40 protein-coding genes and 1 pseudogene are annotated in these 43,581 nt (G+C 42.4%); 28 read left to right on the top strand and 13 right to left on the bottom strand.

Annotated elements, in window-relative coordinates; genetic code table 11:
* Nucleotides 1-1,655: tetratricopeptide repeat protein (locus V7K31_RS25450; protein WP_335097876.1), on the bottom strand; the 1,655-nt coding region annotated here is incomplete at its 3' end.
* 102 nt (nucleotides 1,656-1,757) lie between these two features.
* Nucleotides 1,758-2,204 carry a hypothetical protein gene (locus tag V7K31_RS25445; RefSeq protein WP_335097874.1) on the bottom strand — a complete coding sequence of 149 codons (447 nt, stop codon included), beginning with the start codon at nucleotides 2,202-2,204 and terminating at the stop codon, nucleotides 1,758-1,760.
* Nucleotides 2,205-2,658: 454 nt separating this feature from the next.
* Here V7K31_RS25445 and sat point away from each other — a divergent pair, with 454 nt between their 5' ends.
* From sat to V7K31_RS25425, 4 genes are all read left to right on the top strand, one after another.
* A complete protein-coding gene (gene sat / locus V7K31_RS25440) occupies nucleotides 2,659-3,837 on the top strand; it encodes a sulfate adenylyltransferase (RefSeq protein WP_335097872.1) in 1,179 nt (392 codons plus the stop codon).
* Nucleotides 3,838-3,854: 17 nt separating this feature from the next.
* Entirely contained in the window at nucleotides 3,855-4,091 is a 237-nt protein-coding gene (locus V7K31_RS25435; protein WP_335097869.1) for a hypothetical protein, read from the top strand.
* Nucleotides 4,092-4,107: 16 nt separating this feature from the next.
* Nucleotides 4,108-6,237, top strand: a complete 2,130-nt coding sequence (locus V7K31_RS25430; protein WP_335097867.1) for a caspase family protein — start codon at nucleotides 4,108-4,110, stop codon at nucleotides 6,235-6,237.
* 249 nt (nucleotides 6,238-6,486) lie between these two features.
* Entirely contained in the window at nucleotides 6,487-7,422 is a 936-nt protein-coding gene (locus V7K31_RS25425) for a DUF2382 domain-containing protein (RefSeq protein ID WP_335097864.1), read from the top strand.
* A gap of 491 nt (nucleotides 7,423-7,913) precedes the next feature.
* Here the strand turns inward: V7K31_RS25425 and V7K31_RS25420 are convergent, their stop codons facing one another.
* Nucleotides 7,914-8,117: a hypothetical protein gene (locus tag V7K31_RS25420; protein WP_335097861.1), complete on the bottom strand. Its 204-nt coding sequence runs from the start codon at nucleotides 8,115-8,117 to the stop codon at nucleotides 7,914-7,916.
* A 12-nt stretch (nucleotides 8,118-8,129) separates the two neighbouring features.
* Between V7K31_RS25420 and V7K31_RS25415 the strand changes: the two genes are divergently transcribed.
* Nucleotides 8,130-9,065 carry a YsnF/AvaK domain-containing protein gene (locus V7K31_RS25415; RefSeq protein WP_335097858.1) on the top strand — a complete coding sequence of 312 codons (936 nt, stop codon included), beginning with the start codon at nucleotides 8,130-8,132 and terminating at the stop codon, nucleotides 9,063-9,065.
* 374 nt (nucleotides 9,066-9,439) lie between these two features.
* Here V7K31_RS25415 and glgA read toward each other — a convergent pair whose 3' ends face one another.
* The 3 genes from glgA to V7K31_RS25400 form a co-directional block, all read right to left on the bottom strand.
* Entirely contained in the window at nucleotides 9,440-10,879 is a 1,440-nt protein-coding gene (gene glgA / locus V7K31_RS25410) for a glycogen synthase GlgA (protein ID WP_335097856.1), read from the bottom strand.
* Nucleotides 10,880-11,018: 139 nt separating this feature from the next.
* A complete protein-coding gene (gene hemC / locus V7K31_RS25405) occupies nucleotides 11,019-11,990 on the bottom strand; it encodes a hydroxymethylbilane synthase (RefSeq protein WP_335097854.1) in 972 nt (323 codons plus the stop codon).
* 660 nt (nucleotides 11,991-12,650) lie between these two features.
* On the bottom strand, nucleotides 12,651-14,117 hold the full coding sequence (locus V7K31_RS25400) for an APC family permease (RefSeq protein WP_335097852.1): 1,467 nt from the start codon (nucleotides 14,115-14,117) through the stop codon (nucleotides 12,651-12,653).
* A gap of 180 nt (nucleotides 14,118-14,297) precedes the next feature.
* On the opposite strand from V7K31_RS25400, the gene V7K31_RS25395 reads away from it, so the two are divergent.
* From V7K31_RS25395 to V7K31_RS25375, 5 genes are all read left to right on the top strand, one after another.
* Nucleotides 14,298-14,876 (top strand): Uma2 family endonuclease, encoded by a 579-nt coding sequence (locus V7K31_RS25395; protein ID WP_335097849.1) that lies wholly within the window; start codon nucleotides 14,298-14,300, stop codon nucleotides 14,874-14,876.
* Between the two features lie 449 nt (nucleotides 14,877-15,325).
* Entirely contained in the window at nucleotides 15,326-16,513 is a 1,188-nt protein-coding gene (locus V7K31_RS25390; RefSeq protein WP_335097846.1) for a glycosyltransferase family 4 protein, read from the top strand.
* 175 nt (nucleotides 16,514-16,688) lie between these two features.
* Nucleotides 16,689-17,126 (top strand): DUF6918 family protein, encoded by a 438-nt coding sequence (locus tag V7K31_RS25385; RefSeq protein WP_335097843.1) that lies wholly within the window; start codon nucleotides 16,689-16,691, stop codon nucleotides 17,124-17,126.
* Nucleotides 17,127-17,593: 467 nt separating this feature from the next.
* Nucleotides 17,594-18,508, top strand: a complete 915-nt coding sequence (locus tag V7K31_RS25380) for a M23 family metallopeptidase (RefSeq protein ID WP_335097841.1) — start codon at nucleotides 17,594-17,596, stop codon at nucleotides 18,506-18,508.
* A 380-nt stretch (nucleotides 18,509-18,888) separates the two neighbouring features.
* On the top strand, nucleotides 18,889-19,521 hold the full coding sequence (locus V7K31_RS25375; RefSeq protein ID WP_335097838.1) for a DUF1003 domain-containing protein: 633 nt from the start codon (nucleotides 18,889-18,891) through the stop codon (nucleotides 19,519-19,521).
* 476 nt (nucleotides 19,522-19,997) lie between these two features.
* On the opposite strand, the gene V7K31_RS25370 is transcribed toward V7K31_RS25375, so the two are convergent.
* The 4 genes from V7K31_RS25370 to V7K31_RS25355 form a co-directional block, all read right to left on the bottom strand.
* The gene (locus V7K31_RS25370) at nucleotides 19,998-20,765 is read right to left on the bottom strand and encodes a circadian clock KaiB family protein (protein WP_335097836.1); all 768 of its coding nucleotides are present in this window, start codon (nucleotides 20,763-20,765) and stop codon (nucleotides 19,998-20,000) included.
* A 945-nt stretch (nucleotides 20,766-21,710) separates the two neighbouring features.
* Nucleotides 21,711-22,247: a bifunctional pyr operon transcriptional regulator/uracil phosphoribosyltransferase PyrR gene (gene pyrR, locus V7K31_RS25365; protein ID WP_335097880.1), complete on the bottom strand. Its 537-nt coding sequence runs from the start codon at nucleotides 22,245-22,247 to the stop codon at nucleotides 21,711-21,713.
* 150 nt (nucleotides 22,248-22,397) lie between these two features.
* Nucleotides 22,398-23,369 carry an adenosylcobinamide-phosphate synthase CbiB gene (cbiB, locus tag V7K31_RS25360; protein ID WP_335097835.1) on the bottom strand — a complete coding sequence of 324 codons (972 nt, stop codon included), beginning with the start codon at nucleotides 23,367-23,369 and terminating at the stop codon, nucleotides 22,398-22,400.
* Nucleotides 23,370-23,524: 155 nt separating this feature from the next.
* The gene (locus V7K31_RS25355; RefSeq protein ID WP_335097833.1) at nucleotides 23,525-23,965 is read right to left on the bottom strand and encodes an Rrf2 family transcriptional regulator; all 441 of its coding nucleotides are present in this window, start codon (nucleotides 23,963-23,965) and stop codon (nucleotides 23,525-23,527) included.
* 395 nt (nucleotides 23,966-24,360) lie between these two features.
* On the opposite strand from V7K31_RS25355, the gene V7K31_RS25350 reads away from it, so the two are divergent.
* Nucleotides 24,361-24,774 (top strand): AbrB family transcriptional regulator, encoded by a 414-nt coding sequence (locus tag V7K31_RS25350; RefSeq protein ID WP_335097830.1) that lies wholly within the window; start codon nucleotides 24,361-24,363, stop codon nucleotides 24,772-24,774.
* Nucleotides 24,775-24,853: 79 nt separating this feature from the next.
* Here the strand turns inward: V7K31_RS25350 and V7K31_RS25345 are convergent, their stop codons facing one another.
* Nucleotides 24,854-26,758 (bottom strand): chloride channel protein, encoded by a 1,905-nt coding sequence (locus V7K31_RS25345; RefSeq protein ID WP_335097827.1) that lies wholly within the window; start codon nucleotides 26,756-26,758, stop codon nucleotides 24,854-24,856.
* Nucleotides 26,759-27,214: 456 nt separating this feature from the next.
* On the opposite strand from V7K31_RS25345, the gene V7K31_RS25340 reads away from it, so the two are divergent.
* From V7K31_RS25340 to V7K31_RS25330, 3 genes are all read left to right on the top strand, one after another.
* On the top strand, nucleotides 27,215-27,601 hold the full coding sequence (locus tag V7K31_RS25340; RefSeq protein WP_335097824.1) for a hypothetical protein: 387 nt from the start codon (nucleotides 27,215-27,217) through the stop codon (nucleotides 27,599-27,601).
* Between the two features lie 247 nt (nucleotides 27,602-27,848).
* On the top strand, nucleotides 27,849-28,109 hold the full coding sequence (locus tag V7K31_RS25335; RefSeq protein WP_335097821.1) for a hypothetical protein: 261 nt from the start codon (nucleotides 27,849-27,851) through the stop codon (nucleotides 28,107-28,109).
* Nucleotides 28,099-28,356, top strand: coding sequence for an HNH endonuclease (locus tag V7K31_RS25330; protein WP_335097819.1), 258 nt, complete (start codon nucleotides 28,099-28,101; stop codon nucleotides 28,354-28,356). Before V7K31_RS25335 ends, V7K31_RS25330 begins: the two co-directional genes overlap by 11 nt.
* A 158-nt stretch (nucleotides 28,357-28,514) precedes the next feature.
* Here the strand turns inward: V7K31_RS25330 and V7K31_RS25325 are convergent, their stop codons facing one another.
* Nucleotides 28,515-28,931 carry a hypothetical protein gene (locus V7K31_RS25325; protein WP_335097817.1) on the bottom strand — a complete coding sequence of 139 codons (417 nt, stop codon included), beginning with the start codon at nucleotides 28,929-28,931 and terminating at the stop codon, nucleotides 28,515-28,517.
* An 833-nt stretch (nucleotides 28,932-29,764) separates the two neighbouring features.
* On the opposite strand from V7K31_RS25325, the gene V7K31_RS25320 reads away from it, so the two are divergent.
* The 4 genes from V7K31_RS25320 (at nucleotide 29,765) to V7K31_RS25305 (ending at nucleotide 33,521) form a co-directional block, all read left to right on the top strand.
* Complete coding sequence (locus V7K31_RS25320) at nucleotides 29,765-30,667, top strand: hypothetical protein (protein ID WP_335097815.1); 903 nt, start codon at nucleotides 29,765-29,767, stop codon at nucleotides 30,665-30,667.
* A 153-nt stretch (nucleotides 30,668-30,820) separates the two neighbouring features.
* Complete coding sequence (locus V7K31_RS25315; RefSeq protein ID WP_335097812.1) at nucleotides 30,821-31,201, top strand: hypothetical protein; 381 nt, start codon at nucleotides 30,821-30,823, stop codon at nucleotides 31,199-31,201.
* A 497-nt stretch (nucleotides 31,202-31,698) separates the two neighbouring features.
* The gene (locus V7K31_RS25310; protein ID WP_335097809.1) at nucleotides 31,699-32,898 is read left to right on the top strand and encodes an AAA family ATPase; all 1,200 of its coding nucleotides are present in this window, start codon (nucleotides 31,699-31,701) and stop codon (nucleotides 32,896-32,898) included.
* The gene (locus tag V7K31_RS25305) at nucleotides 32,892-33,521 is read left to right on the top strand and encodes a DUF4276 family protein (protein WP_335097806.1); all 630 of its coding nucleotides are present in this window, start codon (nucleotides 32,892-32,894) and stop codon (nucleotides 33,519-33,521) included. The genes V7K31_RS25310 and V7K31_RS25305 overlap by 7 nt, the downstream gene beginning before the upstream one ends.
* A 54-nt stretch (nucleotides 33,522-33,575) precedes the next feature.
* On the opposite strand, the gene V7K31_RS25300 is transcribed toward V7K31_RS25305, so the two are convergent.
* Nucleotides 33,576-34,088, bottom strand: a complete 513-nt coding sequence (locus tag V7K31_RS25300) for a hypothetical protein (RefSeq protein ID WP_335097804.1) — start codon at nucleotides 34,086-34,088, stop codon at nucleotides 33,576-33,578.
* 371 nt (nucleotides 34,089-34,459) lie between these two features.
* Between V7K31_RS25300 and mutS the strand changes: the two genes are divergently transcribed.
* The 10 genes and pseudogenes from mutS to V7K31_RS25245 all read left to right on the top strand — a co-directional run bounded on the left by mutS (nucleotide 34,460) and on the right by V7K31_RS25245 (nucleotide 43,539).
* Nucleotides 34,460-37,036 (top strand): DNA mismatch repair protein MutS, encoded by a 2,577-nt coding sequence (mutS, locus tag V7K31_RS25295; protein WP_335097802.1) that lies wholly within the window; start codon nucleotides 34,460-34,462, stop codon nucleotides 37,034-37,036.
* Between the two features lie 302 nt (nucleotides 37,037-37,338).
* Nucleotides 37,339-37,533: a hypothetical protein gene (locus V7K31_RS25290; protein ID WP_335097799.1), complete on the top strand. Its 195-nt coding sequence runs from the start codon at nucleotides 37,339-37,341 to the stop codon at nucleotides 37,531-37,533.
* Nucleotides 37,521-39,005 (top strand): annotated as a pseudogene (locus tag V7K31_RS31965) (N-6 DNA methylase). Before V7K31_RS25290 ends, V7K31_RS31965 begins: the two are co-directional and overlap by 13 nt.
* Nucleotides 39,006-39,022: 17 nt before the next feature.
* Complete coding sequence (locus V7K31_RS25275; RefSeq protein ID WP_335097796.1) at nucleotides 39,023-39,172, top strand: hypothetical protein; 150 nt, start codon at nucleotides 39,023-39,025, stop codon at nucleotides 39,170-39,172.
* 117 nt (nucleotides 39,173-39,289) lie between these two features.
* Entirely contained in the window at nucleotides 39,290-39,514 is a 225-nt protein-coding gene (locus V7K31_RS25270) for a hypothetical protein (RefSeq protein WP_335097794.1), read from the top strand.
* 7 nt (nucleotides 39,515-39,521) lie between these two features.
* Nucleotides 39,522-39,920, top strand: coding sequence for a hypothetical protein (locus V7K31_RS25265; RefSeq protein WP_335097793.1), 399 nt, complete (start codon nucleotides 39,522-39,524; stop codon nucleotides 39,918-39,920).
* 904 nt (nucleotides 39,921-40,824) lie between these two features.
* Nucleotides 40,825-41,082: a DUF2281 domain-containing protein gene (locus V7K31_RS25260; protein WP_335005814.1), complete on the top strand. Its 258-nt coding sequence runs from the start codon at nucleotides 40,825-40,827 to the stop codon at nucleotides 41,080-41,082.
* The gene (locus V7K31_RS25255) at nucleotides 41,079-41,501 is read left to right on the top strand and encodes a type II toxin-antitoxin system VapC family toxin (protein WP_335097791.1); all 423 of its coding nucleotides are present in this window, start codon (nucleotides 41,079-41,081) and stop codon (nucleotides 41,499-41,501) included. The genes V7K31_RS25260 and V7K31_RS25255 overlap by 4 nt, the downstream gene beginning before the upstream one ends.
* 11 nt (nucleotides 41,502-41,512) lie before the next feature.
* On the top strand, nucleotides 41,513-42,787 hold the full coding sequence (locus V7K31_RS25250) for a restriction endonuclease subunit S (protein ID WP_335097788.1): 1,275 nt from the start codon (nucleotides 41,513-41,515) through the stop codon (nucleotides 42,785-42,787).
* Nucleotides 42,784-43,539: a type I restriction endonuclease gene (locus V7K31_RS25245; protein ID WP_335097785.1), complete on the top strand. Its 756-nt coding sequence runs from the start codon at nucleotides 42,784-42,786 to the stop codon at nucleotides 43,537-43,539. Before V7K31_RS25250 ends, V7K31_RS25245 begins: the two co-directional genes overlap by 4 nt.
* Nucleotides 43,540-43,581 lie beyond the last annotated feature (42 nt).

Here is a 43,581-nt window from a genome sequence, read left to right as displayed (position 1 = left end):
AAAGCGGTTTCGTAGCGTTGTAATGCTTCATCACTGCGTTTGAGGAACTGCAAAACATCGCCGATCGCAATTAATGTATTTGCTTCCCCCAAGCGATCGCCGATGTCGCGGTAAAATGACAAAGCGGTTTCGTAGCGTTGTAATGCTTCATCACTGCGTTTGAGGAACTGCAAAACATCGCCGATCGCAATTAATGTATTAGCTTCCCCCAAGTGATCGCCGATGTCGCGGTAAAATGACAAAGCGGTATCGTAGTGTTGTAATGCTTCCTCACGTCGGTCAAGGAACTGCAAAACATCGCCGTACACCTTGAATAAATCACTGTAGGGTTTTAATTCATCTGGATTTTCTGGCTGTTTCCACTCTTGATCTAAACGCTTATATAATGTCAGACGGGCTGGATAGTAGTAATTTTTTCTTAAAAATTCGTCGCAGTCATCATGATTGTTTTCACGATAATAAACGCTAGAAAAAGCCTGAACATATTCCCCAAGTTCACAGTGATGATGAAAAATTTCTAGATATTCCGCCACATCATCGAGTTTATCTGTGGATAACAGTTCTGCTTTCCGGCGTTGTTCGTAATAGGCGATGGCGCATTGATGCGCTTTTGGTGAAGAGGAGTTTTGTAAATGACTTTGAATTAACGGTTGAAAATGAAACTTCCACACCCCTTGCTGTTTCTTCTCTTGTAACAGAGAACGTTTTGCTAGTTGTCGCAGTTCTACTTCTACCTGACTCTTCACCTCATCTGGAAAAGAAGAGGCGACTAACTCCTCGTCCCCCTTTTCTACTAGCGTTGGGGAAGAATTCAAAGCCTCTCTCCTCTTAGGAGAGAGGTTTGGAGAGAGGTTTTCATCCTGTAAACACATCGCCAGTGCTGCTGAAGAGTCAAAGGGTAAGCGATATACACTTAAATCCTGCAACAGAGTTTGTAACCTGGGTTCTAAACGCTGAAGACTCGCATCTAAGATTTTAGCAATACTCGCCTCTGGGTCATCTCGGTGCAAACCTAATATCTTGAAAATATCCTGTTTCAATACATTAATATTCGCCTCTTCTCCCTCTTCAGCTTTCAGCAACCCCGCCACCAGCTTCAATAACAAAGGATGTCCATCAGCACTCTTGACAAATTCTGCTAAATTTGCATCTGAACCTTGAATTTCCAAAGCTTGTAACAACGCCACCCCTGCATCTGTCGAAAGTCCATCCAGTTGTAACCATTTACTTTGGTTTAGGGTATTGCTTGGTAGCGTTGGTTGTTCGCGGCTAGTCACCAAAATCTTACTTTCACTGCTAGAACCGAACCAACGCCCTAAAAATTGAGAATAAGCCTGATCTCGCCATTGTCCATCATTGTGCAGCAAAGTTTCCAGGTTATCCAACACCAGCAAATATCGTTCTGTTTGCAAACAATCACAAACCGCAATTAATAAATCTTCTGGTTTTTCCGGTGCTGGTTTCTTCAACTTATCCAACAGCCAGCGTCCCCACACCGCAAAAGGATACGCATCACTAAAAGTTGCCCAAATCGGTTGGGGAAAACTCGCTGCTACTATTTCAGATAATTTAGCAACTAATGCCGACTTTCCATAACCTCCCGTAGCCGTCACACCAATTAGACGCACATGATCTGAATCTAACCATTGCTGCATTTGCTCAAGTTCATCATTCCGTCCTTGCCAATAGCTAGTTTCTGGACGCAGTGAGTTAATAATGGGACTTGAATTTATCCGTTGCCCTACGGACGACTCCAGTCAAGATTGTGGCGGATTGCCATGATAATGTATTGTATTGCCAAATTGATTAGTGTTGTTATCGCCCGTCTTTGTCTGATAACCAGTGCTATGGTCTTTGTTAATTTGTGTAAGTTGGCTGTTATCTTCCACACGATGAATATTGATTTCATCAGCAATTTTTTGGACATCTGTGGCAAAGTTAGCGTCAGCTTGCATTACATCCAGGAGATAAACTGCTACTCGCTGTAACGCTTCCTGATTACCTTGTTCAACATCAGCTAAAGTATGATTAGCGCCAGGATTACCACTGAGTTTTTTCCGAATCGTCTGATACAATTCGTCAATCTTTTTCAGTCCCGTCTCAGTAAATTTTTCGCCTAACTTACCCACACTCGACTCAAAGAACTTCCTAAAAGCAACATTTGCGATCGCTTGCGCGGCTGCTAAAGTAATAAGACCAACCATATCTAATAACTTCCTCAAGCAATAGCTATATTACGCCGTGTGCAACTTTCTCTCAGACCTAACCCCCAACCCCTTCCCTTGTAGGGAAGGGGAGCAAGAATCAAAGCCTCTCTCCCTGTGGGGGAGAGGTTTGGAAGTGGGGTTTTAAGGATAAGTTGCACATCGCGTTATATTTTATATTTTATTCTACGTTTGATTACGGTCTTACAGCTATTTTCAGGTGAATAGACCACGCGGTAAGGGCACAGCATTGCTGTGCCTCTACGACAGATGTGGTTCAGATACTTGAATTCTGCTGTAAGTATCTAAATTCCACAAATCTTCTAACACAAACGATAAAGACAAGGGGAATAACTACAGACCAATACCTAAACTCTTTTTCTCTACGTACCAGCATTTGATAAGTTAGTACATAATCTGAAACAATAACAGTTAATACAAAGAGGGGATTACCTTGAGTCACAATCCAGATGCCATAGCCCCCCACGGCGGACAGTTGGTTAACCGGATCGCCACACCAGAACAAAGAGCAGAGTTTCTTTCAAAAGCTGACTTTTTGCCGCGAGTGCAACTTGACGATCGCGCCGTTTCTGATCTAGAAATGATTGCGATCGGTGCTTTTAGTCCACTCACGGGTTTTATGAACCAGGAAGACTACGATCGCACTGTTACAGAAATGCGACTAGCTAACGGTCTTGTGTGGTCAATCCCGATTACACTATCGGTCAGCGAAGAAGTAGCTTCCCCGTTGCAAGAAGGCGGCTTAATCCGTCTGGATAACTCCAGAGGTGAATTTATTGGGGTTTTGCAACTTACGCAAAAATATCACTACGACAAAACCCGCGAAGCAATTAATGTCTACCGCACTGATGATGTCAATCATCCCGGCGTACAGGTACTCTATAACCAAGGTACTGTACATCTGGCGGGTGATATTTGGCTGTTGCAGCGCGAACCTCATCCCCAGTTCCCCACTTACCAAATAGATCCAGCCGCCTCACGGCAACTATTTACAGACAAGGGTTGGAAAACTATCGTCGGCTTTCAAACTCGCAACCCCATCCACCGCGCCCATGAATATATTCAAAAGTGCGCTTTAGAAATCGTTGATGGTCTATTTTTGCACCCATTAGTCGGGGCGACAAAAGAAGATGATATTGCCGCCGACGTGCGGATGCGCTGTTATGAAATTTTGCTGGAACACTACTACCCCTTAGATCGGGTAACTTTGGCAATAAATCCCGCCGCAATGCGTTATGCTGGCCCTCGTGAGGCCATATTCCATGCTTTAGTCCGCAAAAACTACGGCTGTACTCACTTTATCGTCGGACGGGATCATGCTGGCGTTGGTGACTATTACGGCACTTATGATGCTCAATACATCTTTGACGAATTTGAGCCAAGTGAATTGGGCATTGTGCCGATGAAATTTGAACACGCTTTTTACTGTACGCGCACTAAGCAGATGGCAACATCTAAAACCAGTCCTAGCAAACCAGAGGAACGCATTCACCTATCGGGGACAAAAGTTAGAGAAATGCTACGGCGCGGTGAATTACCTCCACCAGAATTTACCCGTCCAGAGGTGGCGGCAGAGTTAGCACGGGCAATGAGGATAGAAGTACCTGTTTAGGGCATTGGGCATGGGGCATGGGGCATTGGGCATTGGGCATGGGGCATCGGGCATGGGGCATTGGGCATTTGGCATTAGTTATTCTTTCTGCCTCATCTCCCTCATCTCACCATTCCCTATCCCCCACTCCCCACTCCCCACTCCTTCATCTCCCTCATCTCCCCACTCCCCCAACTTTGATCAACAAGCAAACAGCAGAAACTGTAACTTTACAATACAGAGTTCAGCCCTGTAAGCTGCTAACTGATAGCTGAGGGCTGATAGCTAATTATGGAACGGCGCAGGTTTTTACACAGAATTGGCTCAATACTCGCCCTATTGGGGGTAACTGAAGCTGAGTGGTTGACTTTGGGAAATCGCTATTATCAGGCTTTGGCACAACCCAGTCCGCGCAAGTTGGCATTGTTAATAGGTATTAACCAATACCCACAAATCCCAGCCCTCAGTGGTTGTCTGACGGATGTGGAACTACAAAAAGAACTTTTGATTCATCGCTTTGGCTTCCAAGGATCAGATATTTTAACCTTAACTGAGGAACAAGCTAACAGAGAATTCATTGAGGCGGCTTTTTTAGATCACCTGGGTAAGCAAGCTAAACCCGATGATGTGGTCGTCTTTCACTTTAGCGGCTATGGCAGCCGTGTTAAATTGGAAACATCGCCAGATAGAATGCAAAATGCTCTGGTGCCAGCGAATGTGAGTCAAAACTCACAAGATGAGAAAATAGTCAACTATATATTAGAAGAAACTCTACTGATATTATTGCGATCGCTCCCTACAGACCGAGTAACAGCAGTGTTAGATACTAGCTATGATGCTCCTAGCACAGTCTTAGGATTAAAAACTCGCGCCCTTCAGGAGTCAGTAGAGGCAAAGTTAGCAGCAGATGAACTCGACTTGCTCAAACAACTTAAAACTCAGAAGTTACCCAGCACTCCGATTGTTTTAGCAGCTACCTCAAATCCAAAGCAGTCGGCGAGGGAAGGACTTTTTTCTGGTTTTAGTGCTGGGTTATTTACCTACGCCTTGACGCAGTATTTGTGGGAATTCACCCCAGCCACCACAATTCAAGTCGCCCTCTCCCATGTGGAAAATTCTCTATCCAAATTGGGTAGCAAACAGCAGCCAGCGTTATTAAGTAGTCAGAAAAATCAATATTTAACGTCTCTACAACCAGACACTACCATTGGTGCAGAAGGCGCGGTGACAGCTATTGAAGAAGACGGCAAAACAGTCCATCTATGGTTGGGAGGATTACCTCCACAAGTGCTACTATACTACGGAGTGAATTCTCGATTTACCCTAGCAACAACAGAGCAATTTGTATTGCGATCGCGGACTGGGTTAACAGCAAAAGCGCAAATTTCCAAAATTGATCGTACAACTCCTCTGCAAATCGGGCAACTCGTCCAAGAAGCAGTCCGGGTTTTACCCCGGAATATTAATTTCACAATTGCTTTGGATACTGGACTAGAAAGAATTGAGCGGGTAGATGCCACAAGTGCCTTTTCCGCATTTTCCCGTGTGTCCACCGTAGTAGTAGGAGAAAAACCAGCTGATTATCTATTTGCCAAGCTACAGCAAACGCCTAGTCGCTATGGACTATTTTCTCTTGGTGGCGAGCTAATTCCCAATATCACCGGGGAAGAAGGAGAAGCAGTGAAATTAGCCGTGCAGAGGTTAGCACCAAAATTATCAACCTTGCTAGCAGCCAAGTTATGGCGACTCACAGAAAATCAAGGTTCTTCTCGCTTGGCTCTCAAGGCAACCTTAGAAATCATTAGTGACACATCGTCGAGCGTTGTGATGCAGCGTGAAACAGTGCGAACTTTTAAAACTGAAACTTCGATTAAAAAACCACTCCCCACTCCAAACTCAAAACTCAGCACTCCGATTGTGCCTATCGGTAGTCGAATGCAATATCGAGTGGAAAATCAGAGCGATCGCCCAGTATATTTAATCTTACTGGGATTAAACAATAATCATACAGCGATCGCCTTCTACTCTTGGGAAATCCCCCAAGAACCCAACACTGCGGACACCAAGCCCCTCCTCAAAGAAGTCGTCATCCCCCCAGGTGAAACCCTCACTTTACCCCAAACTAATGCTGCTTCGGCATGGGTGATTTCAGAACCAGCTTTATTTGACGAACAACAACTAATTCTTAGTACTGCCCCCTTTAGCGAAACTCTCGCCGCCTTGAACACTGCGAAGTATTCCACAGCCGAACAAAGCCCGATTGGCCCATTGTTGAATTCCTTAGACATTACACAAGCCTTGCTACAAGACTTGCATAACGCCAGCGCCCTCAAAACGGAGATGAACGGCACAGCAGCCGACTCATATATCTTGGATGTGAATAATTGGGCAAGTTTTAGTTTTAGTTTTCAAGTAATGTAAACAGATAAACCACGAAATATCTAAATTAAATTCAGTTGCTAGTAAGAGCAGACAGGGCGCAATATTTTTTATCTTCGCGTCTCTAGTTAGCTATATTATTGTATATGCTATCAATAAAAAATATCTATAACTTTTGATTATTTAAGTCTGGAAATAATTCATTCGGTAGAAAGAGGTAAAAAAGTAAAGAAATGTCTACTTTAGTTATTAAGATGATGAAGAGAAAATTTTTGAGGTTAGATATAAATAATGGTTCTTCACAAACTAGAAGATTTCGAGCCTAACTATCAGGATAGTTTTGATGGCCATGACATTAAGGGTCTAGGTGTCTATACACAAGGAAATGATGAAAAGATTGGCACTGTCAGCGATGTTTTAGTTGATGAGGAAGGTCATTTTCGCTATTTAATCGTTGACTTAGGCTTCTGGATTTTTGGTAAAAAAGTATTACTACCAATTGGTCGTAGCCGTATCGACTATAACACTGATCGTGTTTACACAATTGGCTTGACTAGAGAGCAAGCAGAAGATTTACCTGAGTTTAATGAACGCCAAACCCTTGATTACGACTATGAAGAACGGGTGCGTGGGGTATATCGGCAACCGGGAGACTACGCCCTTCCTCTAGATGCATCATTAACACAACCAGGAGACTACGCCCTTCCTCTAGATGCATCATTACCATTGCCAGCGACAGCACCACTGGATAAAACCTATCAGCAGCCGGTTACACCTACTTACAATCGTGATAGCTACACTTACGAAAATGATCCTTCTTTATATGGGTTAAATCAGGAAGATAATCAAACCCTGAAATTGTATGAAGAACGCCTGATTGCCGGTAAGAAACGCCAAAAAACTGGAGAAGTAACGATTGGCAAGCGTGTTGAGACTGATACTGCACGGATTGCAGTGCCGGTGGAAAGAGAGCGAGTTGTAATTGAACGTGTAACTCCAGCAGATGCAGGTACTGCCGTTTCTGGGCGCGAAGCAGACTTCCGTGAAGGCGAAGTTGCTCGCATAGAACTTCACGAAGAAACTGCTGATGTTCGCAAAGAAGCATTTTTGCGTGAAGAAGTCAGAGTTAGAAAAGTGGTAGATCAAGAGACAGTTGAAACTCAAGAAACTGTGCGTCGTGAAGAGTTAGATGTGAATTCTGGTAATCTTCCGATTGAAGAACGCTAACTAAACATAGTCATGGGAGCATCTCAGTTTTGCAAAAATACCAGATGAGAAACAAGATTCTTGCTCCTTCTCCTTAGTAAGGAGAAGGTTGGGGTGAGGTTTTACAAGGCTTTTTACACTCATTAAGATGCTCCCCATAGTCATTAGCTAGGAACTAATGACTAATAATTAATTCTACACGGTGCAGGTAAGGCTGTTGAATTAGCTTTACCTGTACTTGCAATAGCTGATACCAGTTTAGATTTGGGATTGCGAATATTGCTCTGGATATGGGTTGTATAAATATATCTGTCGCAAACATTTTCTAAATTGTATTCAGACGATCAATACATTTAACGTTTCGGTTTCGCGGAAGTCCCCACCCTGAACGTACTCGTAGGATGCGGATAGGGAGCGGGTGACGACGATTGCACCTCTAACCAATATCAAAGGAACACTGTTAGCTGGTCTGCTATTGCCGTAAATCCAAGCGGTGTTGTACGAATAAAAAATCAAACTGCCTGTGGTAGACGGGCGGCTGCCTGTGGACGCTGTGTAAGACCAATCCAAACACGGGTTTGAGAAGGCATCGGTGGATGAAGCGGGAAACCTAAAAGACGAATAAAACCGTCGTTGTTGTAGTTGAAATTGGAGAGCCAATTTTTCAGCGAAGCAAAAAGGGGTACTTCACTATAGTTAACTAGAAAGAAGTTCACAAATTTTGCATTATGAATAGCCAACCGATGACAAAAAACATTGGACAGGCAAATACGAACACTCGCACTAGTACCTCACTAGCAGATTTAAGAAAGAAGGTGAAGGATTTTGCTGTAATCGATAAGCAAGGTCAACTAGTAGGAGTAGTTCATGATTTAATTGTGGATGCCAATCGTCGGTTAAACTTAGTTATATCTAACCAGGCGAATCAAAAAACCGTAGAATCTAGTCAGCAGTTAGCCGATAAACATCCTTCTTTATTTCGGTTGCAGAGCCAGAAAATCAAACAAATTGACAAGCCGACTAAATCTGTTTTCATAGACTTAAACAAATCAGAAATCGAGTATATGCCTGAATATTTAGAAACAGAAACACCAGGCGATGCCAATCGGCAAGCTGCTTTGCATCTACCCACACTATCAGAAAACTTAACTGAGCAACTAGTCAACAATCAAACTACAAATAGCCCAGTTGAGCCAGTAAATTTAGAACAGGTTAGGGAAGAAAAGATTATTCGTTTACTAGAAGAACGGCTAGTTGTTGAAAGCAGTAAGCGTAAAATTGGCGAGGTGATTGTTCGCAAAGTCATCGAAACCCGGATGATACAAGTTCCTGTCCGGCGTGAAAAGCTGATTGTGGAACAAATTAGCCCAGAACACAAACAACTAGCAGAAATTGATTTAGGAGAAGAGGAAATTTCTGGCGTTGACTTGACCGAAGTAGAAAGACTTGAAGTTACACGTATTGACGGCAGTTTAACAGTAAGCGGCGAATTTAGCTCCCCTAAAACTGCTAGTTTATTGTTGAATGCGATCGCACTAGAGCGAAATCACGGATGCAAGCAGGTGCGTGTTACCATTGCCGTTGAAGATGAGTCACACCAGAAAAAATACCAGGAGTGGTTTGACCGTTGTTCTAAAGGTCAATCATTAAAGCCGGAAAAATAAGTTTCTAGAAGATAAATTAGTAGGGTGCTCATGTTGCCATTGGTGTCAAGTTATCCGGGTAATGGATAGCTTAAAAGGAGAGAGGCTTTGAATTTTTCCCCCTTCCCGCTTCGGGAAGGGGGTTAGGTCTGTTTGCATACCTGTCCCTCTCCTTGGTAAGGAGAGGGATTAAAGTCAGGACGGGGTGAGGTTTTTGTTTTGGGTAATTGGATGACTTGTGTGTACACGGTAGCCCTGGTTTTAATACGCAAAAGCTATCCCTCTCCGAGTCGGAGAGGGACAGACTTGAACTTTAGTTCAAGGCTCTTAGAGGTTCGTGGAATTCACGAGTCACAAACATTAGAGGCATACATCTGTACGCCCCTATTAGCGGTTCAGGACTTGCTAGTGGTAACTGCTTCGTTTAACACTAACTCTGGTTGTGGTGTCTCTTCTTCTTCTGGCAAACCGTAAATTGACCTGTACAATTTCACGTACTGCTTGGCAGATTGATACCAACTAAAATCTTGACTCATGCCGCGTTTTTGTAGTTCTTGCCATTGCGGTTTGAAACGGAAACCTTCCCAAGCTCGGATCATACAGGTGAAAAGGTCTAGCGGTTCATAGCGGTCAAAGCAATAACCAGTACCTGCGGTATTTTCGGGATCATAATGGGTTACGGTGTCAACTAATCCACCTGTGCGGCGGACAATGGGTACAGAACCGTAGCGCAAAGCCATCATTTGGCTAATACCGCAAGGTTCAAAACGACTAGGCATTAAGAAGGCATCAGTACCAGCGTAGATCCGGCGAGACAGGGCATCGTTATACAGTAGGTAAGTTGCCATGCGTCCGGGAAAGCGGGATGCTAATTGCCACATCTGAGTTTCATAGTAGCGATCGCCTGTCCCTAACAACACAAACTGTGCATCTGTATAAGATAGGAAGCGATCGAGGATTTGCAATATCAAATCAATGCCTTTTTGTTCCACTAATCGGGTCACAATCCCAATTAAAAAGGCTTTGGAGTTGACTTCTAACCCTAGTTCTTCTTGCAAAGCAATTTTGTTTGCCTTGCGTTTATCTAAAGTATCAGCAGTGAAGGTTTGGGCAATGTATTTGTCATTTTCGGGATTATAAACTTCAGTATCAATACCGTTGATAATCCCAGATAATTTACCGCTAATAAAGGACAGTAAACCTTCTAATGTTTCACCGTAAGTCGGTGTCTTGATTTGCTCGGCATAAGTAGGCGAAACTGTATTTACTTTATTAGCAAATTGCACCGCCGCCGCCATGACGTTGTGTCCTTGCATATACCAGGGACACCAAGTAATTCTCTCCAAATACCAACGCCACGGCCCTTGATAAGCCAGATTATGAATGGTAAACAATGTGGTGATATCAGGATCTTGGTGCATCCACACGGGAATCATCCCCGTATGCCAATCGTGACAGTGCATAATTTCCGGTTTCCAGTAATTCCAGGCAAACTCGGCTGCACCATTGGCAAACAAGGTGAACCGCCAGTCTTCACCATCTCCAGAATAAATGTGGCGGGGTAAGAAAGAGGGATGTCCAAATAAGTACAAGGGAACATCAGTACCAGGCAGAATGCTTTCATAAACAGCAAATTCCTGGAACATCGCAGATCCCCGCCAGATGGGTTCTTTGGGAATTTCCATTTTGTCTGGCAGGAAGCCATAGTAAGGCAAGAATATCCGCACATCATGCCCCATTTCTCTCAAGAATTTGGGTAATGCCCCGACAACATCACCCATTCCTCCTACTTTGGCAATGGGTGCTGCCTCTGCTGCAACAAATAGAATCCGCATGGTAATTTTTGCTTCCCTGAGTCTATGTTGTCAAATTAACTCTATGATCGATTCCGACCAACGCGATTTGTCGCGTCTGGCACATCTTTGATGCAACGGCGATCAATTCTTATCTAATCACATCGGCTTGCCCAATTGCTTAGGAACCGCGCTGAATCACCGCAAAAATTTCTGACAAAATTTCTTGCGCTCCCTGTTGCCGCAAGAGTTCTGCTAGTTCTATGCCTAGTGCTTCGGCATTGTTGGCAATTCCAGTGACGGTATCTTTTACGAACTTTTGACCATCTACGCTAGCGACTATCCCTGTTAAAGTCAAATCATCACCAGATATTTCTGTATTTACACCAATAGGTACTTGACAGCCGCCCTCTAGAGAGCGTAGAAAAGATCGTTCGGCGAGACAGCGATCGCGTGTTTGGGGATGTTCGATTGCTTTGAGTAGAGATAGCAATTCACTATCATCAGCACGGCATTCTATACCCAAGGCTCCTTGTCCAACGGCGTGGAGGGAGATTTCGTTGGGGATAATTTGATGAATGCGATCGCTCATTTCCAATCTCTCTAACCCTGCTGCTGCTAAAATCAAAGCATCGTATTCGCCTGCATCCAGTTTTGCCAACCGTGTAATCAAGTTTCCCCGCACATCTTTAAATGTAAAGTGGGGGAAGTGGTGGCGTAACTGTGCTAACCGCCGTAGAGAAGATGTACCGATTACCGCACCCTCTGGTAAAGTATCGATTTGTTTATCTTTATGCTTTTCATGCACAACTAATGCATCTGCTGGGTTTTCCCGTTCAGTAATTGCTGCCAATGTTAACCCTTCTGGTAAGTTAGTTGGCAGATCCTTGAGCGAATGAACCGCAAAGTCAATCTCCTGATTGAGCATTCCGACTTCAAGTTCTTTAGTAAAAAGTCCTTTATCGCCAATCTTAGCTAATGCTACATCCAGGATTTTGTCGCCTTGGGTAGACATGGTGTGGACTTCAAAAGTGATATCAGGAAAGCTTTTCTGGAGTTGCTCTTGTACCCAATAGGTCTGAACCAGAGCAAGTTGGCTTTTGCGTGAACCAATCCGAATAGTGCGCGGAGGACTAGAAACAACTGAAGTCATAAAACAATATATCGTATCGCAAGCGAGAATTCACTTTCATCTAGACTACCGTAGTCAGGGACACATACGAATTTTGGGTTTTAGATTTGGGATTTTAGATTACAATTCTTTACCAAAAGCTGGTTTTAGGAATCTTAAATCATAGAAGGCAGTAGAGAGTAGGGAGTAGGCAAAAGGAATTTTCATTGCTCCTTGTGAGTGCAGCCTCAAAGAGAGACATTGGCTTTAGCTAACTCTTGAGTCCGTTGTTGAGCGGGGTGTTTTAATTCAGCCAGAACTTACGCATTTACAGGAATTCGACTATGTGTATTCAAGCCCACCTCTTGTGCTAGTGCATAGCGGCAAAAATAACTACTTAGTATTTGATCTAACTTTTCACGGCATATGGAAAAGCTCATTTTAGGGGTTTCCCAATCCCTGATTTTTCGGTTAGCTATTTTCATTAACAAGGGAGCTATTGATAATTAAGCTATGGAAAAAGCCACGTTTTTTCGAGGCTTGAGGACTTCCCGTCAAAAGTCAGGGTTGCGATCGCTATTCAATAGTCAGAACTTTACAAACAGCTACAAACACTCAACACTGATAGGACTTACGCATTGACAAAAAGTCGATCATGCGGCTAAGTCCCTATTTTCTATTAAGGGGCTGTACTACATTGTTCTAACTGAGGGTTTCAGTTTCATCAACGACAAATAGTCTACCTGCCCGACGAATAGCTTCGGGTTTGTAAATTTGCAGGAACCTTAAGACTCCGATGCCCAGCAATAGCCAAATCAAGACGACAACTGGTGCTAAGTGAAGCGGTGCTGGTGGAGGGGGATAAAGATTGCCAACTAGAACACTACTAATCGCGATTATCGAGAGCCAAGGTAGCAGAGTATAACGTAACCAACCAAAGCGATTCGTAGAGTTTCGCTCCAACCGAGCGCGGTGTTTTGTCGAGAAATATTGAAAACACGCCAAACTAGTCAATCCATAGATCGCTAGGGCAGCCAGCGTTAAGACTATTCCCAGAAAGGCAAATGCCTGAATCGGTGTCCACAGCATTCCCAACCCCAGCCCCACAAACGCAGAACTGCCACTCAACCCGAAAATGGCATTTGTCGGTGTGCAATAGGTGGGATGAATATGCGCCAACCAACCGGGAAACAGTTCTTCTCGACTGATGGCATAGACAATCCGAGCAGCAGCGTTGAGAAAGGCAACGGCACTGGCATATCCTGCCATAATTCCGGCAAAATCAATCAATAAGGCGAACCCATTGCCCCAAACGTGACGTGCGATCGTATCGAAGGGGGCAGCATCTTGGGCAAGGGCTGCCATGTTATGAATGCCATATCCCAGCGTTGCTACATATGACATCAGTACATAGAATACGCCGACTAAAACTAGGGTGATCAGCGTCGCTTTCGGAATTGACTGTCGGGGGTTTTGAACTTCTTCACCCAACGTGGTTGCCGATTCAAATCCGACGAAACTGAGGATAGACAAAATGACACCGCCAACCAGGTTGCTGTGCTGTGGTAGTCCCGTCAACGTGAAGGGTACGAGCGTCATTTGTCCGGTTTTGCCAGCTTGCATCAACACGATGAGCGCGAGCAACAGACAAACGCCGAGTTCAAACATCAATAGCGTCAGATCCAATTGCAGCGAGAAGCGAATGCCGCGATAACACACTACCCCGACGATCAAAGTGAACAAGCAATACCATAATGTCCAGTTTAGGTGTACGCCAAACCAGTGCAGCAACAAATCTTCAAAATTCGCACTCATTACTAGAAAGACAAAGGCAATAGCCACACCAAAGGAAATTAAACTCAACCAGCCAGCGAGAAAGCCCCAGCGCACTCCTAATCCTTGAGTCACAAAGGTATACAACGAGCCACTCGCGGGGAACTCGGCTGCAAGTATGCTAATTTGATCAGCAACTAGCAGAGCCACCCCAAAACCAATGATGTAGCACAACGGCATCGCTGCACCGACGAGTCCCGCTTGTGGAATGGTATTAAAAAAGATGGCACCCACCGGAGACATCGCAGCAACTGCCATGACGACCGCATGGCGCAATTGCAGCGTATTGCGTTGCAGCTTTGGGGGTTCGTTTGAAGAATTTGTAGCAGGTGTCATATCCGAGGGTGGTTTATTTGCTGATACTGCTTATCATCCATCAATGAAAAAATGAGCGCAACTTATTGTCCGAACCCTGTGAGTAGACGACACCAATCTCAAATACGCATCGCCTTGTTGTATCCAGCCAGTGCCAAACCTTGATAAACTGGATATAGTACTTTCGGAGTGGCAGAAGTCATGAGTGTTGCAAAATCTGCATTCCTAAGCTTAGAGGAGTTTCTGAAGTTACCAGAAACAAAGCCTGCAAGTATTTATATTGATGGTGAGATTATCCAGAAACCAATGCCGAAAACCCGCCACTCCCGACTTCAGGCTAAGTTGATTAATGGGATTAATGAAGTCACAGAAGAGAGGCAAATCGCTTATGCTTTTCCAGAGTTCCGTTGTACTTTTGGTAATCGGTCAATTGTTCCAGATGTGGCGGTTATTCGTTGGCAACAAATTGAATTTGACGATAACGGAGAACCTGTAGATGATGTGCTAATTGCTCCGAACTGGACAATTGAAATTTTCTCTCCAGATCAGAGTTCCAATCGAGTTACAAGCAATATTTTGCACTGCCTAAAATATGGTTGTCAGTTGGGATGCTTGATTGATCCTGATGACCGCTCAGTTCTTGTATTTAAACCACATCAACAACCAGAATTTTGTCATAGAGAAGATAGTTTGACTGTTCTAGATGGTGTTGATTTAGAGTTGACAGTTGAACAGGTATTTGGCTGGTTAAAGATGAAAGCAGAGTCAGCAAGCCCTTAAAAGGTTGTTTGGAAAGTCGTAAAGTTTATATCTCACCGATTAATGCCACTGCAAAAGAAGCTTATAAGTAACTGGGTCAAATTAAATATAAAACCTCAGCCTGCCTCCGACTTTCCTCTCCAAAGCATCCCAGAGGAATTGAGGGTGAGGTTTGATCTTATATTTATAGGACTTACGCACAAGTTACGGAATAACGAACCACAGAGGCGCAGAGGACACAGAGAAATCAGAGTTTGAGAGATATTTTGCGTAAGTCCTAATTTAATTACGCCTACCTACTTATTAGTCTGCAACTTGCCCAACAGTTGATAACCTTTGGTAAGCTTTAACAAAATCACTGTTAAAAAATCTAAAAATTTTAGTAAACATACTCACTGCGTTCAGCATCCTTGTATTTTTAGATAAATGTAGTTTTTTAGATATTTGCAAAGTGTCGGGGAGTCTAGTAGATGAAGATATTGGTACTGAGTTGGGAGTTTCCGCCAAGGATTGTTGGGGGAATTGCACGGCATGTAGCGGAGTTGTACCCGGAACTGGTAAAGCTAGGGCATGAAATTCACCTGATTACGGCGGAGTTTGGTCAGGCATCGATGTATGAGATAGTTGAAGGAATAAAAGTACATCGGGTGCCAGTCGGCCATAGTAATGACTTTTTCCACTGGGTAGTGAATCTCAACCTGAGCATGGGAGATCACGGTGGTAAGTTGATTTTAGAGGAAGGGGGTTTTGATTTAATTCATGCCCATGATTGGTTAGTCGGAGATGCCGCGATCGCTCTCAAGCATAATTTTAAAATACCACTAATTGCCACAATTCACGCCACAGAATACGGACGCTATAACGGTATTCACACAGACATCCAAGGCTATATAAATGGCAAAGAAATCTTACTAGCTTACAACTCTTGGCGGATTATCGTTTGTAGCGACTATATGCGCCAAGAAGTAGAACGATCGCTACACAGTCCTTGGGACAAAATCGATGTCATTTATAACGGTATCCGAGCCGAAAAGAAACGGCATCACGTAGATTTTCATGCTCAGGATTTTCGCCGCCAATTTGCCACAGACAATGAGAAAATCGTTTACTACCTCGGTCGGATGACCTACGAAAAGGGTATACCTATATTGCTCAATGCCGCACCCAAGATCCTGTCTCAAATGGGAGGTAATGTTAAATTTGTAATCGTTGGTGGCGGCAATACTGACCATCTCAAGCGCCAAGCCTGGAATTTGGGAATTTGGCATCATTGCTATTTTACAGGTTTTGTCTCCGATGAATACTTAGATAAATTCCAAACTGTCGCTGACTGTGCCGTTTTTCCTAGTCTTTACGAACCCTTTGGGATTGTGGCTTTAGAAAGCTTTGCTTCTCGTGTTCCTGTAGTAGTTTCTGATACTGGTGGTTTTCCTGAAGTGGTGCAACATACCAAAACAGGCGTTGTTACTTGGGTGAACAATCCCGATTCTTTAGCTTGGGGAATTTTGGAAGTTTTGAAAAATCCAGGTTATGGGCAATGGCTGGTGGATAATGCTTATGAGGATTTAGAGCGGCGCTTTAGCTGGCCGAAATTAGCCAAGCAAACCGAAGAAGTTTATCAGCGAGTTGTCCAGGAGCGATCGCAAATTGCGTGGTAAGTCCTGAAGTAATCTCAGAGCTTGCAGCGCACGGGCGAGGTAGTCTCTTTGAGATTGCTTGGGCGATCGCCTTATGTTCATAACATCCTCTAAGTCTGATACCATTTTCTGTAATGTCCTGCTTACTAAAAAAATCAGTCGAATAGAATTAAGTACTTAGATAAGGAAAAGTGAAATGGGACTTAGCGACGGACTTTTGAACCCGACCAAAAAGGCTATGATCATAAATGACTGTTGCAACATGATAGAAGGACAGCTTGCATCCAAGTCAGGTATGAGCGGCATCGCTTTGAAAACTGCCTTCGCCGCCCTAAAAGGGGTCAAGCCAGGGTATATCCCCTACGTTGTTGAGCAAATCCTGCCGCAGTGCTTCACAGCACTTGATCCCATCTGGAATCAAGGCGTAGAGAAAGGCGATCCAATTGAACACCTGAATGCGAATCGCACTCATACGGCAGATGCGCTACTGGGTGTCACCGATGCCAGAGTCAAGAATGCAAAGCGCCAAATCGTCCGAGGAACCTATGAAAAACTTCGCGGTTCAGCCAAAAAGCACGTAGAAGAAGCAGTGCCAGAGTTAGCAAAAGTAATCGATAATTACACTAAGGTCTGAGCCAGAAGGGAAAAATTATAATAAACGTATGCCGCCGTTCGATGCATCGGTGGCTGGCATACGGGGCAGATATTATATCGTGTCCGGTTAAACACTTATTAATTTACAGCTATTTTCAGGTAAATAGACCACGCAGTAAGGGCATAGCATTGCTGTGCCCCTACGACAGACGTGGTTCAAATACATTATCTCGTTCCCAGTCTCCGACTGGGAACGAGATAATGTGAGGCTCTGCCTCAAGACTTGCGGCAGAGCCGCAATGATCAACATTTCCAGCCAGAGGCTGGAAACGAGGTTTTAAAGCGGTTTAAGCTTAAGTTGACACCAACAAGCATTGCTGTGCCCCTAAGACAGATGTGGTTCAAATACATGAAACCTACTGTAATTTCCTGATATATACCGAGTAAGGTTGAAACAACAAATAATCAGAAACTATCTGAATTATTGTTTTAATCGGCTTACAACTTATGAAAAAAGTTAGCGTTTATCGATACCGTACTTATGCACTAATTGGGTTAATATCCTTAACCAGCATATTAAGTACAACTACATCTGCCCTAACACAGTTAGCAGGCGATTCCCCAATTGGGCAAACTCCTATCCCTGCTTCTAAGTTAATCTGGCCGACTCAAGGGTTTATTTCTCAAGGCTTCCGCAAATATCAACATGAAGGAATTGATATTGCAGGGGCAGCTGGAACTCCGATTCTTGCTGCTGCATCCGGTATAGTTGTAAAAGCAGGTTGGGATGATTGGGGATTAGGTAATGCCATAACTATTAAACATCTCGACGGCAGCCTTACTGTTTATGGTCACAATCGCCGTTTGTTGGTGAGCAAAGGTCAACAGGTCATTCAAGGTCAAATTATTGCCGAGATGGGATCTACAGGCAATAGTACAGCACCTCATCTACACTTTGAAGTTCATGCAAATGGTCTAATCGCAGTTGACCCTCTTCGTGTGTTGACATCCTTAACTGCAAGTGTTATTTCTGGTTCTAAAGTTCAGCAAGTGGATAACTCGAACCGCCCAGTCTCGCCACCGCCAGTAGTAAAGCAAGTTTCACCTTCACAACCAATTGCAATAGATTTTGCACCTGTTAGCACTGATATAAAATGCAATGGAGTTACCATGATTGAGGGTGAGACTGCAACTATTCGTGTAAAAGTCTGTGAAGAAAATGGTCAGTTATTTTATATTGGGCAGTTAAAGCAAAACCCAAGTAAGCCGATAAAAATAGCAGCTTTGAATATTGGTAAAGGCAGATATCGAGCAGATAATGGTAGTTTTTATTATTTAGTCAGCTCTGAAAAAGTGGAAGTTTGGCGAAATGACAGTAAGATTCGTTCTGACAGTTTTTATAGTTTAACGAAATCGCCATAAAGTCCCCAATTACAGGAGAATTCAGGAGTCAAAAAGGCTTTTTATCTGGCTTATAGACCAAAACACTGTATTTCACTAATTTGCAATCTGTTATATTTATGCATTTTATCCCTTGTTTTAATCTTTAATAGGAATTTTAGTTGATTGCAATCCACGCGATCGCTAATTCCTAAATCGGGAATATATTCAAAAAACTGGACGTATACGGCAATGGGATAATTTAGTGGTTAATTTTACAGTTTGCAAAGATAATTTACTTAAGTTACCCTAAATAATTAGCACCATCCCCAGCAGTCATAATAGTGTTTCCCATCAGGGAAGCTTCGCTATTAAGGATTTGAAATCGGAAGTTCTACCCCATTCATCAAGTCAGACTACTAATGCAAATCAACAATAAATCAAATCCAAGCGATTTACCGCAAGAATCGTGTCAAACACATCGTCAAAACATTCTCCCCACTGTCCCATTACCAGAATCGATTAGTAAAAATATTGAGACTATCATCGCATTACACAGACGTTCCGAAAAAAATGTCCCACAACACCAGCGCCTTGTAGAAACGATAACCGTCTTTTTCGGTCGTCCTGTATTTCTGTATAGCATTCTGCTTGGGATTATCCTCTGGGTAACACCCAATGTTTTACCACGACGTTTAGCTATACTAAGATTTGATCCTTTTCCATTTCCTTGGTTACAATTTTCACTAACTGCGGGTTCATTGTTGGTGACAACAGGAGTATTGATTAAACAAGAGCGACAAGAAAAGTTAGCAGAGCAACGAGCGCAGCTTAGTCTTCAACTCAACCTGCTCTCTGAGCAGAAAATCGCTAAACTCATCAGTTTGGTTGAGGAATTACGCCAGGATATTCCTAATGTCAAAAATCGGTCTGACCCGGAGGCTGAAATGATGAAGTCCCCTACTGACCCGCACGCAATTATAGATGTATTAGAAGAGACTTTAGCAGCCGAGTTAGCAAGTTTCTCGAACCAAAAAACATCAATTGAAGAATAATAAAGCAAGCGTAGTCAAAGAAGAAGTACGGTGGAATTGGATGTCGTTTCAATCCCTAATAGGGATTTTAGTTGATTGCGATTCTGTGAGATACAAATGGGCTATTCAGCTTTATCGTTTCAATCCCTAATAGGGATTTTAGTTGATTGCGATAATCGGAACTATTTCTAATTGCACGGCTTCAGCCAAGTTTCAATCCCTAATAGGGATTTTAGTTGATTGCGATCGCACGCGTCTGAAAGCCGTGTGTTATTTAGTTTTCAAGGTTCAATAGCGCGAACAGAAGAATCATAACATCAGGAATGGCAATTGTGCAAGCTGTAAATAGCTGAAAGTCAGTCTACATAATGTGCGCGGATGGTTTAAAGATGCTAAAGCCCTCAAGTCCTTGCATATGCAATTTAGCCATTTTTGTAGTCACCCCTTCACCAACACCTACCCATTCGCGCACTTGGCAAAAAAACTAGTTTGATTACTTAAAATTTTTCCTTAGCAGCTAACATCTGTAAAATCTTTTCTACATGATCCAACTCTCCAACGATTCGCCGAATTGGGTGCGGCCAAACCTTGACAAGGGTAGGAGTTGCAGTAACCTGATTGAGTTCTGCTTGTTCTGGATGAGTTAAAACATCAATCACCTTTAGAGTATAAGGGTGTCCGAGCGATCGCTCTAATAATTCATGTAAATTTTGCAGAATGCGTTCATTAGTACTGCTATGTCCGGCAACAAACAAGCGCAGAACATAACCTTGTGTAATCACTTCCTTTTTTTGTACTATTACTGGTTGGTGGTATTTTGGCACAGGTTCAGAAAGGTCTAGACGGACAATTAAATCGTGATCTTCCCAAAGCTGCGGGAATGATGAATGATAAGTTGTTAAGACCATGCGATCGCACAATCCCTCCTGCCAGGGAGCTGCTTGCCATACTAACTCCCCTGTGCCAAAAATGGTATTAAGCAAAGTTTGATATCTAATTACAGCCGGATAAGCTTCAGCAAAAGTTCGCACTTGTTGAGTGCGCGGATCTAACCAGTGGTCAATAGTCGCAGTATAACAAGGCACTAAAAAGTGCGGCGGCTCTGGTAAATCTAGGATTTCTTGCAAAGCCGAGCATAAATGCAAGTGCCATCGACCTTGCTTGCTAGGGTCGATGCAATAAATTAAATCTCCTCCAGGTGTAAATAGCGCAATGCCTTTAAACAACTGGGGTGTAGATAGTTTGTTTGTCGTCAAGTTATTCACAGAGGCTAGGAAGCTAAAAGTAAAAAATTCTCTCTTTTACCTTTTACCTTAGCTATAACCGCAACCAGGATCAGCTAGAAAATTCGGAACCGATTAAAAATCCCGTAAATCTCCTTATCGAGACTGGAAGAAAATGCTCTTGATTGCCAAGAGGAACTCTAACGATTGATGTCAACTTAGCTTAAAAGCCAGTCTAAAAGAAGCTTTTATAGATTATCTCGTTCCCAGTCTCCGACTGGGAATGCCTAATGTGAGGCTCCGCCTCCCTTGCTGGCGGCAGAGCCGCCAGGAGGTGCATTTCCAGCAAGAAGGCTGGAAACGAGATTTGAAAAGACTTTTAGCTTAAGTTGACACCAATGAACTCTAACCCGTTCCTACGTCGCTAACGTTTGTCTACCAGACGCGCAAGGGACGCTATCGAGTGTCGGTACGAGCGCCACCCCTGCTGATGCGGCTACTGTGTACAACACAAGTCGAAAAATTCTCTAGCCACATTTTGTCAGAGTGAAACTGTCACGCAGACAGGCAATCCCGCCTCCCGCCCTGAACTTCAGTTCTGGGCTGATAGCTTGCATTCCACTAAGCGTGGACTGAATTGATCATTAGACCTCTTGCAAAAGTCCCTAACACCACACCCTCAGCCCCTCTCGAAGAGCGGGAAGGGGAGATAAAGCGTAGCTTTGGCGGGGTGGGGTTCAAATTTATTGATTTATGCAAGAGGTCTATTTATTCCACTAAGCGTGGACTTCAGCTATGAGACTCGAAATTCATTCCGAGGCGGGATAGAAACACAGTGCGAGATTTATTAAAAAAGATATGGCTGCGGACTTGTGTGTACACCGTAGCCTGTTGCGGGGAAGCAAGCTAGCAAGAACGTCTCTGACAGGAGAAGGATTGAAGAAGAAATCTAAAATCCAAAATCTAAAATCTAAAATTGAATAACTGCTAATCTCCAATCAACTCCACTGCATCTCGTCCATCGCAATTTTGTAAGTAAACTTTGACAATTTCTTCTTTAGCAGTAGGTAACTGCTTGCCAATAAAATCTGGGTGGATTGGTAATTCTCGATGGCCTCTGTCTACCAACACAGCTAAACGAACCACTTCTGGTCTACCGTATTCGTTTACGGCATTCAAAGCAGCGCGAATAGTCCGTCCTTTGAAAATCACATCATCTACAAGTACAACTGTTTTCCCTGTCAGGTCAAAAGGAATGTTGGTTTTCGCTGGAGTCCGCAACCCAATTTTGTCGAGGTCATCTCGATAAAATGTAATATCCAAAGCACCGACCGAAACGGTTACACCTTCCAGCGTCTCAATTTGACGCGCCAACAATTCGGCTAATAATACACCCCTGGTATAAATACCGAGAAGCACTAATTGAGACAAATCACGCGTCCTTTCTACAATTTGAGAAGCAAGGCGAGTTAAGGTACGACGGATTTCTTCGGATGAGAGAATTTCAACTACTTTGGCACACATAGTGAGTGATAAGTTAGGAGTGATGAGTAGAGAGACGCGATTAATCGCGTCTGTACAGGAGTAAAGAGACGCGATTAATCGCATCTGTACAGGAGTGAGGAGTTTTTATTTTTAACTCCTAACTCCTAACTCCTAACTTTATATTTATCATTACCTATTTGGAAGTATTAATAATATAGCGATCGCTATCCCTAACCATAGCAAAAAACAATATCGAGTCAGCTGCAAAGCATTCTGTATAGAAGTTGCAGTAATCGAATAAATAGCATCTCCTAGCAGTGGTTTGTACTTCGCTACCCCGCGATACCAATTTGTACCCCCCAGCTGCACACCCAAAAAAGCAGCATAAGCGCACTCACTCCAGCCAGAATTGGGACTAGGATCGTTAATTGCATCCCGATGACAAATTCGCCAAAGGTACATCGGTTTACCTGATAGCAGCGCCAGAGTCACGACTGTTAACCGACAAGGTAGCCAAGTCAAACAATCTTCCAACCGCGCACAGAACCATCCCAAATAAGTATAGGGTGCTTCCCGGTAGCCCACCATTGAATCAAGGGTACTACTGGCTTTATATGCTAAAGCCAAGGAAGTTGGCCCCACAACTGGCACAAAGACGCCAACAATTGCATAAAAAAGCGGAGCCGTTACCCCATCAGTGGCATTTTCTGCAACCGTTTCTAAAACGGCTCGCAAAATTTCTGCTTGTGAAAGGTTTTGGGTATCTCGACCAACGTAATTACTTAAAATCTGACGAGCCTTTTCCAAATCTCCCACTATTAAAGGTTGTAAAACAGCCACTGCTGCTGTTCGCAAACTTTTGCCAGCAAAACAACTAGCCAAAAGAATGCTATCTATTGCAATTCCCAACAAAGGATGAACCCATCTGGCAATTTGAATAATCAAAAAGCCAACAAGACCGCTACCAATTATTAGGATAATGCCTAGTAGAATTCCAGCTAGGCGTTGTGTTAGAGAATTTTGACACAATTGGAGAAAAAATTTGGTTAGGAGAGAAATTACCCACCCCATAACTTGCACTGGATGGGGCCAATCCCAAGGATCGCCAATTAAATAATCTAAAACTGCCGCAATGATTAAGATATAGATGCTATTAGTCATAAGTTACGAGTCAAGAGTCAACCAATTGTGGATTTTAGATATGAGATTTTTGATTGACCGTGCCAATGTTAGATTTTAGACTTTTTGGGTTCATGCCCGTCCCTAGTGGGCAGAACAAATCCAAAATCCAAAATCCAAAATCCAAAATTGATTGACTAAACCACAAAACTAGCTTCTTCCCCAAGAGAAGCTTGCCAACTACGAGCATCATAATAAAGGTCTGCCAGAGTAATACTATACAAAGCTTCTTTGAGCTTTTGGTTGAGTCTCTGCCAGAGGCTAAATGTTACCCAATCTTCAGCTTGTGCAGGTGCTGGGGTGTGATGGGGTAAATGGCTAGTCTCGCCAACTGCTTCTAAAATTTGTCCTATAGATATTTGTGCAGGCTCTCTTGCCAATTGGTATCCGCCGATGCTACCACGAATTGATTTAACTATTGACGCACGACGCATTTCTATTAGTAGTTTTTCGAGGTAAGGAGCTGGAATATCTTGGCGTTTAGCGATCGCTCTCACAGATGCAGGGCCATATCTTGGCTGTAAACTTAAATCTAGCAACGCCTTTACACTATAGTGTCCTCTGGTAGTTAGTTTCATTTTGGCAAGCTTTGTTGTTTGTCCTCTGTCTTTTGTAAATAACCAATGATTAATGACCAATGACTAAGGATCAGTTTTGCTTATCATTCTGTGACTCAGTTATCATCCTCACCAACGAGACAACCTTTTGAGCGTTAGTTTAGAAAACTTAAAACTTGTTATAGTCTAGCAGTGATTCACAAACTATATCTATATATATAGTTATCAGCATTGCCAGCATTCTCTAAAATAGATTGTCTTGGAAATATTGTTAATCACATAACAATTGTGCCGATGAGTGTAATATACTTGGCTAGGTTGAGATAAAAACTAAAGGATTATGTTCCTATTAGCTCAACCTTAGCTAAAATAAAATCGATTCCAACACTTCAAACATTCGTTTTCGACCTAAGTTGATGCCTAAATTGAAAAAAATTGAACCCCTACTCGGTGATGAACTGCTCAAAAAAGTCAAAGAGCTAGAGGCTGAGAGCAAGGAAGACAAAGCCAAAAAGTGCGGTTACTATACCATTACCAAAAACGGTATAGAGCGCGTCAATATGATGAAGTTCTTAAATGCCCTAATTGATGCCGAAGGCATTCAGTTGGACAGTACACCCAGCGCTAATGGGCGTGGTGGTCGTAGTGCTAGTTATAGAATTAGTGTGCAATCGAATGGTAACTTACTTATAGGTTCAGCTTACACAAAACAGATGAACCTTAAACCAGGAGATGAGTTTCTGATCACTTTAGGCAAAAAGCACATTCGTCTGAGACAGGTAGATCCAGAAGATCGGGAAGATGATGAAGCCACAGAAGCCACCGCTTAATAAATAAATGGTCATTAGTCAATTGTCATTTGTCTTTGTGAAAACCAATGACCAATGACCAATGACCAATGACTAATGACTAATGACTAATAACGATATCTGTGGTGGGTAAGACTGGTAAATAGTGGCGAAGTGCCTTGCGCGTAACTGCTAAATTGCAGGTGAAGGCAATTTGCTCTCTTTCTAGTAAACCCAAAATGCGATCGGGTTTGTCTCGTGCTACCACTGGCAATTGATGCAAACCTCGAAGATTCATTCGGTCTAAAGCTTCAGATAATAATTCATCCTGCCATGCGTAGAGGATTTCAGTAGTACAAATGTCTATCAGGGTTTGACTCGATAAATTATCTGGAATTTCAGTTAGGGAATTTGGGTAAGTTTGCCAAAGAGCAAGGGCACGGTTAATATCTTCCAGAGAAAGTATACCAACTAATTGCTCTGCTTCACCAATTACTAAAGCACTGCGGGCGCGATCGCGTGTCATTTCCACAGCTGCATCTAATACCCCAAGGGTTGCAGGTAGCTTTTTTGGACAGGGATACATAGCATCTTCTACCAAAATTTGCTGCACAATTTCCGCTTGTTCATCTTTCAATTCCGAAAGACCAATTTGTTGTAGATTAGAGTTAGAGTTAAAAGTTGGTTTAATCCTTTCCACTAGCCAAACACTCAAACCCACAGCTGCCATCAACGGTAAAACAATCCGATAGTCGCGGGTTAATTCAAACAGCATTAAAATAGCCGTTAACGGCGCTCTGACACTAGCAGCCAGCACTGCTGCCATTCCTACCATTGCGTAAGCTGGAGGAGCCGCCATCTGATCACAAATTGCCGGGAATACCACAGCCAAAATTTTGGCATAAGCTGATCCAAAAGAAGCACCTAAAAACATGGCTGGTGCAAACAAACCGCCAATGAAACCACTACCCGCACTAATTGCAGTCATCAATAACTTCACCACCAACAGCACCACCAACAAGTAGAGGGGAAACTCCACATCCTGAAGCATTGCTTCGACAGTTTCATAACCGACGCCCAGAATTTGCGGGAAGTGCAAAGCAACTGCGCCAATGATTACACCGCCAATAATTGGATGAATCGGCTCAGGAATTCGTCCCAAAAAAGCAAAACCGGGAACCTTCCCAGCAAAGCAGGCTTTTGCCAAACGAATTGATTGAGTATAAGCCAGAGAAACTAGGCTAGCCCCTAAACCCAAGCCAAGGTAAAGGGGTAATTCCAAAGGACTGCGGACTTGGTAAACAGGTAAATCAAAAGCAGGTTGTGCCCCCAAACCAATTTGGGCAATTAATGCTGCTACCACCGCCGCTAGCAACACTACACTGACAGCAGAAGTAGCGAAAGATGTAGCTCCCATTACCACCTCTAGGGCAAAAAACACTCCAGCGATGGGAGCATTAAATCCAGCCGCAAGTCCAGCCGCCGCGCCAGCACCCAACAGCAAACGTTGTCGTTCTTGAGATACATTCAGGATTACAGAGAACAACATCCCAAAATTTGCGCCAATTTCTACACTCGGTCCCTCTGGCCCCAAAGAAGCACCACTCCCCAAAGAAACAGATGCGGCGAGCATCTTCGTAACTGGTCGTAGTGGTCGTCTAATCTCTGTTCCCTGAGAGGCGGCGATTAAAGATGAAAGTTCCGGGCCAAAGTCTTGAGTGCGCCAGCGCATCAAGCCAACGATTAATCCGCCAAGGGTGGGAACGCAAGCTAAAGTCCAAGCACCCCAGACGCCGATTTGACCCATTAAATTTTCCAGCATCAGCTGGTGAATCAGTTGGATTAAATAGTGAAAGGTGACTACACCCATACCAGTACCACCGCCAATGAGCATGGCTAAAAACAGCACAACGGTTTCTGGGGATGGTTGAAAACGATTAATTAGGTGAGCTAAACGAGCGGAAGGTGTAGGAAAGGCAGGTTGTTCCGTTACCTTCCTCAGTTGAGTGGGAGGCAAGAGAGTCATTGAGAGGCGGGGTAAATGTAAGAAAAAATTTAAATTTTCATCTGTTACTTCTCATTGTGAGCCATTATTTAGCAACCAGACAAGTAGACTTTATTTGCTTGATTTATAAAGCTTTAGTAAAAAATGTGATTGTGCAAAATTTTTGTGGGGAGAATGGTTAAATGAGAGACAATTATTATTTAAGGATCAACGAGCGCTAGTGGGGTGCGAGTGGGCGCCAACACTATTCTTTCTAGAGACAACAGAGTTTTTGTGGGCTGGGTGGACGTACCCGCAAACATTAACTAGGAGTCATTCTTGCCTAAATCTAGCTATACTCGTGTTGCGACCATTGAGCCATCCTTGGTAGTAATACAATATATGTATGGTTTATGGCTGATGTCAGAGCATACATTGCTCCCAATTCAATATATCTATTGTTATAGAGCGAGTAAATGGACTAGGCGGACGAGGTAAATGAATATACACACTTTTGATAATCATTATGTTACTTGCCCAATTTGCCAAAGAAATGGTACGCCCAAACCAGTTAAAACGCGCATGGGCTTGTTTTGCTGTCCCTATTGCCAGGAACGGCTAGTAGTTTGCCAAAGCGGTCATTATGTGCGCGATCCGTTTACCTGGAGACAATTGATGATTGCTTCGTCGCTACGTCGTCAAAGCCGACCTTTAGCGAGGATTGTCAGAGATTTTGTCCTGCTTAAGCGTCCGATGATCGCTCTGGCTGTAGGAAGTGCTATTTTCTTTAGTGCGATCGCTCTGACTCAGCAAAAGACAAACTACGATCGCCAAATCTTTTCCACAACAGAGAAAGTTAATCAACCAGGAAACAAATCTCAATAAATGAATTACTTTGGTATAAATCAAATTTTACTTTGATTCTTGTAATTTTATAAGTAAATACTCCTGTAAAACCGTGTCTTATTCGCCCCAAATAGGACACGGTTTTACATTATGTCCGCTTAAAGACTTTTCTGACATGAAGGCGCGTAAAGTAATTAAGGTGGCGATGATTCCTTAGTATTTTTGCAGCCAATTCACAGGGCAAACTACAATAACTAATAACACTACAGAATTAGGCTAAAGCACTATGACTCCTCAAGTCATTACCCCAGTATTGATGATTGAACCCTCATCATGGCTACGCTCTGGCATTACCATTGAGAAAATTGATAATGTTAACATTGCTAAGTTCACGGATGAATTACATACTCGTCTAGAAGAATTGCTTGAGAAAAGAAAAGCTGGATTGTTGACTTCTGAAGAAGAATCAGAATATGCTGGAATTGCTGAACTGGAGCGCATCTTGACTTTTGTTAACGCTAAATTGATTGCCAGTCGTGGGTGTTAAAGATGGCACTCGGCAGTTTGTGCGCGAAAGAGCTAAATATCTGTGTGAATATTGTCATTCTCCTGAACGCTCCAGTTCAGATCGGTTTACAATAGATCATCTTGTTCCACAATCATTAGGTGGCTCAGATGAAGATAAAAACTTAGCTCTAGCTTTGATACGCTCTCATAAATCAGCTTACAGAGTTATCAGAGCAAGAGCTATGAATAATTTCCCTGTTTATTATAGTTTAATTGTACTACTTTAAGCTTCTATCCAGTGAATCGTAAAGTAAAAGTAATTTATCCCAGCCTACGGGTTAAGATAGTTCAGCAAAAAATTTATCTCAAGTTACCAAATATTGGCGTAGGCGTAGCCCAACCTAGGCATCGCTCTCTTGGAGAAAAACTTTTCGATTTACTGATATTAGCCTTTTCTAGCTGCTAAACGGGTATAATCTCCCAGCCATTGAGACTTTTTAGCCTCAGATTTGAAGGGAAAAAGCCACATTTCTATCAATCCAATGATGACACTTTTTCGCCATAGTGCTTTTCTCTGATCTGTCCTGATTCTTTGCGATTTATCAAAATAAGCTTCTATAGAAATATCCGGCAATAACTGTAAATTCAAGTCACGCATTATTTTCTGCCGAAATTTTAGATGCGATCGCAATAGTTCTTCAGGAGTTACTCCCTGTTCAAGAACACTTATTCCCCTTGGGCGGCGTAAAAAGGCATAGAAAATAGCGGGATTAAGAGAATTATCTTTAAAACTAACTGACCATTCTTGCTCTAAAGCACTGCTAATAGCACAAAACACGAATGAAAGTCCAGGTGTTTGCATAACTTCTGCAAAACAAAGATGTTTTGGATGGCAAAAAAGTCTAGCGACACTAAGGGAAGATTCTGAGAGTTCTAAGTCACTAATTCTAGTAAAACCGAGGGATTCTTAAGCATTCGTGTAGTAGTTGAAAGTCTTAGTATCTATTTGAGATATATCTTCTAGCTGTGTGGGGACGAATTTTAATTTACTAGAAATATTTGAGATAAATAGTATCTTGACAACTACCTCAAAGAATAGAATCAATGGGAGTATATTAATCAGAATAGAACAGATATATACCGGAAAAAAATTTAGACCTAGTAGATAGTGGAGTATTATCTTAGCGACAAAAGCATACCAAATAAACCAAAAGCTAAAAGCAGATATCTATGTAATTGTTTTTGCTTTCATAGCTTGATATTTCTGGGTATTTAAATGCTGGTTCCTGGTAGATAGTCCGATAAATTTACTATCACTCTATGTATGGTTCCCAAAAAATGAATACCTCAAACATTAAAAAACAATCTCATAGCCGAATTTTTAAAGAATCTTCCCCCCATCTTCCTTCCTAGAGGCAATTCGCCAAGCCGTTAACCACTTCCACGGGGCATTTGCGATCGCAGTTATTTCTGCTGATTACAGAGCGGGAAGGCGCAAGGGACATCTATGGGGTCAATCTAAAATCCAAAATCCCAAATTGAGTCAGATATATTTTTGCCACGCAGATGAGCTAATTTGACATTAACGCTATATAGTTGCTACAACGGTGAACTAATTAGTTCCTGATGGAAATTACCTAAAAATATTTTGATTACTTTCTAACTACTATGTTGAGAGGAATACCAAGTCAATTTATGCCATTTCAGATGCTACGCCGAAGTTTTGAGGATCGGCTTTCGACCTACCCAGCTTTCAGCCGCAGAAGCGTCTACAGACTTCTCCCCTTGTTAATGGGAGGATGGTTAGTGCTGATTCCCGACTCTACCCCAGCACAAGCACAAATCCACAACAGCAACGTGCTACTAGCTCAAGATGGAGGTGAAATTTTACCGCCACCGCCAATAATTCCCCTTGGTCAACAGCCATCACCACAATTACAACTAGTACAGGACAATCAATTAGAGCAGAATTTTCAGCCCTCCCAACCATTACAAAACAATCAATTAGAGCAGAATTTTCAGCCCTCTCAACCTGCACAGTTTAGTCAATATAACCAGAACTTTGAACGCTACTTAGTTTATGTTGATGGTAGTGATTTGCAGACGCTACAACAAATACGTCGGATTGAACCCAGTGCTTACATTCGCCAGTATCAAGGACGGAATGTAATTCAGTCAGGAGTTTTTAACAAAGTATCTAACGCCCAACAACGAGTCAGTGAGCTACAGTCACGAGGTATATATAGCGCCCGGATTATCAGCTTCGCTAACGGACAGGAAATAGGTGTAGGTAGTAGTGACTTTGTAGGCGATCGCAATAATCGCAATAATATAAGTGCTAGTAGGCCAGTCTCTAGATATTATGTCGCCATTCCGACCACTTCAGAACAGTTACCTGCGATCGCAGCCCAAATTAGGCAGAATCTAGCCCGATTTAGCCAAGATTTAGGACGATCTGGCGCAGTCCTCGAAAGGACGCAACCACGAGGACCACACGTAGCAGTAGGGCCTTTTTCTGATCGATTCCAAGCTGAGGAATGGAATAAATATCTGCGAAATATAGGATACCGGAATGCTAGGGTTTACTACGGGAAGTGAAGAAGTTAGGAGAGACGCGATTAATCGCGTCTGTACAAGAGTTTGGAGGATTTTGGATTGAAGAAAAAATCTAAAATCCAAAATTGAATGACTCGCCACTCCCTCGATTCTTAACGTAGGGATTCAATAATTACTGCTGTTTTAGTATCTCAAGTGACAAACTATCTTTTACCAGAAGACTTTAGGGTATATGTTAGCGCCCAATGGGGTGTTGTCAACTGGCCTGCGCCTGGATATATAGAGAAAATTTTGCCCACCTTTAACAAGTACACATTGCAAGATGGTGGTTATATTGCTTGTTATTCTCACAATCAAGAAGGAAGTATTTATTCTGTTGGTGGTGGAATTTATGTAATGGGTCAAATCCGATTACAAGGTGGATATATTGGGCGGATATTTCAACCCAAGGGTTATGAAGGTAAAGATATTAGTGCAGCTATTGAATTCAAAACTCTTTGCAATCAGATATTTCCTGCTGCACGCTCTGGAGGTTGGGCTGGTGGTGATACTGGCGGTTGGTTTGGAATCCAGTAATATAGTTTTCAATAGACCTGTCCGAAATTTTATTTCGGCAGAAAAAAATGGGAGAACGGAGATTTGCAATATGGAATGGGTATTTGGGGCAGTAGCAGGTCTGGGTTAACAACGAAATTTTTGGAATATGTAGCCGACATTCCGCACTTCTAAATGTCATACTTTAATGCTTCAAAAAATCTTATAAAAAACCGTCTATATTATTAAGCATTAACACTGATATTTTCTAGGCTTTTGGCGTAGGCGTAGCCCGTGGTAGACAGCTACAGCAGATGGCAACAAGCGCCTCTGTACAGATTATTGTAAGGGCACAACATTGTTGTGCCCCTACCTGTGTACCTCATTTACTTGAAAAACGCTGTAATATAACCAAGGGTAAAATATCCTTGAGCGATCGCAATTTCCATATAACATCACCTTACCATCAGATATTATGGTAATTCTGTGCATAGTTATTCCTAGCAACTATACTATTATTAGCTAAATAGGGAAATATCATGGAAGGTAAAAGATTTATCCATGCCTTGCGATTAGAAAACTTCCTTTCCTATGGAAGTGAGGGTGAAGAAATTGAACTGCAACCTCTGAATGTTTTAATTGGGGCTAATGCTTCTGGGAAATCGAATTTAATTGAAGCAATTGGAATTTTAAGGGCAACACCCACAGACTTACCGGCCCCATTTCGTCTAGGGGGAGGTATTAGGGAGTTTCTGTGGAAGGGTGGACAAGAAAATCCAGTAGCTAAAATAGAAGTTACTTTAAATTACCCTCAAAGACTCCAGAATTTACGCTATTATGTTAAGTTGACTTCGATTAGTCAAGGATTAGAGCTAGTGGACGAAGCTGTAGAAAATGAACAAAGATATCAAGGTGAAAGCGATGTCTATTTTTACTATCGTTACCAAAGCGGCCATCCAGTTTTAAATATTAACAAGATAGAGAATGATGGAGAACCATTCAAACGCTCTCTTCGCCGAGAAGATTTGATTCCAGATCAGTCAGTTTTATCTCAAAGAAAAGATCCAGACCTTTATCCAGAACTTTCTTATCTCAGCACAAAATTTTCTAATATTGGTTTATATCGTTACTGGGAAATGGGGCGATCTTCAGAACTAAGAAAACCTCAAAAAACTGACTTACCCGAACATCCTTTACTAGAAGATGGCAGTAATCTAAATATAGTGCTAAACAACTTACAACACCAAGTAGGTAATAGAAGAGTTATTGAAAAACTGAAAAAATTTTATGAGGCAGCTGAAGAACTGAGTGTAAGAATATATGGCGGTACAGTACAGATATTTATTCGTGAAGAAGGTTTTATTCAACCAATTCCTGCAAATCGTTTATCTGATGGTACACTCCGTTATTTATTTTTAATGGCTTTACTGCTTGACCCAACTCCACCACCACTTATTTGTATTGAAGAACCAGAGATTGGTTTACATCCAGATATTCTACCGACTATTGCAGAAATGCTAATCGAAGCATCACAGAGAACACAATTAATAGTTACAACTCATTCTGATGCTTTAGTTTCTGCTTTGAGTGAATATCCCGAATCAGTGTTGGTGTGTGAACGCGATGAAAAAGGCTCTCATCTCCGCCGCCTTGAACCTGATAAACTAAAAAACTGGCTAGAAAATTATACTCTTGGCGACATCTGGCGGATGGGTGAAATTGGAGGAAATCGATGGTAACAGAGGTAAGAATTTATATAGAAGGTGGTGGAGACGGAAAGAATACAAAAGCTTTAATTAGACAAGGATTTAGTCAATTTTTAAAATCACTTGTAGAAATAGCTAAAAGTCAAAAAATTAAATGGGATATTACTATCTGTGGTTCTCGTAATAACGCTTTCCGTGATTTTAGGAATGCTTTAAAATCTCATCCAGAAGCCTTTAATATGTTGCTTGTTGATGCAGAAGCACCTGTTAGCACACTGTCTCCTTGGGAGCATCTGAAGTTTAGGGATAATTGGGATGAACCATCAGGTGTTGATGATAGTCATTGCCATTTAATGGTACAAGCAATGGAAGCTTGGTTTATTAGTGATATGGCAACTCTGAAAAAATTTTACGGACAGGGATTTAAAGAAAATTCTATTCCCAAGAATGCTAATGTGGAGATTATTGACAAAGATAGTTTAGAACCAAGGTTAAAAGCTGCAACTCGTAGCACTACAAAGGGTGAGTACCAAAAAATCAAACATGCCTCGAAGCTTTTAGAATTGTTAGAGGTAGACACAGTACGTAAGGCTTCGCCATACTGCGATCGCATCTTCACCACTTTAACAGAAATAATGGGTGCATCAGCAACCTAATATAACGAAGGGTAAAAAATTCTTGAGCGATCGCAATTTCCATATAACATCACCTTACATAATCCCCATTCTTAGGGGAAGATAAAGCAGCATCGCTTGTGGTTCGCAATCTTGTCTACGCCAAGGGTCACTGTTGCAATACAATGTGAATCTGGTATAAATAGTAATCGCTATAATACTGTAAGTTACAGCCAGCATCACTAGAAACACTTGCTCTTTGCGCTTTTGAGAAAGCTTCAGTCCACAAATAATGCCTGCTACTGCTCCACAGACTACTCCTAGAGGTACTAAGAATATAGCCATTTGAATTATTGTTAGCGCCCCAAGTCCCCCACCACCTGATAACCCTGGTGTAGACAATATAGGCAACATGGCAATCAGCATTATGCCGAAAAACGCTCCAATAATAGGAGGTAAAATTGTACGCTGGTTGTGATGAGAGATTGTCCTTGCTAGTAATCCAATGACACCTCCAATCAGAATTGCAATCACAACACTAAAAATTGAGCTAAAGATTAATCTCCACAGAACAGTATCAAAAATCAAGTAAACATTAAAATCAAACATTCTGGAAAATTTATATATTTATTGTCCAATTTTAATTAAGTAAAAATTTTAACGTGATCCAACAAGTTAAACCCTTATTGAGAAGTTACTAGTGGTCTGGCAAAGGTAGTTGTAAAAGCAGGTTAATTTTTTGTGTAAATTTACTGAGGTATTTAAGTCATGCTAGCCATGATTTGCCAAGCTTCGCCATACAGCGTTCACCGAAGGTGTTGGCGAAGTCATCGCCTCTTTACTACACTAACAGCCACAATGGCTACATCAGCAAGCTAATATAACGAAGGGTAAAAAATTCTTGAGCGATCGCTATTCCTCTCTAACATCAAGCTATCATCTGATATTGGGGAATTTCCGCGCGTAACTCAGTAGCATCTATGACCGCTTCTCACTCTGAAACTCCATCTAATAAGCCCGACGCGAGTACTTTTATTTCCGACCATCGACAGGTAGACCGCACCAAGCTAAGTCAAATGTACCTGCACTATGTCGAGACGAAGGATAAATATCCTCACGCCGTATTGCTGTATCGGGTGGGAGATTTCTTTGAATGCTATTTCCAAGATGCTGTAAAACTAGCGCAAGAATTGGAATTAGTCCTCACTAGTAAGCAAGCTGGGGAACAGGGACGGGTGGCGATGTCTGGTGTTCCGCACCACGCATGGGAACGCTACGCGACGATGCTGGTGGAAAAAGGCTATGCAGTCGTAATTTGCGACCAAGTGGAAGATGCTTCGGAAGCGGCTGGTAGATTGGTACGGCGGGAGGTAACGCGCATTCTTACCCCTGGCACTTTGCTAGAAGAGGGAATGCTCAAATCAAGTCGCAATAATTACCTTGCAGCAGTAGTAATTGCCGCAAATCATTGGGGTTTAGCTTATGCAGACATCTCCACAGGGGAATTTCTCACAACTCAAGGTAGTGATTTAGAACATCTGACACAAGAATTAATGCGCTTGCAACCTTCAGAGGTGTTAGTTCCCACAAATGCGCCTGATTTAGGTAGTTTGCTGCGTCCGGGAGAGACTTCGCCACATCTGCCGGAGTGTTTGCCATCATCATTTTGCTATAGTTTGCGATCGCAAGTACCATTTTCCCAAGGCGAAGCTAGACCTAGATTATTGCAGAAATTTAAGGTGCGATCGCTCGAAGGACTCGGTTGCGATCATCTTCCCCTCGCCGTTCGTGCGGCTGGCGGTCTTCTAGAATACCTGGAAGATACTCAAAAAGAAAACCCAGTCACCCTGCAAAGACTCCGCAGCTATACTGTCACCGACTACCTAATTGTTGACAATCAAACCCGCCGTAACCTAGAAATTACCCAAACTATCCGGGATGGCACTTTTCACGGTTCTCTACTCTGGGCATTAGATAAAACTAGTACAGCGATGGGTGGGCGGGCTTTACGGCGATGGTTATTGCAACCGCTACTAGATATTAAAGGCATTCGGGCACGCCAAGATACCATCCAAGAATTGATGGAAAATACGCCACTGCGTCAAGATTTACGGCAGTTATTACGCCAAATTTATGACCTAGAACGCTTGACGGGAAGGGCAGGTTCTGGTACAGCTAATGCTAGAGATTTAGTAGCTTTGGCAGATTCCCTCTCACGCTTACCAGAATTATCCTACTTAGTAGCCCAGACGCGTTCCCCTTTTCTCAAAGCTTTGCAGAAAGTCCCAAGTGTGTTGGAAGAATTGGCACAAAAATTACACGCGCATCTTGTGGAGTCGCCACCCATACTAATCAAGGAAGGCGGATTAATTCGCCCTAGTGTAAATTCCCTGTTGGATGAAAGGAAAGCGACTGTAGAAGCAGATCACCAATGGATTGCCAACTTGGAAGTTGATGAGAGAGCTAAGACGGGAATTTCCACACTGAAAGTAGGATTTAACAAAACTTTTGGTTATTATATCAGTATTTCCCGCACCAAAGCTGATCAAGTACCTGCTAATTACATCCGCAAGCAAACCTTGACGAATGAGGAACGTTACATCACCCCAGATTTGAAGGAACGAGAAGCCCGAATTCTCACGGCGCGGGATGATTTAAATCAGTTGGAATATGAGATTTTTACGGCGTTGCGGGAAGAGGTAGCACAAGAGGCGGAAGTAATTCGCAATCTATCTCGTGCAGTGGCGGCGGCGGATGTGTTGTGTGGTTTAGCTGAGTTGGCGGTGCATCAAGGTTACTGTCGTCCAGAAATGTTGTCAGGAAGGGAGATAAACGTTGTTGATGGGCGTCATCCGGTGGTGGAACAGTCTTTGCCTGCGGGTTTCTTTGTGCCAAATTCGACTCAATTGGGGAGTAGTGAAGAAGAAGATACGCTACTCCCCGATTTGATCATCCTCACCGGGCCAAACGCGAGTGGCAAAAGTTGTTATTTGCGTCAGGTGGGATTGATTCAGTTAATGGCGCAGATTGGTAGTTTTGTACCAGCTAAGTTTGCCAGATTGGGAATATGCGATCGCATTTTCACTCGTGTCGGTGCAGTGGATGATCTTGCAACTGGTCAATCTACGTTTATGGTAGAGATGAATGAAACAGCGAATATTCTCAATCATGCCACGTCTAGGTCACTGGTGTTGTTAGATGAAATTGGCCGCGGAACGGCAACATTTGATGGTCTTTCTATAGCTTGGGCGGTGGCGGAATATATCGCAGTCGATATTCGGTCACGAACGATTTTTGCTACTCATTATCATGAATTGAATGAACTGGCGAGCATTTTGCCGAATGTGGCTAACTATCAAGTGACAGTGAAAGAATTACCCGACCAAATTATCTTTTTGCACCAAGTCCAACCGGGAGGCGCTGATAAATCTTACGGTATTGAAGCGGGAAGGTTGGCGGGTTTACCAGCAGTGGTGATTCAACGGGCAAAACAAGTTATGGGACAAATTGAGAAACACAGTAAGATTGCGATGGGGCTGCAAAATCTGGATGGGTAAGCAAGTTAGTAAGCTAAAAATCTTTTAATTTGCATCCTCAAAAAAATGAATCTCTTGTGGGCATCTTGCCCGCCCTAGTTGTGCAAATTAAATGCGCGACAGCTTAATAAGGACTTTAGTCCTTATTTTCTAAGCACCAAAGTGCTTACTACAAACCATCGTTAAAATTTAGAGACACAGAAAGAAGCGATGGCTGACGGCAAGCCGCTACGCGTCTACGTTATTCCGTAACTCGTGCGTAAGTCCTAACTGAAAAAACGGATTCTCGAAATAAGATAAAAGCATCGCAGGAGTTAAGTACAGTGCCGCGTGGAACAAGGAAAAACAGTAAAAAGCCAGCAGAAAAAAACGGTTCTGAAGATTTACCACTTCTGGAGTTAGCGAACCAAGCTGGCGATCGCTTGGACATTCCCGCAATGGAACAATGGCTATGGGATGCTGCTTGTAACGTGGTGCGACGGATGCACCAAAATTCAAAGATTTTATTCTGCCGCTAATTTTCTATAAACGGCTGTCTGATGTCTTTGATGATGAGTATGAAAAGTGCGCCGAGAAGTTTGGCGGTGGAGACTTAGCCCGTGCTTTCATTGAAGCGGATCACAAAGATGCAATTAAAAATAACCGTCAGCCGATTGTGCGTTACTATGTCCCCCACGAATACCGTTGGGATACGATTCGCTTTCATCCCAAAGATGACTTAGGAGAATTTATCACAACGGCGATGCGGGAGGTGGCAAAGCGCAATCCTGGGTTATCGGGAACGCTGACGCTGAAGGATTATAACGAGAAGCAAAGCAATCAGCGCGTTTTGGATGATGACCGTTTAAAGGACTTGATTGAAGTTATTAGTCGGCATCGGTTGGGGTTAAAGAATACCAATGCAGATGTTTTGGGCGAAGCCTATGAGTATCTGCTGCGGAAGTTTGCCGAAGGACAGGGGCAAAGTGCGGGGGAGTTTCTGACACCATCAGAGGTGGGTTGGTTGATTGCAGAAATTATTGACCCTGAACCCTACACGAAGATTTATGATCCGACTTGTGGATCGGGGAGGTTGTTAACTAAGCCGCGTCTGGTGTTCAACCGCAAACATCCAGGGGAAGAGAGTAAAGCACCTCGGTTATTTGGGCAAGAGTTGAACCCGACAACTTTTGCGTTGGCGTAGCCCGCCGCAGGCATCGCTAAAATGAATATGTTCTTGCAGGATTTTACTGATACACAAATTGAGATTGGCGATACATTCCGGCAACCTAAATTTACGGTTGACAAAAAGGTGATGCGCTTTGATTATGTGGTTGCTAATCCCATGTGGAATCAGGACAACTACGGCGCAGATGCTTATGAAGAAGATTCTTTTGAACGGTTTCAGGACGGAATTGCATCGAAGTCTTCAGCAGATTGGGGATGGGTGCAGCATATTTGGGCATCGCTGAAAGATAACGGACGGGCGGCTGTCGTTTTGGATACAGGGGCGGTGTCTCGCGGTTCGGGGAGTCAGAACAAAAATCAAGAAAGGGACATCCGCAAGGTGTTTGTAGAAAGGGACAGAGTTGAAGGGGTGATTTTGCTGCCTGAAAACCTGTTTTATAATACGACTGCACCAGGGGTAATAATTTTGTTAAATCGGCTAAAACCTCTGAATCGTAAGGGCGAGTTTTTGCTAATTAATGCTGCTGATTATTTTGTGAAAGGCGATCCGAAGAATATTTTTACAAAGGAAGGAATTAAGGCGGTTGCTGAGGTTTATGGCAATTGGGAAACGCGGGAGAAGCTGAGTAAAGTTATTAAGTTAGAGGAATTGAGGGAAGCGGATTATAATCTTAGTCCCTCGCAGTTTGTGGATATTAGCGAGAAGTTTATTCATCGTGATATTACAGATATTTTGATAGATTTGGCGGTAGCCAGACAAGAGAGAGAATGGGCTGATAAAGATTTAGCTGAGGTGTTAGCAAAGTTAAATTTCAGCATCTAAGAGGGAGTGTAAATTTAATGCCTGATGAGTCGCCTGTTGACCCGTTTTGGGTAAGGTTGTGTGCAAAATACAGTGAGGCAGAAATTGCTGAGATTGAGCAGTATTTAACAAAGTGGGATGCATCTACCTATACTAGTGTGGCTCATAGTGCAATACGCTTGGGTTAGCGCAAAAAACCTTAAGCTGCGTAGGTTGGGTTGAGGAACGAAACCCAACATTTGGGCAGGTTTGTTGGGTTTCGCAAAGCCTCAACCCAACCTACAATTTTCCTTAACTGAACCGTATTGGCTCATAGTGTTGTAGATCATGCTTTTAGGAAAAATATTGACACTTTGAAATATTTAAGAAAAGCTCACAACTTTAGTAAAAAGGGAGCAGTGCGAGTCCCTAAAGCTGGATATCACGGAGATGGTGCAGCAGTTTATCGAAAAGGAAATGAGTATCTAATTGTTCGAGCAGATTCGTTTGGTATTGAAAAAATTGTTACTTATGGAGTCAATGATGAGTAGGTTAGATGTGGTAACTCAAAAAGCTAATAGAACGAAAAATCAGATTATTCATATTTTAGAACAGTTAACTAGTGATTATCAAACCACAAAATCAGAACGCCAAGAAATCGCCGCAAAATTCCCAGCCACTAATGAGGAGTTTTCGGTTTTAGAAGAAGTTGAACTATTAACAGTTAATATCAGAGGATATGCTAGTCAAATTCAAGTGAAGGGTGAGATAAAAAATCAACAGCAAGCAGCTGATAACTTAAATCACCTGAGAGTTTTTGATGTTCCTGCGGTTGCTCAATTTTACTTTGGTAGTAATGGAGAATATCAAAGCATGAAGGCTTATCTTGAGATGTTAGACTACTTACGCTTGCTGATTCTTGAGTATTTAAGTTTGTCTGCAATGAGTAGTAGGTAGGCGTAATTAAATATAAGATCAAACCTCACCCTCAATCCCTCTCCTTAGTAAGGCTACTGTGTACACACAAGTCTTTATCAAAACCTCACCCTGGTTCTGCTACGCAAACCTGTCCCTCTCCTTACTAAGGCTACGGTGTACACACAAGTCGGAAAAACTACATCCACCGAAGATTTGCAGTGCGTTACGCTGGCGTGACAAAGCTAAATTATTGCAATCATAGCGATGCCTGGGTTGGGCTACGCCTACGCATTTGTTATTTCGGCGAACTCATTTGTTATTTCGGCGTACCCATTTGTTATTTCGGCGTACCCATTTGTTATTTCGGCGTACCCATTTGTTGTTTCGGCGAACCCATTTGTTATTTCGGCGAACCCATTTGTTATTTCGGCGAACCCATTTGTTATTTCGGCGAACCCATTTGTTATTTCGGCGAACTCATTTGCTATTTCGGCGTACCCATTTGTTATTTCGGCGTACCCATTTGTTATTTCGGCGAACCCATTTGTTATTTCGGCGAACCCATTTGTTATTTCGGCGAACTCATTTGTTATTTCGGCGTACGCATTTGTTATTTCGGCGAACTCATTTGTTATTTCGGCGAACTCATTTGTTATTTCGGCGAACTCATTTGTTATTTCGGCGTGTCCATAACGTACCCCACGAAATTACTAGAAGAGTTGAAACCTATGCTGGTCATACTTGTGTGTACACCGTAGCCTTAGTAAGGAGAGGGAAGCCGGAGGCAGGGTGAGGTTTTATATTTAATTTTATCCACTTACTTACCCTTACGGGAATCTTGCTACAATTATCCTTAACCCAAGCATATTGGTTTCTAACCGCCCTTTTAAGTAAAATTAAATCCAATACAAGTCTCATTTTTATTTTCATTGAGGAAACAGTAATGACTCAAGCAATTGATAAGGAACAAATAATCATTGATGAAGTTAAAAAGTTACCTCCTGATAAGCTGGACGAGGTAATTGATTTTATTCAGTTTTTGCAATATAAGGAGAAGAAAAAGCAGGATGTAGAACATAAAGAAGAGAAAGAACCTATTTCTGCTTATGAAGCAGCCAAAGAGTTTGCTGGCTGCGTTGATGGAGGCCCTGGTGATTTAGCTACGAATAAGAAGTATTTAGAAGGCTATGGTTGGAAATGAGGAAAAAGGTACTTCTAGATACAGGCCCCTTAGTCGCATTTATCAATAATCGGGAAAATTCGCATGATTGGGCTGTTAATGAATGGAAAAAGATTGAACCGCCCTTTTTAACTTGCGAAGCAGTAATTAATGAGGCGTGTTTTATATTGCGGGATTTTTATGGTGGACAGGATACGGTTATGTCTTTAGTAGATACTGGCTTAATTCAAATCTCTTTTCGCCTCAGTGATGAGATAGGAACGGTTAGAGAGTTGCTAAAGCGGTATGAAAATGTCCCTATGTCTTTAGCTGATGCGTGTTTGGTAAGGATGAGTGAGTTGATTGCAGGGAGTTGTTTGTTGACGTTGGATAGTGATTTTCGGGTTTATCGGAGGAATAAGAATGAGATGATTGATTTGATTATTGCTGATGGAATATGAGAGGGGTAGGGATGGGTGAGATGCAAATGCCGCCTCATTGGAAAGTTGTAAAGTTGGGAGAATATTGCGAAAAGCCAGAGTATGGTTATACAGCTAGTGCAACTAAACAAGATAGTGGGTATAAATTTCTAAGAATTACTGATATTCAGGATGGTACAGTGCAATGGAATAATGTGCCATCCTGTGAAGTTGATAAAATTAAGATTGATAAATATATCTTGTTTACAGGTGACATAGTAGTTGCTCGAATCGGAGCAACTACTGGAAAATCATTTTTAATAGATGATTGCCCTCAAGCTATATTTGCCTCTTATTTAATTCGTATTAGAACGAAGCATGATTTACTACCTAGATTTTTAAATTTTTATTTTGAAACTGAAACATATTGGCAGCAGATAGATGCTAAGAAAGGAGGAAAACTAAAAGGCGGTGTAAACATTCCAATTATTAAAAATCTTCTTGTTCCACTTCCCCCCCTCCTTGAACAAAAAACGATCGCACACACTCTGCAAACCATTCAGAAAGCCAAAGAAACCTGCCAGCGAGAGTTAGAACTGGAACGGGAACGCAAAGCAGCACTGATGCAGTATCTCTTTACTCATGGGACTAATCCCGAATTTAATACTTTCCAAAAAACAAGATTTGGAAAAGCACCTCAGCATTGGAAAATAGTTCCACTAGAAAAATGTGCATTTATACAGACAGGAACTGCAAAAGGAAGAAAATTCCAAGATAGTGAGACTGTTATTTTACCTTATTTAAGAGTTGCTAATGTTCAAGATGGTTATTTAGATTTATCTGAAATAAAAGAAATTAGCATCCGAAAGTCAGAAGTAAAACGATATAGCTTAGAAGTGAATGATGTGGTTTTAACGGAAGGTGGAGATCCTGATAAACTAGGTCGTGGGTTTATTTGGGAGGGACAAATTCCTAACTGTATTCATCAAAATCATATTTTTGCAGTTAGAACTAACCGAGAAATACTTTTACCTGAATATTTAGCTTACTTGGTTCAAAGTGATTACGGAAAAGCTTATTTTTTGTCTGTAGCCCATCGAACTACAAATTTAGCTTCTATCAATAGTACAAAGCTTAAAGCTTTTCCAACACTTGTGCCAGATATCAGCGAACAAAAGAGAATTCTCACTATTTTACAAATATGCGATCGCAAAATTCAAGCCTTAGAAAAAGAAATCGCCCTTACTGACGAACTATTCCACGCCATGCTAGAACAACTGATGACAGGTAAAATTTCCACCCAACCCTTAACCGAGACTTACGTATGAGTGAAACCTCCGCCGTTCAAAGACCAATGCTGAAATATGCCTATCAAATTGGCTGGGAATATCTAACTCGAAAAGAAGCATTACAACGGCGGGAAGGGAAAGGAGAGGAAAAGCTCAAAGAAAGGTGCTTTGCTGATGTTCTTCGCACTCAACTAATTAAACTAAATCCTGGCGTTGTCACCTCTAACAATATAGATGAAATTCTCCGCCGCTTGCGAAACATTGACAACACCATCGAAGGCAACCGCGAAGCTTTAAACTGGTTGCAAGGCAAACAATCTATTTTTGTCGCCCAAGAAAACCGCGACAGAAACATTACCCTCATCGATTTTAACAACCCAGAAAATAACATCTTCCAAGTCACTGATGAATGGTCGCAAAAAGGCGTAATATTTCCCAACCGCGCTGATATTATTTTCCTAATAAACGGTATTCCTGTTGCGATCGCGGAAACCAAAGGAGAACAGAAAACAGATGGTTTAGCACTAGGCATAGACCAAATTCGCCGCTACCACAACCAAACCCCAGAATTACTCGCCTTTCCCCAAATCTTTGAAGTCACAGAACTATGGAATTTCTGGTATGGCTTAACCTGGAATACCAACCGCAAAAATCTGTTTGAATGGAAACAGACCTCTCCCCTAACCCCTCCCCTACAAGGGGATGGGAACAAGATTACTCCCCCTTCCCTTGCAGGGAAGCAGGGTGGATTAATTGTCGAGAGAGAAAAGTTTTTCTCTCTGGACCGTTGAACTCACAGGCATTGCACAAGATGAGTCGGAGTGGTGAAAGAG

Origin of the sequence: Nostoc sp. (assembly GCF_036917675.1) — a bacterium.
GTDB lineage: Bacteria > Cyanobacteriota > Cyanobacteriia > Cyanobacteriales > Nostocaceae > Nostoc.
The sequence above is the reverse complement of the archived record's forward strand: the minus strand, read 5'-3'. Positions and strand labels throughout refer to the sequence as shown.

Coding starts and splice junctions, on each gene's coding strand:
- V7K31_RS25260 (WP_335005814.1), top strand. CDS start 40,825: ATGACTCAAGCAATTGATAAGGAACAAATAATCATTGATGAAGTTAAA.
- V7K31_RS25435 (WP_335097869.1), top strand. CDS start 3,855: ATGGGGCATTGGGCATTGGGCATGGGGCATCGGGCATGGGGCATTGGG.
- V7K31_RS25395 (WP_335097849.1), top strand. CDS start 14,298: ATGAGTGTTGCAAAATCTGCATTCCTAAGCTTAGAGGAGTTTCTGAAG.
- pyrR (WP_335097880.1), bottom strand. CDS start 22,247: ATGTGTGCCAAAGTAGTTGAAATTCTCTCATCCGAAGAAATCCGTCGT.
- V7K31_RS25335 (WP_335097821.1), top strand. CDS start 27,849: ATGACTCCTCAAGTCATTACCCCAGTATTGATGATTGAACCCTCATCA.
- V7K31_RS25375 (WP_335097838.1), top strand. CDS start 18,889: ATGCAAATCAACAATAAATCAAATCCAAGCGATTTACCGCAAGAATCG.
- hemC (WP_335097854.1), bottom strand. CDS start 11,990: ATGACTTCAGTTGTTTCTAGTCCTCCGCGCACTATTCGGATTGGTTCA.
- V7K31_RS25445 (WP_335097874.1), bottom strand. CDS start 2,204: ATGGTTGGTCTTATTACTTTAGCAGCCGCGCAAGCGATCGCAAATGTT.
- V7K31_RS25430 (WP_335097867.1), top strand. CDS start 4,108: ATGGAACGGCGCAGGTTTTTACACAGAATTGGCTCAATACTCGCCCTA.
- V7K31_RS25325 (WP_335097817.1), bottom strand. CDS start 28,931: ATGCAAACACCTGGACTTTCATTCGTGTTTTGTGCTATTAGCAGTGCT.
- V7K31_RS25385 (WP_335097843.1), top strand. CDS start 16,689: ATGGGACTTAGCGACGGACTTTTGAACCCGACCAAAAAGGCTATGATC.
- V7K31_RS25255 (WP_335097791.1), top strand. CDS start 41,079: ATGAGGAAAAAGGTACTTCTAGATACAGGCCCCTTAGTCGCATTTATC.
- V7K31_RS25320 (WP_335097815.1), top strand. CDS start 29,765: ATGCCATTTCAGATGCTACGCCGAAGTTTTGAGGATCGGCTTTCGACC.
- V7K31_RS25355 (WP_335097833.1), bottom strand. CDS start 23,965: ATGAAACTAACTACCAGAGGACACTATAGTGTAAAGGCGTTGCTAGAT.
- V7K31_RS25350 (WP_335097830.1), top strand. CDS start 24,361: ATGCCTAAATTGAAAAAAATTGAACCCCTACTCGGTGATGAACTGCTC.
- V7K31_RS25345 (WP_335097827.1), bottom strand. CDS start 26,758: ATGACTCTCTTGCCTCCCACTCAACTGAGGAAGGTAACGGAACAACCT.
- V7K31_RS25275 (WP_335097796.1), top strand. CDS start 39,023: ATGCCTGATGAGTCGCCTGTTGACCCGTTTTGGGTAAGGTTGTGTGCA.
- V7K31_RS25415 (WP_335097858.1), top strand. CDS start 8,130: ATGAATAGCCAACCGATGACAAAAAACATTGGACAGGCAAATACGAAC.
- V7K31_RS25245 (WP_335097785.1), top strand. CDS start 42,784: ATGAGTGAAACCTCCGCCGTTCAAAGACCAATGCTGAAATATGCCTAT.
- V7K31_RS25340 (WP_335097824.1), top strand. CDS start 27,215: ATGAATATACACACTTTTGATAATCATTATGTTACTTGCCCAATTTGC.
- V7K31_RS25310 (WP_335097809.1), top strand. CDS start 31,699: ATGGAAGGTAAAAGATTTATCCATGCCTTGCGATTAGAAAACTTCCTT.
- V7K31_RS25380 (WP_335097841.1), top strand. CDS start 17,594: ATGAAAAAAGTTAGCGTTTATCGATACCGTACTTATGCACTAATTGGG.
- V7K31_RS25250 (WP_335097788.1), top strand. CDS start 41,513: ATGGGTGAGATGCAAATGCCGCCTCATTGGAAAGTTGTAAAGTTGGGA.
- glgA (WP_335097856.1), bottom strand. CDS start 10,879: ATGCGGATTCTATTTGTTGCAGCAGAGGCAGCACCCATTGCCAAAGTA.
- V7K31_RS25425 (WP_335097864.1), top strand. CDS start 6,487: ATGGTTCTTCACAAACTAGAAGATTTCGAGCCTAACTATCAGGATAGT.
- mutS (WP_335097802.1), top strand. CDS start 34,460: ATGACCGCTTCTCACTCTGAAACTCCATCTAATAAGCCCGACGCGAGT.
- cbiB (WP_335097835.1), bottom strand. CDS start 23,369: ATGACTAATAGCATCTATATCTTAATCATTGCGGCAGTTTTAGATTAT.
- V7K31_RS25305 (WP_335097806.1), top strand. CDS start 32,892: ATGGTAACAGAGGTAAGAATTTATATAGAAGGTGGTGGAGACGGAAAG.
- V7K31_RS25400 (WP_335097852.1), bottom strand. CDS start 14,117: ATGACACCTGCTACAAATTCTTCAAACGAACCCCCAAAGCTGCAACGC.
- V7K31_RS25300 (WP_335097804.1), bottom strand. CDS start 34,088: ATGTTTGATTTTAATGTTTACTTGATTTTTGATACTGTTCTGTGGAGA.
- V7K31_RS25390 (WP_335097846.1), top strand. CDS start 15,326: ATGAAGATATTGGTACTGAGTTGGGAGTTTCCGCCAAGGATTGTTGGG.